Genomic DNA, 56,298 nt, shown 5'->3' with positions numbered 1-56,298 from the left:
CGGGCTGGTCGGCTCGACCTTGGCAAGGCCGCGGCCGATGGCGCGTGCGGCCACCGTCCGTTTCATCGTCTTGGCGAAGGGATTGTCGCGACAGGCATCGAGAATGACGAGGCGAAGCTGCTTGGCCGGCTCGATGGCGAACAACAGCCGATCGAGCGGGAAAGCCTCGTCGAAGACATCGGTATCGGTTTCCAGCGCGGCGTCGGTCGGAATGAGATAATTGTTGCCGTCCAGCTCGATCCCGTGGCCGGCATAATAGATGACGGCGACCTCGGCCTCGCGCGCCTTGCTGCCGAACTCGCGCAGGGCCTTGCGCATGTCGACGACGCTCAGGTCGAGCTTGACGTCCACGGTGTCGAAGCCGGCCTTCCTGAACATGCCGCCGACCAGCGAGGCGTCGTTCACCGGATTGGTCAGCCGGGGCACGCTCTTGTAGGCGGAATTGCCGATGACGAGAGCTACGCGCTTTTCAGCGCGCGCCGAGCCGCAGCCGAGACACAAGACCGTCAATAAAAATAGAAAAATCCGAAATGCGCCCATTGCAGCCCCAAATCGCAATGTGATCAGAGTAGTCGCAGTGTGCTCTGGAGGCAAAGGCGCCTAATGTGACGAACATCACAGGCGCCAGTACCGGCATAGGCCAATGTCCGCCCGCAAGTCACAACGGAGGGTTGGCCAATGTGTGCTCTGCTCGATCTCATCTACCGACATGTCTGTCGGGCGTGCCTGCGGCAAGCGCGACGCATCAGCCAGGACCGTTCGACCAGCGTAATCTCGTAATTCCGGGTCCGGAGCGCGGCCCGCCTTGACTCCTTGAAGGGTGCGCCTGCCATCCCGACGTGGTATCGCCCCTGAGTGGTTGCAAAACCGCGACGGGATGGGCATCGCGAATGGGAATGACCGGGAATACCATGCAGCAGCCAAGCGGCCACGAGCAAAACGCCGACCAGATCGCCTATTGGAACGGCCCGAGCGGCCAGCGCTGGGCCGATCGCCACGCGGCCCAGGAGAGCCTGCTCGGACCGATTGCTGACGCGCTGATCGAACGCGCCAAGCCGAGACCCGGTGAGCGCGTCCTCGATGTCGGCTGCGGCTCCGGCGCGACAACCTTTGCATTTGCCAAGGCGGTGGCGCCCGACGGTTTTGCGCTCGGCCTCGACGTGTCCGAGCCGATGCTGTCACAGGCGCGCGCGTTTGCGCCAAAGGGCCTGCCGCTCGATTTCGTGCTGGCCGACGCCACCGTGCATCCGTTCGAGCCGGCGAGCTTCGATCTCTTGGCCTCGCGCTTCGGCGTGATGTTCTTTGCCGATCCCATTGCCTCCTTCACCAATCTGCGGCGAGCGCTGAAGCCGACCGGGCGGCTCGCCTTCGTATGCTGGCGCGAGCCAAAGGAAAATCCGTGGATGATGGCGCCGCTGATGGCGGTCTACAAACACGTGCCGAAGATGCCGCCGGTCGGGCCGGAGGAGCCGGGCCCGTTCGCTTTCGCCTCGGAAGAGCGCGTGATGCGCATCCTGAAGGGAGCGGGTTTCGTCGACATGGCGATGGAGCCGCGCAATCTGGCGATGGATGTGGCGATCGGCGGCGGCCTCGATGCCGCGGTTGATGGCGCCTTGCAGATCGGCCCCGCCAGCCGCGCGCTGCAGGGACATCCGCCGGAGACGTACGCAGCTGCGAAGGCGTCGATCCGCGAGATGCTCGCGCCGTTCCTGAAGGGGCAATCGGTTTCGCTGCAGGGCGCGATCTGGATCGTGACCGCGAAGGCGGGGTAGTCGCCCGTCATCGGAGCCGCTTTAGGCGTGAACCTGCTCGGGCCGTGTGACATTGCACAGGGCCGGGGGCGCTGCTAGGTTGTGTGCGGGATGGGAGATGTTCAACTTCAGGGTCGGCTGCCCGGCGTGCAGCTCGGGCGGGCGGTCGCTGCTCTGGCAGTGTTTTATTTTCACACGCATCTAGCGCTGAACCACTTCGATGCATCCCAACTCGTTACTTGGAGGTTCCTGGCAAATCGAGGCGCCGACGGGGTCGACCTCTTCTTTGCCATTTCCGGGTTCATTGTCTGCTACGTCTCGACGGCGCCCGGCTACACACCGTTCAGTTTCCTCGCCAAACGCTTCTTTCGCATCTATCCCCTCAATGCGCTCGCAACGCTGGTCATGATTGTGTTCTTCAGCCGCAGCATCGGCGGGCCACCGCAGGAGATCGAGCTGGGCCGGATAGTGCGTTCGCTCCTGATCGTTCCGCAGCCCGCCCCCATGAACGCGGTTGGCTGGACACTCGAATACGAGGTGATTTTCTATCTCGTCTCCGCAGTGCTCATCCCGCTTGGCGGACCCCGACTGTTGTTCGTCTGGTGCATCGCCGCCACGTGGATCGGACGCGGCATCGAGCCGCAGCCGCCGATCATCTCTCGTTTTGCCGACGGTCACTATGCCGACTTCGCCGCCGGCGTGTTCGCCTACATGATGGTCGCGCGGTTTTCGCCGCGCTGGATCTCCAGTCTGGCGTTTCTGGTCTTGGCGGTCGTCGCCTACGTTGTTGGCCCGCAGCTGACGATATGGTCGACGCCGCTGGCGTGCTGCCTGGCCGTTGCCGCCTTGACGCTGCTACCATATGCGCCGCGCTTGCTCGTCAGACTCGGCGATATCTCTTACGGCATTTATGTGTGGCACTGGCCGGTGTTCATGTTCTTGCCGTGGCTGGCGGCATGGAGGCACTTCGACAAGGCGAATGGCGAGATCTGGCGCTGGGGTCTGCTCGTGCTCGTCATCGCGATCTCATCGGCGTCCTGGATGATGTTCGAACGCCCGATCAATCGTTGGGCGGCGCGATGGTTGGCGGGGCGCTCACAGACCGCGTCGGCGCCGACGAGCCAGGCTTCGACGTGACATCGCGGTTCGAACATGACCATCTGCGGGCATTGAAAATGGATCGAGCACTGGACCAGCGCACTGGTTCTTCATGGGGGGTGCTCGGGTGGGTGAACTCCATCGCGTGGTTCTGGGTCTGGGTTTGCGCAATCGGCCTGGCCTTGATGGTCCACCTTGCTTTCCTGGCGGCCTGGCCGGATCACTTCATCCACGAAGACAGCGCGGCCTATATCATCCAGGCCGAATCCATCCTGAGAGGACAATATCTTGAGGATATGATGAAGCGGCCGTACGGCGTGGCCGCCTTCCTTGTGCTGCTGTCAAAACTGTTCGGCCCGCACATCCTCGTCTTCGTCATCGCGCAGCACCTGATGAGCGTCGGCACTGCGCTTTTCGTCGCGGCCATCGTGCGCTTTGCCGGCGCGCCACGTTTCTTCGCGCTCGTGGCGTTTTGTCTGGCGGCGTTGCACGGCCGCATCGTCCACTACGACAATACAATCGGTGCCGAGACGATCTCCAACTTCCTGGTCAGTCTTGCGGCATTCATCGCCGCGGGCGCCGCCTTCAGGAAATGGCCAGCGTTGCCGGCCGCAGCGGCCGTTGGCTTGACGCTCGGCGCCTTGCTGACCTGCCGGTCGGCGGCGATAGGACAGGCTGCAATCATTCTGTTGTGGCTGGTGGTGGTGCTGGATGCGGGACTGCTGCGCCGGCTCGGCGTACTTGCGCTGGCAGGCTTTGTCGCATCAGTCGTCTACCTGACGCCGGCGGCGATCAATTTGGCGATCGGCAAGCGCCCCGCGGGCAACGAGACCCTGGCCGTGATGGCCTTCGTGGTCGGCTATTCCGGCGATTTCGAGCATGGTGTTCATCTCGACCGGAAGGCGCAGGCGCGGGGGTACGTCGAGCAGATGCGGGCTGAGGACACGCCTCGGGGATGGCCCGACATCGGTGTCTACCAGTGGCCGTTCGGCGCGATGCACCGGCTGGCGAAGACCGGCGACAGCGAGGCGGATCTCGAGAGGGTCGTGCGTGACATCTTCATCGAAACGCTGACGACGCCGTCGACGCTCTATCGCCACCTTACGAAGCACTTTCTGCGGGAAATGTTCTTCCTGCTGTTCGACGCAAATTCGGTGGCGCGGCGGACGCCCAGTCCGCAGGGTTATGAGTTCTTCATGGACCGCGACAGGTTCCCGTTCTTCGGCAGTCCGACCGGATTGAAGTCCGGACAGTTGGTTCAGGACTATTACAAGCCCTGGTGGCCATTGTCGCGGCTGCTGCCGACCGCGGATCAGCTTCAGCTCAATCTGAACCGTCTCTTTGCGCGTGGTTACGCGCCGAGCTCGGATCTGGTCGTGCTGTGCTGCGGGGTGAAAGTCTCGACCGAATACGACGATCGTCCGGGTGCGATGCTGTGGCTGTCCTCGGCGGCACTCTGCCTTGCGCTCGTGCTCCTGATCGGCGTCCCCGCGAGCCGTGCGGGTTGGGTCCGGCGGTCTTCCGGCCGCCTGGTTGCCGGCGGCACCTTGATGATCCTGCTGGCAATGGTCAGCGCCGCGTTTCCGACCTTCCTCGTTTATGGGCTCAATCGCTACGCGTACTACGTCATTCCCTTCCTCGCCGGCTCGAGCGCGATCCTCGGGAGTGTGCTGTTCGATTGGCTCAGGGCCAGGGCCGGCCGGGCCGGCGGCAGCGAGGCATAGACGCGGTCACACCACATCATCCGGCGCCAGCGCGCAGCCATTGTCGGGATGGGTCTCGACCTGAAGCGTGGTGTGGCCGATGCGATGGGTCGCCTTCAGGAGCTGCGCCGTCTCCATCAGGAAGGCATCGCCGGCCCCAGCGGGCATGACGAGGTGGCAGGTCAGTGCCGTCTCGGTGGTCGAGATCGGCCAGACGTGGAGATCATGGATCGCCGACACGCCGGGACGCGCGAGCAGGAAAGCTCTGATCGCGGCGAGGTCGGTGCCCTTGGGCGCTGCCGCCATCGACATGTCGATCGAGCCGCGCAAGAGGCTGGTCGTGCTCCACAGGATGGTGGCGCAGATGACGAGGCTGGTGACGGGATCGAGCCAGAGCCAGCCGGTCCAGATGATCAGCGCGGCCGAGACGACGACGCCGAGCGAGACCGCAGCGTCGGCGGCCATGTGTAGATAGGCGCCTTCAATATTGATGTCGTCCTTGCGTCCGCTTGCGAACAGCAGGGCGGTAAAACCGTTGATGAGGATGCCGATGCCGGCGACCACCATCACGGTGACGCCCGCGACCGGCTCCGGCTCGCGCAGGCGCAGGATCGCCTCCCAGCCGATTGCGCCGGTCGCGACCAGCAGGAACACCGCGTTGGCCAGCGCCGCCAGGATGGTGGAGGCGCGAAAACCGTAGGTGAAGCGGCCGCTCGGCGCGCGCCGTGCCGCGATCGAGGCGCCCCAGGCCACGACCAGACCGAGGACGTCGGACAGATTATGGCCGGCGTCCGCGAGCAGGGCGGTGGAGTTGCCGAGATAGCCGTAGACCGCCTCGGCCACGACCAGCGCGGTGTTGAGCGTGATACCGAGCGCGAACGCCTTGCCGAAATTGGCGGGGGCATGGACATGGCTGTGACCGTGGTCGTGACCATGGTCGCCATGATCATGGTGGTGATGACCGTGATGGTCGAGGCTGCCCAATTCTAGCGCTCCCCGGACGTCGCCAAATCAGGCGCCATTGTAGGCGTTTCGTTTGCGGCGTCACGGCGGAACAGCACGTAGAGCGCCGGCAGCACCAGCAATGTCAGCACGGTCGAGGAGATGATGCCGCCGATCACCACGGTCGCCAGCGGCCGCTGCACCTCGGCGCCGGCACCGGTCGCAAGCGCCATCGGCACGAAGCCGAGCGAGGCGACCAGCGCCGTCATCAGCACCGGGCGCAGCCGCGTCAGCGCGCCTTCGCGCACGGCCTCCACGAGGGGCCGCCCCTCGCTGCGCAGCCGCTCGATGAAGGCGATGATGACGAGGCCGTTGAGGACGGCGACGCCCGACAGCGCGATGAAGCCGACACCGGCGCTGATGGACAGGGGAATGCCGCGCAGCAAGAGCGCGGCGACGCCGCCGGTCAGCGCCAGCGGCACGCCGGAAAACACCAGCGCCGCGTCCGCCGCCGATCCCATGCCCATGAACAGCAGCAGGAACACCAGCAGAAGCGCCACCGGCACCACGATCATCAGTCGTTTTGTCGCGGAGACCAACTGCTCGAATTGGCCGCCCCAGCCGATCCAGTAGCCCGGAGGTAGCTTGACCTTCTCGGCGACGGCCGTCTCGGCTTCGGTGACGAAGGAGCCGAGGTCGCGCGCGCGGACGTTGGCGGTGACGACGATGCGCCGCTTGCCGTTCTCGCGGCTGATCTGGTTCGGGCCGGGCGTCGCATCGACGGTTGCGACCGACGACAGCGGCACATAGCGCATCTGGGTGAGCGGGGAGGCGGACAGCGCGGTGCGAACGGCCGTGCCGGTTGCTGCGTCCTCGCCGGGCGGCAGCGGGATCGGGATCGCCCGGATCGCCTCGAGATTGCCACGCAAATGCTCCGGCAGGCGAACCACGATGTCGAAGCGGCGATCGCCCTCGAACAGCTTGCCGGCCGATTTGCCGCCGACCGCGATCTCGACGATGCCCTGCACCTCACTGACGCTGAGGCCGTAGCGGGCGAGCGCCTGGCGATCGAGACGGACGGTGAGGATCGGAAGCCCTGCGACCTGCTCGATCTTGACGTCGCTGGCGCCGCGGATGCCGCGGATCGCGGCCTCGACCTGCTTGGCCGCGCCTTGCAGGATGTCGAGGTCATCGCCGAAGATCTTGACGCCGACGTCGCTGCGCACCCCCGAGATCAGCTCGTTGACACGGAACTGGATCGGCTGGGAGATCTCATAGGCACTGCCGGGAATGTCGTCGGCGGCCTTGTCTATGGCTTCGATCAGCTCCGATTTCGATTTCTCCGGGTCAGGCCATTCGCTGCGCGGCTTCAGCATGATGTAGCCGTCGGTCTGCGCCGGCGACATCGGATCGGTGGCGATCTCGGCGGTGCCGATGCGGGTGAAGAACTCCTTCACCTCCGGAATCTGCGTGATGCGCTTTTCCAGCGCCTTCTGCAGGTCCAGCGATTGCGTCAGACTGGTGCCGGGAATCCGGATCGAGGCCAGCGCCACGTCGCCTTCGTCCAGGCTTGGAATGAACTCGCCGCCCATCCGCGAAGCGGCGATGCCGCTTGCCACCACGATGAATGCAGCCATGACGGCGACCGCGAGCCGGTTGTCGATGGCAAAGCGGAGCAGGGGAAGATAGGCGCGCTTGGCGATCCGCATGAACAGGTTTTCGTGCTCGGACACCTTGCCGGTGACGAAGATGGCGACGGCCGCCGGCACGAAGGTGATCGAGAACAGCACGGCTGCGCCCAGCGCCATCAGCACGGTCAACGCCATCGGCGTGAACATCTTGCCCTCGACGCCCGTCAGCGTCAGCACGGGCAGATAGACCACGGCGATGATCAGCGTTCCGAACAGGCTCGGCTTGATCACCTCGCTCGACCCGCGCAGGATCGCGCGCAGCCGCTCGGAGGTCGTGAGCAGGCCGCCTTTCTCGCGTTGGGCCGCGGCCAGCATGCGCAGGCAATTCTCGACGATGATCACGGCACCGTCGACGATGATGCCGAAGTCGATCGCCCCGAGGCTCATCAGGTTCGCGCTGACCTTTGTCTCGACCATGCCGGTGATCGTCATCGCCATGGACAGCGGAATGACGCAGGCCACCACGAGGGCGGCGCGGATGTTGCCGAGGATCAGGAACAGCACGGCCACCACCAGCGCCGCGCCCTCGAGGAGGTTGTTCTTGACCGTGCGGATGGTGGCTTCGACCAGATCGGTGCGGTCATAGACGGTTCGCGTCACGACGCCATCGGGCAGCGATTTGGCGATGTCCTCCAGACGGGCCGCGACGCGGCGGGCCACGGTGCGGCTGTTCTCGCCGATCAGCAGCATGGCGGTGCCGAGCACGGTCTCCTCGCCATCGCGCGTCGCGGCGCCCGTGCGCAGATCGCGGCCTTCCGTGACGGTCGCGACGTCCCTGATCCGGACGGGATTGCCGCCGCGCGAGCCGATGACGATGTCCTGAATTTCGCTGATATTGCCGACCTGGCCCGGCGAGCGAACCAGATATTGCTCGCCGTTGCGCTCGATATAGCCGGCGCCGACATTGGCGTTGTTGGCGGCGAGCGCCGTCATGACGTCGCGAAAGCCGAGCCGGTAGGCCATCAGCTTGCCCGGGTCCGGCAGCACGTGGAATTGCCGCTCGAAGCCGCCGATGGTGTTGACCTCGATCACCCCTGGCACGTTGCGAAGCTGCGGCTTGATGATCCAGTCCTGCACCGTGCGCAAATCGGTCAGCGAATAGTCGTGACCGCTTTGCGTCTTGGCGCCCGCTTTCGCTTCGACGGTGTACATGAAGATCTCGCCGAGCCCGGTCGAGACCGGACCCATCGCGACCTCGACGCCGGCCGGAAGCTGGTCCTTGACCTGCTGGATGCGTTCGCCGACGAGCTGGCGGGCGAAAAAGATGTCGGTGCCGTCCTTGAAGACGACCGTCACCTGGCTGAGGCCGTAGCGCGACAGCGAGCGGGTATAGTCGAGCTTGGGCAGTCCGCCCATCGCGGTCTCGACGGGGAAGGTGATGCGCTGCTCGGTCTCGAGCGGCGAATAACCGGGCGCGCGGGTGTTGATCTGGACCTGGACGTTGGTGATGTCAGGCACCGCGTCGATCGGGAGGCGCTGGAAATTCCAGGTCCCGAAAGCGATGGCGCCGAGCGCGAACAGCAGGACCAGCCAGCGCTGATGCAGCGAGACGGCGATCAGGCGCTCAATCATGCTCGGCCTCGCCCTTGCCCATCTCCGCCTTCACGACGAAGCTGTTCTCGGCAACGTAGTGCTCGCCTGCCGACAGGCCCGCCTTGATCTCGACATGGCGCGGATCGGAATCGCCTGTTTCGACCGGGCGTGCCTCGATCTTGTCGCCGTCCTCGCGAACGAACACGATGGTCCGGTTCTCCAGCGTCTGGATCGCGCTCCTGCGCACGGCGACCGCGACGTTGCGTGCGGCGAGGATCAGCCGCGCCGTGACGAACAGGCCGGGGCGCAAGCGGCCGTCCGGATTTTGCAGCACCACGCGTGCAAGCGCGGTCTGGGTCTCGCTGGAGCCGATCGGCGCCATGTAGGAGATCGTGCCCTTGATTTCGCCGCGGCCATCGTCGGGATCGATCAGCACCTCGTCGTTGAGGTGGACGCGCCGGAGGTCCTGCCGGTAGATCGACAGGTCGACCCAGATGGTGGAGAGGTCGGCGACGACGAAGGCCGGCTTCTGCTCGGAGGCGTATTCGCCGAGCGAGATCTGCCGTTCGATGATGGTTCCGGCTATGGGCGCCTTCAGCTCGTAGACGGTGAGGCTCTGGTTGCTCTCGATCGCGGCGAGCAGATCGTCCTTGCCGACCTTGTCGCCGATGCGCTTCTGGATCGATTTGGCGAGGCCCGGAAAGCGCGGCGTCACCTGCACCACGGCTTCCTGATTGGCGCGCAGAATGCCGTTGAAGGCGAGCGTGTCGGTCAGGGTCGCGCTCGCGGCTTCGGCCAGCGTGACGCCTGCGGCTGCCAGCTTGACGTCGGAGATGCGGATGCGGTCGGCGCCGTGCTCATCCTGCTCGACATGGTCGTTCGGCTTCTTTTCGGAATGCTCAGTGTGCTCGGTATGCGCGGGCGTGGCCGGCGCGAGCACGGAATAGCCGTAAGCGCCGAGCGCGGCGGCAACGATGGCGACGAGAATGGTGGAGGACGTCTTCATCGTGCGCTCTCCCGCGCCAGCGTGAAGGGATTGCCGACGAGGCCTTCGATGGTCGCAACGCCTGCGTGGAAATTCTGAAGCGCCTCCTGCTCGCGCAGCCGCGCCTGGGTGACGCTCGCCTGCGCGTCGAGGACCTCGAGCAGGGTGAAGCGGCCCTGGCCGTAGCCTTGCGAGATCGCCTCGGACGCCTCGACGGCCTTGGGGATCGCGGTCTCGCGCAGCACCGCGAGCTCGCGCAGCGAGCCCTGGAGCGAGTCGTAGGCGCGGCCGGCAATCACGATCAGCGCGTTGCGGTTGGCCTCGCGCTCGGCCTTGGTCTTGGCGAGGCTTTCCTGCGCCGAGAGGATGTTGCCCTGGTTCTGGTCGAACACGGGGATCGGCACCGAGAGGGAGAGCCGCACCGCATCGTCATTGGTCTCGTTATAGTGACGCCATCCGGCCGCGATCCGCACGTCCGGATAGGGCTTGAGCCGTGCCAGCAAGAGCTCGGCATTGCGCTGGGCGAAGACCGCGGTCCAGCGCACCAGCTGCGGATTGGCGTCGATGGCGGCGACCACCGACTGGAACGTCGGCGGCTTGCCCATGGTGTCGAGCCGGCCGGAGACCTCGCCGAATTTCGCGGATGCCTCGCCCATCAGCACCGCAAGCTCGCGCCGGGCGCTGGCCAGCGTTGCCTTGAAGCGCTCGCGGTCGGCCTTCACCAGGGCGGAGGCGACTTCAGCGCGGCCGGTCTCGGCCGGCGAGGAGGCGCCGGCATCGACGCGGCGGCGCAAGAGCGGCGTCAGGCGGTCGATCGCGGCAATCTGCTCGTCGAGGATCTGGATGCGCCGCTGCGCGCCGAGCACGCTGAGGAAGGCGATCGCAGTCTCCGACAGCACCTCCAGCCTGGCCGCCTTGCGCTGGATCGCGGCGACCTCGATACCGGCCGCGCCGGCGGCGATCCGCGCGTCGCGCTTGCCGAACAGCTCGAAGGCCTGGCTGATCTGGAGCGTGGTCTCGGCCGAACGCGTCCCGCGGTACTTGCCGGAACCGAATGAATCGTCCTGCTCGTAAGACAGTTCCGGATTGAACAGGGCGCCGGCCTGGATCCGTTGGCCCGTGGCGATGCCGACGTCGCGCTCCGCCGCCGTCAGCCGCGGGCTCGCGGCCAGCGCGCGCGACAGCGCGCTTCGCATCGTCAAAGTCTGGGCGTGCGACGGCGCAATCGCCGATCCGGCAATCAGACACGCCACCGCGCACGCCAGGCGCGCGGCCATTCTCCTGCGAAACATAAAACCGACCTGTGAAGGATGAACCTAATGGGCGCGGACGCCCGACCAATCCGTTCAGGCAATATGTTTGGGAGGCGGAGAATCGGTATCGGGGGTAATTCCGGCGAGCCGGGGCGCATGCTGCGGGCTCGATGCAGCTGCAAGCGCGACCGATGCGGCCGCAGGCGCCGGCTGTGTCACGGTCAGCGAGAAGCAGCCATGGCAATGATGTCCGCCGATGGCCTTGTGGTCACCATGGCCGGTAGGGCCATCAAGGACCGCGGCGATCTCCGAGCCGCCGCCGGGCGTGGTGACGTCGATGTCGTGCGAGCCATGCAGCGCGCCCGCGAGCAGATAGACGACCGCGATCAGCACAGACAGGAGCCCGCGCCAATTGCGCCGGCGGCAAGTTCCTGAGGGCTGGCGGTTCGCGGGCACGACGTCACTCTGGTTGCGGTCTGTGCCCGGCCTAGCATGGGGGCGGGAATAGTGTCGACCCGCAACATTGTTACGTCCCTTGAAGAATTGCCGCAGTGCTGGCCGCAAATGCCAGCGCTTCTCATTGGCGCGTGATCAGGCCCAGTTGAGCGTCGGCTGCCGCTTCTGGAACATCGCCGGTGTCGCCGTCCTCGGCCGGGTCGATTGCGCAACGGCCGGCTTCCATCGCCCGCTCCAGCCATTTGATGGCTTCATCGATCCATCTGTCGTGCTGCTCGGGATCGGCGATCGCCTTTTCCCGAAATGCATCTGCCTGATGAAGGCACGCCGTTCTGCGGTCCACGCGGCTCTCCCCGATCCGGAGGTTCCGCCCCGGTGGCATCCTTTATGATCGCAGAGCCGGCGTCGTTAACATAGGACAGGAAACGCAAAAGGAAGGCCCCAGCCCGGGGCTGACCGGCTGAGGCCTTCGTGCTCACAATCTTCATCCTTGGGACTTGAGCAGACAATGCGCATCGGGCCGGTTCGTTCCGCACTTCGATGCCGAATTAGGAACGTTCCTCATTCGTCCCGATTAGCGATCAGGAATGTTTGAGGAGGATGGGACTATGGACGGACTGATTTATCTGATCGGCCTGATCGTCGTGATCATGGCGATCCTGTCGTTCTTCGGCCTGCGCTGAGAGAACGGCAATGGAAACGCTCGTACGGGAAGACATGATGGAGGGCGGCGGGGCGGCGTCCGACAACCGCCGGACCATCCAGTGGAGCTCGGTGTTCGCAGGCGCTCTCGCCGCCGGTGCAATGTCGTTCATCCTGATCGGCTTTGGCGTCGCGGTCGGCCTGGGTGTCAGTTCAGCCTCGCCGACATGGCGCGATGCCTCGGCGGCGCTGGCGCTGCTGTCCGGGCTGTACCTGATCATCCAGGCGATCATCAGCTTCGGGTTCGGCGGCTACATCGCCGGCCGGACGACGCGACCGGCGCCCGCGCTGGCGACGATCGAAGACGATGGCGAACGACGGGACGGCCTGCACGGGCTGACCTCCTGGGCCCTGGCCGTGCTGGCTGGCGCGGCTCTGCTCGCGCTGCTCGGCGCTGCCGCGATCGACCGTTCGCCGATGCGCAGCTCGGCAAGCAATACGTCCGCGGCCGAGCCGCTGCTCAGCTATGAGCTCGACAAGTTGTTCCGCGCGCCGCGTCGCGCCCCAAACATCGATCTGAGGGAGGCACGCGCTGAGGCGGGACGGATTCTGATGACGTCGTCCAGCCATAGCGGAGTCAGCACCGACGACCGAGCCTATCTGGTGCAGCAGGTTGCTGGTCTGACGGGGCTGCAGGCCCCCGACGCCGAACGGCGGGTCGATGCGCTGATCGCGGACTCCAAGACCGCCATCAACCGTGCGCGGCGCAACTCGATCATCGTGGCGTTCTCGGTCGCGGCCGCGACCCTGATCGGTGCCGCGGTGGCGTGGGCGGCGGCGGTGGCCGGTGGGCGGCACCGCGATGGAGAACCATTGCCGAATTGGATGGCGAGCTCAAATCGCTTCCATCGCAATCCGCGCGCAATGCCGGTGCCGTAGCTCCAAAGCAAATGGCCGAGCGGCAAGCCCGGCCATTTCGGCATGCATAACAATGGGAGGCGTCAGGCCTTCTCCTCCCAGATCATCGCCAGATGCACGATGGTCTGTACGGCCTTTTCCATGTCCTGCCGGCTGACCCATTCGAGCCGCGAATGAAACGCGTGCTCGCCGGCAAAAATGTTGGGGCAGGGCAGGCCCATGAAGGACAGGCGCGAGCCGTCGGTGCCGCCGCGGATCGCGGTGCGCATCGGGCGCAGGCCGGCGCGGCGGATCGCCTCGATGGCGTATTCGAGCACGTGCGGGTGACGGTCGATCACCTGCTTCATGTTGCGGTACTGCTCCCGCACCTCGAACGTGTAGGTCGAGCGCGGATAGTCCTTCATCACGTCCTTGACGATGGTCTCGAGCAGGACCTCCTTCTCCTTCAGTCCTTCCTCGGTGAAGTCGCGGACGATGAAGGAGAGCCTTGCCTGCTCCAGCGCGCCCTCGATGCCGATCGGATGCAGAAAGCCCTGCTTGCCTGAGGTCGTCTCCGGCGAGCAGCCTTCCTTCGGCAGCCGTTCGACGATGGCGGCCGCGATCTTGATCGCGTGCTCCATCTTGCCCTTGGCGTAGCCGGGATGGGCGCTGACGCCGTTGATGGTGATGGTGGCGCCGTCGGCCGAGAAGGTCTCGTCCTCGACGCAGCCGGCGCTTTCGCCGTCCATGGTGTAGCCGAAATCGGCGCCGAGCTTCTTCAGATCGACATTGTCGACGCCGCGGCCGATCTCCTCGTCCGGCGTGAACAGGATCTTGATGGTGCCGTGCTTCACATCGGGGTTGTTGATGAAGAAGTGCGCGGCATCCATGATCTCGGCAACGCCCGCCTTGTTGTCGGCGCCCAGCAGCGTGGTGCCGTCGGTGGTGATGATGTCGTTGCCGATCTGGTTCTTCAGCGCAGGGTGCTCATTGAAGCGGATCACCTGGCTGGCATCGCCCGGCAGGGTGATGTCACCGCCGCGATAGTTCTTCAGAACTTGCGGCTTGACGTCCTTGCCGGTGACGTCGGGCGAAGTGTCCATGTGCGAGCAGAAGCAGATCACCGGCACCTTCTTGTCCGTGGTGGCCGGGATCGTTCCGTAGACGTAGCCGTAATCGTCGAGATGCGCGTCGGCGACGCCCATGGCCTTCAGCTCGGCGGCGAGCACGCGGCCGAGATCCTTCTGCTTCTCGGTCGAGGGCGAGCGAGGGGATTCCGGATCGGACTGGGTGTCGATGGTGACGTAGCGCAGGAAGCGCTCGGTCACGGTATGCGAAAAGGTGAGGGAGGACATTTCTGGTCAAACCGCCGGGGTCAGGGGAGCAGCCGGTATACCAGAAAAGCGGGCCGCGTTGCGGCAGGAAGGAGGTGGGATCAGGCTTAACGAAGCGTAGCCTCAGATCGCCTCTTTCAGTTCCTTGACCGGGCGGAAGGTAACCTTCTTGCTGGCCTTGATGTGGATCGGCTCGCCGGTGGCGGGATTGCGGCCGGTGCGGGCGGCGCGCTTGCGGACCTGGAGGATGCCGAGCCCGACGATGCGGACCCGGTCGCCCTTCCTAAGGTGCTTGGCGATCAAATCGACCATGTCGGTCAGGACCGCCTCGGCGCGCTTTTTCGACAGCTCCTGGCTCTCGGCGATATCCGCGGCGAGGTGCTTGAGCGTAATGGTGGCGGGAGCGGCTGCCTTCTTTGTCGAATCCTTCTTGGCCGGATCCTTCTTAGCCATGACTGGCCTCCTCGGTTGTCCAATGACAGGGTATCCCTGGAAAGGCCGAGAATGGGTGGGGATCCCTCTAAGTCCTTTGAGACGTAGACGATTCGGGCGCGGGCTGACTATGCCGAGAGTTCCCGCCAGCGGCAGGCAATCGCCGGCGCAGATGCGGCGGAAGTCGAGAAGTTCAAGCTAAGACTATGAAGGGATTGCCAAAATGGCGCGAGAGACGGGGCTCGAACCCGCGACCTCCGGCGTGACAGGCCGGCGCTCTAACCAACTGAGCTACTCCCGCGTGGTTCGCTCGATGCGCGCGGAACGAGGGGGGAATTAAAGGCGGGGCTGAGTGAAGTCAAGGACGTTGCGCTTCACCGGTGCAACTCGGCTAAGCATTGCTCTGGAAAACGAAAAAGGCCGCCCGGAGGCGGCCATCGGTCAGCCCGGAAGAGGACGTATCAGCGAATCTCGGACGTGCCCGCGCTCGTCACCACCACCGGCTTGCCGGCCTTGATGACGTGGGTGGACTGGGCGGTCTGGCTGTAATCGGCATTGGTGCGGGCTGCGATGCCGAAGGCCGCCACTGTGATGCCAGCCACCAGCGCCACCACCACGATCTTCAGGTGGGTCGCACGATCAGCAGAGTGAATTGAGTGGTTCATCTGAGCCTCCCGACGGGCTTTGCCGCCGTCTGTAGGCTCATGTCTTAAGGACCATCTGTTTCCGGATGGTTTCGCGGGTTCCGCAAAATGGTTTCATCTCGCCGCCCGGCTGGTTTCGCCGGGCGGGCTCACCGGGTCGGTCTCAGGCCGCGGCACGGCCGATGTCGTCCCGGATCGCGCGGGCGGCCCAGATGAACAACAGGGCGCCGAGCGTGGTCGTGACCGCCGCCGAGAGCAGGGAATAGCGCACGGCCTCTGCGCCATAACCGCCCTTCAGCGCGTCATTGACCATGCCGACTGCGAGCGGGCCGACGCCCTGGCCAAAGCAGGTGGCGGTGAGCGCGATCAGCGCGGAGGCGAGCGCGCGCATGCTGGGCTTGGCCACCGTCTGCGCGATCGCGAAGATCGGGCCGAGATGGAAGCCGACAAGGAACGAGGTCAGCGCCAGCATGGCGACCATCATCGCGAAATCCTGCGTCAGCATGCACAGCGCGAACACCGGCCCGGCGAGGCCCGAGGTGATCGCAGGCGCCCACAGCTTCCAGCGGTCGTCGCGGCGGCTGACTTGCGCCACCACGAAGCCGCCGAGCAGGGTACCGGCCATGCCGGCGAGGCCCTTGAAGGTGCCGGCATAGGTGCCGATCTCCGCGCTCGACAGATGGTGCACGCGCGCCAGGAACGGCGGGATCCAGGCCGCGGTGGCGTAGTTCGTGTAGGTGGTGAGGCAGAAGCCGATCAGGACGATGATGAAGCTGCGCTGCGACGCCAGGAAACGTAGCGTTGGCCCGAGCGGCTCGGGCACGAAGCTCTCCTGCATCGCGCCGCGCTTCGGCTCGGAGATCGTCAGCCACAGCACCAGTGCGAGCAGGATGCCGGGCAGGCCGGCGACATAGAAGGCCATCCGCCAGCCATAGTGCTGGTTGACGTAGCCGCCGACGAAATAGCCGAGGAAGACGCCGAGATAGGTGCCGATGGCGTAGATGCCGAGCGCGCGCGGGCGCTCGTTCTTGGCGAAGAGATCGGCGACGATCGACTGCGAGGCGGGTGAGCCGGCGGATTCGCCGATGCCGACGCCGATGCGCGCCAGTGCCAGCGAGGTTACGCTGGTGGCCGCGCCGCACAGCGCCGTCATGGCGCTCCAGAATGCAAAGGCGACGGCCACGATGTTGCGCCGGTTGAGCCGGTCGGCGACGCGCGCGATGGGAATGCCGAGCAGGGAATAGAACAGCGCAAAGCCGAAGCCCGCGAGCAGGCCCATCATGGTGTCGCTGAGCGCAAACTCCTTCTTGATCGGCTCGATCAGCACGTTGAAGATCGTGCGGTCGAGGAAGTTCAGCGCGTAGATGATGGTGAGCAGCCCCAGCACGTAATAGCGCCGCGCCGGGGGCTTTGCCGCGGCAGCCGTTTGCACCGACATCTGTGACGTCACATCGACCATCGCTTCCCCCAATTTGTGTTTATTGTCGTTAATGGTCCAGCCCGGAAGTAGCGGCTGGAAGGTCAGCCTTCGCGGATGTAATTCCCCGCTTCGAATTCGACCGGCGGCGCGCTGGCATCGAACGAGACGCCGATCGGGTCGCGGCCTGCGGCGAGTGCGTCGAGCTGGTCGCTCAGCATGCGCCGGATCATGAGGATCCCGCGGTCGCTCTGGCCGAAATGCTCCTCGGAGTGGATCGTCACCTCGCCCTGGCCGACCTGGGCCTCATAGTCGCCCGGAAATTGCTGGTGCTCTTGCTCGGTCATGTCCCACCAGAACTTGCCGTTGAACTTCGAGCGCATGCGGCTGATGTCGCCGGAGTTCTTGACGCGGCCGGCGACGTAGATCCGGAAGGAGCCATCGTCGATCGGAAGCACCCAGCCGATCGACTCGACGCGCGCGAACTGCGCGACGCGCGGATTCGGCACGACGCGTAAGGTCGGCAGCGCAGCCTCGCTGACGCGATAGAACACCTTGCCGTCGTCCTGCTTGCGCTCGGAGCGCACGAGGACGCCGCGCGGCGATTTCTCGAACTTCACCTCCGGGATCGACGCCATCATGTTGGTGAATTGCGGTCCGGAGAACGAGCCGTGCAGCACCGGCACGTGATAGGGATCGACCACGTTCTCGAAATGCTGCAGCCAGTTGCAGGGGATGATGGCGGGGCCACCGCCGCCGATCGAGGAATCATCGGCCTCGACCAGCTCACCGTCGTCCATTGTCTCCAGGCATTCGTAAGCCGGCAGCACCGGGCGTTTCCCGGCCGGGCCCATATAGGCGAAGATCAGGCCGTAGCGTTCCTCGACCGGATACCAGGGCTGGCGCACCTTGTCCTTGAACTGGCCGCCGTCGGGCTCGCAGGGCTGCTCCAGGCAGTGGCCCTCGGTGTCGAACTTCCAGCCGTGATAGCAGCAACGGATGCCGTCCTCCTCGACCTTGCCATAGTAGAGCGTGGTGCCGCGGTGGCAGCATCGGGCGTGCAACAGGCCGGCGCGGCCATGCTTGTCACGGAACAGCACCAGATCCTCGCCGAGCGCGCGCACCTTCTTCGGTGTGTCGGTGGCGTCACCGACGAGCCCGACCGGGTGCCAGTAACGGCGCAGCAGCTCGCCCATCGGCGTGCCGCGCGCGACCGAGGTGAGCTCGGTGCGGGTGTGCGCCGGCTTCATCGCATAGGCCGTGCCGAGGTCACGATCCCGCTGGGTGATGGTCATACCTGGTTCCTCCCGCTTTGGCCGGCCCTTTTCGGCACTTGGATCCAGTGAAAGATAATTCGATGACAATGTCAACGATCTTCCAAATGCCTCTTAATCGCATTTGAGGAAGCGTCCGGCCGGACTTGGCAGGCTCGGACTTGGCAGGCCCGGACTTGGCAGCGTCGGGCTTGGCAGGCTTGGGCTTTCTTGGCAGAGGTGGATGATGAGCCAGACCGAGAGCAGGGGCGGGGCGACGTCGCCCGCAGCGGACGAGAGCGAACCGTCGGCCCCGATCACCGTGATGCTGTCGTCGCGACTGATGGTGCTTGCCAATCTGCTCAAGCGCGGCGCGATCCTGCGCTACAAGCGCCTTACCGGATTGTCCTCGGTCGAGTTCGGTCTCGTCGCCTCGCTGGGCCGCCGGCCGCCGATGAGCGTGGCGCGGCTTGCCGAAGCCGTCGGCCAGGACAAGGGGCAGATCAGCCGCGCGCTGGCCAATCTGCTCTCGCGCAAGCTGATCGCGAAAACCGCGAATCCGAAAGATAGCCGCGAGGTGCTGATCTCGCTGACCCCAGCGGGGCTCGCCGCGCATGATGCGATCGTCGAGGGCGCGCAGGAGCGCAATCGGCGCCTGCTGGAACAGCTGAGCGAAGCCGAGTTCCACACGCTGCTGGGACAGGTCGACCAGCTCACGGCGATCGCCGCCGAGATGCTCGAGAGCGAGAAGAACGCGCGCTGATCATCCAGCAATCTCTGAACATGTTGGATCGCTTCTAAGAGTCTTTCTAAGAAGCTTTCAATTAGGGAATTCTCGCGCGCTCCCATAAGCGTCACCTCCAGGCGCATGCCGTCCGGGGACAGGCGGCATGACGCATCGAACATGCAGCTTTGGGGTGGCGCGTTGAACAGTCTTGGAATGCTGCGGTCGGCCGTGTTGGCGACCGCGTCCGCTTGGGTTTTGATGCCGCAGGCATCGCTTGCACAATCGTCCGCGCAGGGTGGCGCAGCGAGCCTGCCGCCGGTGACCGTCACCGCACCGGACGCGCGCCGCCGCGCGACCACGACCCCTCAGCGCCGTGCGCCGCGGTCGTCGGAGCAGATCGCCAACAGGAACAGGCCGCAGCCGCAGCGCAACGTCGGCTTCGTCGAGACGCCGCGCGGCCCAGTGAACGGCTACGTCGCGGGTCGCAGTTCGTCCGGCACCAAGACCAACACGCCGATCATCGAGACGCCGCAGTCAGTGTCCGTCATCGGCGCCGAGCAGATCCGCGACCAGAAGCCCAACAAGCTCGATGAGGTCCTGCGCTACACCGCCGGCGTGCGCGCAGGGACTTTCGGCACGGATACCCGCAACGACTGGTGGTTGATCCGCGGCTTCAAGTCCGAGGACATCGGACTGTTTCTCGACGGCATGCAGCTGTTCTACACGTCCTATGCCAGCTGGAAACTGCAGACCCCCAACATGGAGCGGGTCGAGGTATTGCGCGGTCCGTCGGCGGTGCTTTACGGGGGATCAAGCCCGAGCGGCATCGTCAACGTCATCAGCAAGATGCCGCCGGCCGAGCCGATCCGCTACATCGAGGCCGGCGTCAATAATTTCGGCAATGCCTATGTCAGTTTCGACATGGGCGGTCCGGTCGCGACGAGCCCCGAGAACGGCAAACTGTTCGCGCGCGTGGTCGGCCAGGTCCAGAACGGCGGCACGCAGGTCAACTTCACGCCGGACAACAACTACTTCATCGCACCGTCGTTCACGTGGAAGCCGGATGCCGACACGAGCTTCACAGTGCTTGCGTCTGCCTCGAAGCAGGACACCCGCGGCATCAACTTCCTGCCCTACCAGGGCACGGTGACGAACGCGCCGTTCGGCAAGATTCCCACGAGCTTCTTCGTCGGAGATCCAAGCGTGGACAAATTCACGCGCGAGCAGGAGATGCTGGGCTATCGGTTCGAGCGCAATCTTACCGAGGACCTGACGTTCCGCCAGAACGCCCGCTTTGCGCATGTCGACATCAGCTACCGCGGCTATGTCGGCAACGGTTGGGACAGCATCAACACCGCCACGATGGGACGATATAATTGGTACGCGAAGAACACCGCCAACGAGGCCAATCTCGATAATCAGCTCGAGTATCGCTTCAACACCGGTCCGGTCAGACACACAATGCTGTTCGGCGTCGATCTGAGAGGCTACCAGATCGACGATTATCAAGCCTTCGGATTCGGCGTACCCTCGATCAACGTTTTCAATCCGGCCTATGGGGGAGCCGAGGTTGCGTTGCCGAGCGCGCCGTTCCGTAACTTCCTCATCACACAGAAGCAGGCCGGCACCTATCTCCAGGACCAGATGAAGCTCGGCAACTTCACGCTGGTGCTGAGCGGCCGCAATGACTGGGTCGAAACGACGCAAGAAGCGCGGGACACCGGCGCAACCGTTGCCAGCCGTGACGACAGCAGGTTCAGCGGCCGCGCCGGACTGATCTACAATTTCGACAACGGCATCGCGCCCTACGTCTCGTATTCGACGAGCTACAATCCGATCATCGGCCTCAATGCGACGAACCAGCTGTTCCTGCCGGAGACCGGCAAGCAGGCCGAAATCGGCGTGAAGGTCGCGCCAAAAGGCTTCGATGGCTATTTCACGGTTTCGGCTTTCGATTTGGTCCGTCAAAACGTCGCGACGACATTACCGGGCAGCGTTCCGGTCTTGCAGAACCAGACCGGCGAGGTGACCTCGCGCGGCATTGAGCTGGAAGCGGTGGCCAATGCCACGAAGGAGCTGAAGTTCATCGGCGCCTTCACGTCCTATCATCTCTTCAACAGCAAAGACCTCGACCCGACCCTCGTCGGCAAGACGCCGACCAATACGCCCCAGCTTCTGGTGTCGGGATGGGCCGACTACACCTTCAAGGATGGACCGTTGGAAGGGTTCGGCTTTGGCGGTGGCGTGCGTTACATCGGCCCGTCCTGGGCGGATGCTGCAAACACCCTCGAAGTTCCCGCAGTCGTGCTCGGCGATCTCGCGCTCCACTATGAATGGCAGAACTGGCGTACGGCGCTGAACGTGATCAACCTGACCGACAAGATCTATGTCGCGAGCTGCGCGTCGGCCACGTCGTGCTTCTACGGCGATCGCCGGCGTGTCACCGCCAGCGTCTCCTACAAATGGTGAGGGCGGGATAAGGGGGGCGCCATCTGGCGCCGCCGCTCTTCCTCACGAGATAGATGAGCTCCCGGGCTATGCCCCCCAGCCCGAAGCTCATCCGAGCGCGGCGCGCGCGACGGCCCAGGATGTCGCCGTCGCCGCGCTCGCGGCTGGACCCCGGCCGGACTGCAATATATCGCCTGAGGCGGGGCTCGCCCCCCGCGCGATGCATGGCTCGTGCCTGCCTTGCCTGTGGATAGGCTGCTCGGAGCGGCTGCGGGCTTGGTGGGTGGGAATGCGGCCGACCAGCGGCAATCGTCGTTTTAATGTGTATTTTGCCGCGCCGCGGCCTACATAAAGTGGGCCTTCCCAAACAGCAGACGCCACGGCCGCGGGCCCGAACCGCCCTTGCTGGCCTTGGCGATCTGCTCCATACCAACGCGGGGTGATTCCGGGATTTTCACCGTTCTGGGGGCGGCAAAGGGCCTAAAAAGAGCGTGTCTTGCGCCCATTGGTGCACTGCGCTAAGGCTCAGAATAATTCCAAATCGGACGAATCCGTGGCTGTCCCGAGGCTGCGGGAAAAAGGGCTCGCCATGAGCGGCATTCTGCAGAACTATCTTCCACTCGTCGTCTTTATAGGGGTAGCGGGCCTCATTGGCCTCGTGCTGCTGATCGCGCCCTTCGTCGTGGCGTTCCAGCAGCCGGACCCGGAAAAGCTGTCGGCGTATGAGTGCGGTTTCAACGCCTTCGACGACGCGCGCATGAAGTTCGACGTCCGCTTCTATCTCGTCGCCATTCTCTTCATCATCTTCGATCTCGAGGTGGCGTTCCTGTTTCCCTGGGCGGTGGCGTTCGGCAAGCTTGGCGCGACCGGCTTCTGGTCCATGGTGGTGTTCCTCGCCGTGCTGACGGTCGGGTTCGCCTATGAATGGAAGAAGGGAGCACTCGAATGGGATTGAACCCCGTGTCGTCCACAGGTCCGGCTATCGCGCCGGCCCCCAAGGGCATCCTGGATCCGTCGACCGGCCGGCCGGTCGGGGCCAATGATCCGTTCTTTCTCGAGGTCAATTCCGAGCTGTCCGACAAGGGCTTCTTCGTGGCTGCGACCGACGACCTCATCACCTGGGCCCGCACCGGCTCCTTGATGTGGATGACCTTCGGTCTCGCCTGCTGCGCGGTCGAGATGATGCAGGTGTCGATGCCGCGCTACGACGTCGAGCGCTTCGGCTTCGCGCCGCGTGCCTCACCGCGCCAGTCCGACGTGATGATCGTCGCCGGCACGCTGACCAACAAGATGGCGCCTGCGCTGCGCAAGGTCTACGACCAGATGCCCGAGCCGCGCTACGTCATCTCGATGGGCTCCTGCGCCAATGGCGGCGGCTATTATCACTATTCCTACTCTGTCGTGCGCGGCTGCGACCGCATCGTGCCGATCGACATCTATGTGCCGGGCTGCCCGCCCACGGCGGAAGCGCTGCTCTACGGCGTGCTGCTGCTGCAGAAGAAGATCCGGCGCACCGGCACCATCGAACGCTAAGGTTTTACGTCATGGACGACGCCAAGCTCGACGCACTGGGGCAGACGATCGTTAGCGCGCTTCCGGGCGCCGCGATCGGTCATTCGGTGGCCTTCAACCAGCTCACGGTTGATGTCGAAGCCAGCAAGATCGTCGAGGTGGTCAAGTACCTCCGCGACGACCCGAGCTGCCGCTTCGTCAACTTCACCGACATCACGGCCGCGGACTATCCCTCGCGCGAGAAGCGCTTCGACGTGATCTATCACTTCCTGTCACCGACCCTGAACGCGCGGATCCGCCTCAAGGCCCAGGCCGACGAGACCACGCAGGTGCCGTCGCTGATCGAATTGTTCCCCGGCGCCGACTGGTTCGAGCGCGAGGCCTACGACCTCTACGGCGTGTTCTTCGTCGGCCATCCCGACATGCGCCGCATCCTCACCGATTACGGCTTCGAGGGCCATCCGCTGCGCAAGGATTTCCCGACCACCGGTTTCGTCGAGGTCCGCTACGACGACCAGGAGAAGCGGGTGGTGTACGAGCCCGTCCGGCTCAACCAGGAATTCCGCAAGTTCGACTTTTTGTCTCCGTGGGAGGGGGCCGATTATCCGGTGCTTCCGGGAGATGAAAAAGCGGGACCGAAGGTCTGATCATGAACGAGCAACCCGAAAACCTTCGCAACTTCACCATCAATTTCGGTCCGCAGCATCCGGCCGCGCACGGCGTGCTGCGTCTGGTGCTGGAGCTGGACGGCGAAGTCGTCGCGCGCGTCGATCCGCATATCGGCCTGCTTCACCGTGGCACCGAGAAGCTGATCGAGCAGAAGACCTACCTCCAGGCGATCCCTTACTTCGATCGGCTCGACTACGTCGCGCCGATGAACCAGGAACACGCCTTCTGCATGGCGGCCGAAAAGCTGCTCGGCATCGAGGTGCCGCGCCGCGGCCAGCTGATCCGCGTGCTCTATTGCGAGATCGGCCGCATCCTGTCGCATCTGCTCAACGTCACCACGCAGGCGATGGACGTCGGCGCCCTGACCCCGCCGCTGTGGGGCTTCGAAGAGCGCGAGAAGCTGATGGTGTTCTACGAGCGCGCCTCGGGCAGCCGCATGCATGCGGCTTACTTCCGCGTCGGCGGCGTGCATCAGGATTTGCCGCAGAAGCTGGTCGACGACATCGAGGCCTGGTGCGATCCGTTCCTGAAAGTCGTGGACGATCTCGACCGCCTGCTCACCGCCAACCGCATCTTCAAGCAGCGCAACGTCGACATCGGCGTGGTGCCGCTGAAGGAGGCCTGGGAGTGGGGCTTCTCGGGCGTGATGGTGCGCGGCTCGGGCGCGGCCTGGGACCTGCGCAAGTCGCAGCCCTATGAATGCTATGCCGAGATGGATTTCGACATTCCGATCGGCAAGAACGGTGACTGCTACGACCGCTATCTGATCCGCATGGAAGAGATGCGCCAGTCCATCCGCATCATGAAACAGTGCATCCAGAAGCTGAACGCGCCCGACGGGAAGGGCCCCGTTGTCGTCGCCGACAACAAGGTCGCGCCGCCGCGCCGTGGCGAGATGAAGCGCTCGATGGAAGCGCTGATCCACCACTTCAAGCTCTACACCGAAGGCGTCCACGTGCCGGCCGGCGAAGTCTACGCCGCGGTCGAGGCGCCCAAGGGCGAGTTCGGCGTCTATCTGATCTCCGACGGCACCAACAAGCCGTACAAGTGCAAGATCCGCGCGCCGGGCTTTGCGCATCTGCAGGCGATGGATCACATCTGCCGCGGCCATCTGCTCGCCGACGTCTCGGCCATTCTCGGTTCGCTCGACATCGTGTTCGGAGAGGTCGATCGGTGATGGGGCAGCAGGCGCCAATCCAGTTTGACCGCGCCTCGGGGGCCCTTGAAGGGGCCAACCTGTGGGAGCGGACGGCTGCCTTGGCGCTGGTGACGGGATCGAAGATCTCCTCGCACTTCTCGCATATGGGCTACATCGCCTGCGCGAATTTGCTGCGGAAGACGCTGCCCGAGCGCAACATCGCGATCAGGCTCAATCCCGACGCCGTGTTCGAGTTCCCTTACGGCGACGGCTATTGGAGCAAGCTGCTCAACCGCTCCTACAACTATGAGGACGAGCTCGAGCTGCTGTTCGCCGATAGCGTCGACGTCGACTACACGTTGCTCGATTGCGGTGCCAATTACGGCTATTGGTCGGTGCTGGTGTCGAGCAAGCCGTTCGGCTCGCACAAGGCGATCGCGATCGAGCCGTCGGGGCAGAACTATCCGAAGCTCGCCAACAACGCCCGCGTCAACGGCAATCGCTTCGAGGCCATGAAATGCGCGATCGGCGCCACCCGCGGCACCGCGCGTCTCTCAGGCACCAAGCACGAAGCCTTCAGCATCGCCGGCGATCCCTCCGCGGGCGGTGAGGACGTGCCGGTCATCGCTCTCGACAATCTGATCGAGGACGGCAAGGTGGCAAGCGCCGGCAAATACCTGATCAAGCTCGACGTCGAGGGCGTCGAGATCGAGGCGATCAAGGGCGGCGCGCGTCTGCTCCAGGCCGACAGCGTCATCATGTGCGAGGAGCACGGCAGCGACCGCTCTCATGCAGTGTCGCGCTTCATCCTCGAACAGACCCCGCTGAAGCTGATCGTGTTCGATCCGCGCAGCAACCGGATGGAGACCGTGACCGAGCTGTCGATCCTCGACCGCATCAAGGTCTCGACCCATGTCGGCTACAACGTTTTCGGCACCGCAAGCGCATTTTGGCAGGACAGGATCGAAGCCCTGAATGCGAAAACAGCGCGCCGCATGCAGTGAGAGATTGAAGAGATGTCCGTTCGCCGATTAGCACCGAAGGAAGTCCAGCCCGCGAGCTTTGCGTTCACGGAGGAGAACCTCGCATTCGCCAAGCAGCAGATCGCGAAATATCCGGCGGGACGTCAGGCCTCCGCCGTCATCGCCATCCTCTGGCGTGCCCAGGAGCAGCACGACGGCTGGGTCTCGGAAGCCGCGATCCGCGTCATCGCCGACATGCTCGACATGCCCTACATCCGCGTGCTGGAGGTGGCGACCTTCTACACGATGTTCCAGCTCGCCCCCGTCGGCAAGAAGGCCCATGTCCAGGTTTGCGGCACCACGCCGTGCCGGCTGCGGGGCGCCGAGGACCTGATCCACGTCTGCGAGCACCGCATCCATCACGAGCCCTTCCATCTCTCCAAGGACGGCAATTTCAGCTGGGAAGAGGTCGAGTGCCTGGGCGCCTGCGTGAACGCGCCGATGGTGCTGATCGGCAAGGACACCTATGAGGACCTGACCAAGGAAAGCTTCGGCAAGGTGCTCGACGGTTTCGCCTCGGGCAATCCGCCCAAGCCCGGTCCGCAGAACGGCCGCCAGTTCTCGGCGCCGATCACCGGGCCGACCACGCTGAAGGAGAGCACCTGATGGGTGATCTCTCGCAGCCTTCCGTGCAGGAGAGCGATGCCATGAAAAAGTGGGGCTTCATCGCGATGCATGCCGCCGTGGCGGCCGCTTTCATTTTCCTGCTGCAGCGCTTCGGCCTGAGCGCGTCGCTGGAATCCTCTCTGCTCTGGGCGCTGACCTTCGCCGTCTGCGCCGCCGGACTTGCCTACAAGCAGACCATTCGTTGATCGGAAAGCACTGATATGCTCGAGGACAAGGACCGCATCTTCAAGAACCTCTACGGCCTCCACGATTGGGGGCTCGAGGGTGCGCGGCGCCGCGGCGCCTGGGATGGCACCAAGAACATCATCGACAAGGGCCGCGACTGGATCATCAACGAGATGAAGGCGTCAGGCCTGCGCGGCCGCGGCGGCGCCGGCTTCCCGACCGGTCTGAAATGGTCGTTCATGCCGAAGGAATCGACCGACGGCCGGCCGAGCTATCTCGTCGTCAACGCCGACGAATCCGAGCCCGGCACCTGCAAGGATCGCGAGATCATGCGGCACGATCCGCATCTCCTGATCGAGGGCTGCCTGATCGCGAGCTGCGCGATGAACGCGCATGCCTGCTACATCTATGTCCGCGGCGAGTTCATCCGCGAGCGCGAGCACCTGCAGGCCGCGATCGACCAGGCCTATGAAGCCAAGCTGGTCGGCAAGGACAACGTCAACGGCTGGCCGTTCGACATCTACGTCGCCCACGGCGCCGGCGCTTACATCTGCGGCGAAGAGACCGCGCTGCTCGAAAGCCTCGAAGGCAAGAAGGGCCAGCCGCGCCTGAAGCCGCCGTTCCCGGCCAATGTCGGCCTGTTCGGCTGTCCGACCACCGTCAACAACGTCGAGTCCATCGCGGTTGCGCCGGACATCCTGCGCCGCGGCGCGGCCTGGTTCGCCGGCATCGGTCGTCCGAACAATGTCGGCACCAAGCTCTTCTGCATCTCCGGCCATGTCGAGCGGCCCTGCAACGTCGAAGAGGCGATGGGCATCCCGTTCCGTGAGCTGATCGACAAGCATTGCGGCGGCATCCGCGGCGGCTGGGACAACCTCAAGGCCGTGATCCCCGGCGGTTCGTCGGTGCGCATGGTGCCGGCCGAGCAGATCATCGACACGCCGATGGATTTCGACAGCCTGAGCAAGCTGCGCTCGGGCCTCGGCACCGCGGCCGTGATCGTGATGGACAAGTCCACCGACCTGATCCGCGCCATTGCCCGCATCTCCTATTTCTACAAGCACGAGAGCTGCGGCCAGTGCACGCCGTGCCGCGAGGGTACGGGCTGGATGTGGCGCGTGCTCACCCGCATGGCCGAAGGCCGCGCCCACAAGCGCGAGATCGACATGCTGCTCGAAGTCACCAAGCAGGTCGAAGGCCACACCATCTGCGCGCTCGGCGATGCCGCGGCATGGCCGATCCAGGGCCTGATCGCGCATTTCCGTCACGAGATCGAAGCGCGCATCGACCAGTATTCGCATAAGGCCGATGTCGACGATATCGGCGTCCGCGATCCCGTGAACATGGTCGCGGCGGAGTAAGAAGAATGACCAAGCTCATCATCGACGGCAAAGAGATCGATGTCCCCGCCGAGTACACGCTGCTTCAGGCGTGCGAGGCGGCCGGCGCCGAGATTCCGCGCTTCTGCTATCACGAGCGGCTGTCGATCGCCGGCAATTGCCGGATGTGCCTCGTCGAGGTGAAGGGCGGCCCCAAGCCGGTCGCGAGCTGCGCCTGGGGCGTGCGCGATTGCCGTCCGGGCCCCAAGGGCGAGCCGCCGGAGATCTCGACGCGTTCGCCGATGGTGAAGAAGGCACGCGAAGGCGTGATGGAGTTCCTTCTGATCAACCATCCGCTGGATTGCCCGATCTGCGACCAGGGCGGCGAGTGCGACCTGCAGGACCAGGCGATGGGCTATGGTGTCGACACCAGCCGCTTCGCCGAGAACAAGCGCGCGGTCGAGGACAAATATCTCGGTGCGCTGGTCAAGACCTCGATGAACCGCTGCATCCAGTGCACGCGCTGCGTCCGCTTCTCGGCGGAAGTCGCAGGCGCCCCCGAGATGGGCGCGACGGGGCGCGGCGAGGACATGGAGATCACGACCTATCTCGAGCACGCGCTGACCTCGGAGCTTCAAGGCAATCTCGTCGACATCTGCCCGGTCGGCGCGCTGACCTCGAAGCCTTATGCCTTTGCGGCGCGTCCCTGGGAGCTGGGCAAGACCCAGTCGATCGACGTGATGGACGGCGTCGGGTCGGCGATCCGCGTCGACACCCGCGGCCGCGAAGTCATGCGCGTGCTGCCGCGCATCAACGAGGCCGTGAACGAGGAGTGGATCTCCGACAAGACCCGCCATGTCGTCGACGGCCTGCGCACCCAGCGCCTGGACCGGCCCTACATCCGCGAAGCCGGCAAGCTGCGCGCGGCGAGCTGGACCGAGGCGTTCGCCGCGATCGCTGCGAAAGCGGCCCGCACTGACGGCAAGCGCATCGGCGCGATTGCCGGCGATCTCGCCGGCGTCGAGGAGATGTTCGCGCTGAAGGACCTTCTCGCCAAATACGGCTCGGGCAATCTGGCGGTGCAGGGCGGCGACGCCTTTGACCCCGCGCTCGGCCGCGGCTCCTACATCTTCAACCCGACGCTGGTGGGTGTGGAGCAGGCGGATGCGCTGCTCATCATCGGCGCGAACCCGCGGAAAGAGGCGGCCGTGTTCAACGCCCGCATCCGCAAGCGCTGGCGCGCCGGCGGCTTCAAGGTCGGTGTGATCGGCCCGAAGGTCGATCTGACCTACGACTACGATCACCTCGGTGCGGGCACCGAGACGCTCGGTGAGCTCGCGGCCGGCAAGCACTCCTTCATGGACGTGCTGAAGAACGCCAAGAATCCGATCATCCTGGTCGGCGCGGGCGCGGCCTCGCGTCACGACGGCGCCGCCATTCTCGCGGCCGCTGCCAAGCTCGCGCTCGATGTCGGTGCGGTCAAGGACGGCTGGAACGGCTTTGGCGTGCTGCACGAGACCGCTTCGCGCGTCGGCGCGCTCGATATCGGCTTCTCTGCCACCGGCGGCGGCCTGAACGCCGCGCAGATGACGACGTTCGGCACGCTGGACTTGCTGTTCCTGCTCGGGGCCGACGAGATCAACGCGCCTGATGGTACCTTCGTCGTCTATATCGGCACCCATGGCGACCGCGGCGCGCATCGCGCCGACGTGATCCTGCCGGCGGCCGCCTATACCGAGAAGTCCGCGATCTACGTCAACACCGAAGGCCGCGTGCAGATGACGGGCCGCGCCGCGTTCCCGCCGGGCGAAGCCCGCGAGGACTGGGCGATCGTCCGCGCGCTGTCGGAGGCGCTCGGCAAGAAGCTCGGCTATGACTCGCTGGCCGCCTTGCGCCAGGCGATCTTCAAGGCCGTGCCGCATTTGATCCGCCTCGACCAGATCGAGCCCGGCTCGGCCGACCAGATCAAAAAGCTGGCGGGGAAGGGCGGTTCGCCCGAGAAGGCGCCGTTCAAGCCGCTGGTCGAGGACTTCTATTTGACCAACCCAATCGCGCGTGCGTCCGCCGTAATGGCGGAATGTTCGCGCCTCGCCTCCGGGCACATGCTGACCGCAGCGGAGTGAGCGTGATCTGATGGAATTCTTCGAAAGCGCATTCTGGACCGGGTTCCTCTGGCCGCTGATCATCATGGTCGCGCAGAGCGTCCTGGTGCTCGTCGTCCTGCTCGTGGCGATCGCCTACATCCTGCTCGCCGACCGCAAGATCTGGGCGGCGGTGCAGATCCGGCGCGGCCCGAACGTGGTCGGCCCCTGGGGCCTGCTGCAGTCCTTCGCCGACCTGCTGAAGTTCGTGCTGAAGGAGCCGATCATTCCGGCCGGCGCCAACAAGGGCGTGTTTCTCCTTGCGCCGCTGGTCTCATGCGTGCTCGCGCTCGCGGCCTGGGCGGTGATTCCGACCAGCCTCGGCTGGGTGATCTCCGACATCAATGTCGGCATCCTCTTCATCTTCGCGATCTCGTCGCTGTCGATCTACGGCATCATCATGGCCGGCTGGTCGTCGAACTCGAAATACCCGTTCCTGGCCGCGCTGCGCTCGGCGGCGCAGATGGTGTCTTATGAAGTCTCGATCGGCTTCGTCATCATCACGGTGCTGCTCTGCGCCGGCACGCTGAACCTGTCGGCCGTGGTCGAGGCCCAGCATGTCCGCGGTCTCGCCAGCCTGATCGGACTGCCGCAGCTCACCATCCTGAACTGGTACGTCTGGCCGCTGTTCCCGATGTTCGTGGTGTTCTACGTCTCGGCGCTGGCGGAGACCAACCGCCCGCCGTTCGACCTCGTGGAAGCCGAATCCGAGCTCGTCGCCGGCTTCATGGTCGAGTACGGCTCGACGCCGTATCTGCTGTTCATGCTCGGCGAGTATGTCGCGATCGTCACGATGTGCGCGATGGCAACGATCCTGTTCCTCGGAGGCTGGCTGCCGCCGGTCGACCTGCCGCCCTTCAACTGGGTGCCGGGGATCATCTGGTTCTCGCTCAAAGTCTTCTTCATGTTCTTCCTGTTCGCGATGGCAAAGGCGATCGTGCCGCGCTACCGCTACGATCAATTGATGCGCCTCGGCTGGAAGGTGTTCCTGCCGCTGTCGCTGGCGATGGTGATCGTGGTGGCCGGCGTGCTGCATTTCGCCGGCATCGCGCCGAAGTGAGGGCCGTCATGGGTATCAACGTCAACGCCACTGCACGCTCGCTTCTGCTGTCGGAATTCGTCTCGGCGTTCTTCCTCGCCATGCGCTATTTCTTCCAGCCGAAGCCGACCCTGAACTATCCGTTCGAGAAGGGCCCGATCTCGCCGCGCTTCCGCGGCGAGCATGCGCTGCGCCGCTATCCGAACGGCGAAGAGCGCTGCATCGCCTGCAAGCTCTGCGAAGCCGTCTGCCCGGCACAGGCCATCACCATCGAGGCCGGCCCGCGCCGCAACGACGGGACCCGCCGCACCGTTCGCTACGACATCGACATGGTGAAGTGCATCTATTGCGGCCTCTGCCAGGAGGCCTGCCCGGTCGACGCCATCGTCGAAGGTCCGAACTTCGAGTTCGCGACCGAGACCCGCGAGGAACTGTTCTATGACAAGGCCAAGCTGCTCGCCAACGGCGACCGCTGGGAACGCGAGATCGCGAAAGCGATCGAGCTCGACGCGCCGTACCGGTGAGGTGAGGGCATGATCCTTCCCGCGCTGTTCTTCTATCTCTTCGCCGGCGTCTGTGTCGCCTCGGCCGTGATGGTGATTGTCTCGCGCAATCCCGTGCACTCCGTGCTGTACCTGATCCTGGCCTTCGTCAACGCCTCCGGCCTGTTCGTGCTGATGGGCGCCGAATTCCTGGCGATGATCCTGATCGTCGTCTATGTCGGCGCGGTCGCGGTGCTGTTCCTGTTCGTGATCATGATGCTCGACGTGGACTTCACCGAGCTGCGCGAGGGCTTCATCGAGTACCTGCCGGTCGGCCTGGTGATCGGCGGCATCTTCCTGTTCGAGCTGCTGCTCACCGTCGGCTTCTGGGTCATCAATCCCGGCGTTGCCAAGACGATTACGGCGGCGATCCCGGCCAACGTTTCGAACACCGAGGCGCTCGGGCTGGTGCTCTATACGAAGTACATCCACTACTTCCAGCTCTCGGGCATGGTGCTGCTGGTCGCCATGATCGGCGCCATCGTGCTGACGCTGCGGCACAAGGCGAGCGTGAAGCGGCAGGACATCAACGTTCAGAACGCGCGCACGCCCGATATGGCGATGGCGATGCGCAAGGTGGCGCCGGGGCAGGGGCTCCAGGACGCTGACGCGGCGGAGTGGGTGAAATGACGATCGGGCTCGGACACTATCTGGCGGTCGGCGCGATCCTGTTCACGCTCGGCATCCTCGGCATCTTCCTGAACCGCAAGAACATCATCGTCATCTTGATGTCGATCGAGCTGATCCTGCTCTCGGTCAACATCAACCTCGTCGCGTTCTCGACCTTCCTCGGCGACATCGTCGGCCAGGTCTTCGCGCTTCTGGTGCTGACCGTCGCTGCCGCTGAAGCCGCGATCGGTCTCGCCATCCTGGTGGTCTATTTCCGCAACCGCGGCTCGATCGCGGTTGAGGACGTCAATCTGATGAAGGGCTGAGCTCAGTCATGGTTCAGGCAATTGTCTTTCTGCCTCTGCTGGGCGCCATTCTGGCCGGCCTGATCGCGCTGTTCGGCGCGCATGCCCGCAACCCCTCGGGCGACGAGGTCGAGCATCATGGCGACCACGGCCACGCGCACGCCCATGCGTCCGATACGATCAACGAGGATGCGTCCGTCATCCACGAGAGCCATCACGACGACGCCCACGATGATCACGGCCACGGCCCGGTCGAGCCGGCCGCGGCAGGCTCGCGCGGTGCCGAGCTGATCACCACCGCGTTGCTGTTCGTCTCGGCCGCGCTGTCCTGGATGACGCTGGTCGATGTCGGCTTCGTGCACCACGACATCAGGGTCCAGCTGCTGCCCTGGATCTTCTCCGGCGATCTTCAGGTCTGGTGGACCTTGCGGGTCGACACGCTCACGGCCGTGATGCTGGTGGTGGTGACTACCGTGTCCTCGCTCGTGCACCTCTATTCCATCGGCTACATGGACGAGGACCCGAACCGGCCGCGCTTCTTCGGCTATCTCAGCCTGTTCACCTTCGCCATGCTGATGCTGGTGACGGCGGACAACCTCGTGCAACTGTTCTTCGGCTGGGAAGGCGTGGGCCTGGCGAGCTATCTGCTGATCGGATTCTGGTACCAGAAGCCGTCGGCGAATGCGGCCGCGATCAAGGCCTTCGTGGTCAACCGCGTCGGCGACTTTGGTTTCGCGCTCGGCATCTTCGCGATCTTCATGCTGACCAGCTCGACCGATTTCGAGACGATCTTCCACGCCGCGCCGGGCCTTACCGGCAAGACCATCAACTTCCTCGGCTGGCACGCCGATGCGCTGACCCTGACCTGCCTGTTGCTGTTCATGGGCGCGATGGGCAAGTCGGCGCAGTTCCTGCTGCACACCTGGTTGCCGGACGCGATGGAGGGCCCGACGCCTGTGTCGGCGCTGATCCACGCCGCGACCATGGTCACCGCGGGCGTCTTCATGGTGGCGCGCCTGTCGCCGCTGTTCGAACTCGCCCCGAATGCGCAGGCCGTCGTGATGTTCTTCGGCGCGACCACAGCGTTCTTCGCCGCGACCATCGGCCTCGTCCAGAACGACATCAAGCGCATCGTCGCTTACTCGACCTGTTCGCAGCTCGGCTACATGTTCGTGGCGATGGGAGCAGGGGCCTATTCGGTCGGCATGTTCCATCTATTCACGCATGCCTTCTTCAAGGCGCTGCTGTTCTTGGGCTCCGGCTCGGTGATCTACGCGATGCACCACGAGCAGGACATCCGCAACATGGGCGGGCTCTGGAAGAAGATCCCCTACACCTATGCGGTGATGGTGGTCGGCACGCTGGCGCTCACGGGATTCCCGCTCACCGCCGGCTACTTCTCCAAGGACGCGATCATCGAGTCCGCCTACGCCTCGCACATTCCGTTTGCGATGTACGGCTTCCTGATGACGGTCGTCGCCGCCGGCCTGACCTCGTTCTACTCCTGGCGCCTGATCTTCAAGACCTTCCATGGCGAGCCGCATGACGAGCATCACTATGAGGCCGCGCATGAGGCTCCGATCTGGATGCTGATCCCGATCGGCGTGCTCGCAGTCGGCTCCATCGTCGCCGGTTTCCCGTTCAAGGAGCTGTTCGCCGGTCACGGCATCGAGGAGTTCTTCCGCGAATCCGTGAAGATGAACCCGCACATCATCGAGGAGATGCACCACATCCCCGAGACCATCGCCTTCCTGCCGACGGTGATGATGGTGCTGGGCTTCCTCGTCTCGTACCTGTTCTACATCCGCCGGCCGTACATCCCTGTGCAGCTCGCTAAAGAGCAGCCGATGCTGTACCAGTTCCTGCTCAACAAATGGTACTTCGACGAGCTCTACGACATCATCTTCGTCCGTCCGGCGAAGTGGATCGGCTATCAGCTCTGGAAGAAGGGCGACGGCTTCATCATCGACGGCCTCGGCCCCGACGGCGTCTCGGCTCGCGTCCTGGACGTCACCCGCAACGTCGTGAAGATCCAGACCGGCTATCTCTATCACTACGCATTCGCCATGCTGATCGGCGCCGCCGGCCTGATCACCTGGTTCATGTTCGGCTTTGGAGGCCAGTAAATGACAACCTGGCCCATCCTATCGGTCACGACGTTCCTGCCGCTGGTCGGCGCGCTGATCGTCTATCTCAGCCGCGGCGATGACGAGGCGGCCAAGCGCAACTCGCGCTGGATCGCGCTCTGGACCACGCTGATCACCTTCGCGGTGTCGGTGATCCTGGTCATGCGGTTCGACCCGGCCAATCCCGACTTCCAGTTCGTCGAGAAGGCGAACTGGCTCGCCACCGGCATCACCTACCACATGGGCGTCGACGGCATCTCGCTGCCGCTGGTGATCCTCACCACCGCCGTGATGCCGTTCTGCATCATCGCGAGCTGGAAGGCGATCACCAACCGCGTCCGCGAATACATGATGGCGTTCCTGATCCTGGAAACGCTGATGGTCGGCACCTTCTCGGCGCTCGATCTCGTGCTGTTCTACCTGTTCTTCGAAGGCGGCCTGATCCCGATGTTCCTGATCATCGGCGTCTGGGGCGGTCCGCGCCGGGTCTACGCATCGTTCAAGTTCTTCCTCTACACGCTGCTCGGCTCGGTCCTGATGCTGCTCGCCATCATGGCGCTGTACTGGAATGGTGGCACCACCGACATTCCGACGCTGATGCACACTGCCGTGCCGAGGTCGCTGCAGACCTGGGCCTGGCTCGCCTTCTTCGCTTCCTTCGCGGTGAAGATGCCGATGTGGCCGGTGCACACCTGGCTCCCCGACGCGCACGTCGAAGCGCCGACGGCGGGCTCCGTGGTCCTCGCCGCGATCCTGCTGAAGATGGGCGGCTACGGCTTCCTGCGCTTCTCGCTGCCAATGTTCCCGCTGGCCTCGCATGACTTCGCGCCGCTGATCTTCACACTCTCGGCCATCGCCATCATCTACACCTCGCTGGTGGCCCTGATGCAGGAGGACATGAAGAAGCTGATCGCGTACTCCTCGGTCGCGCATATGGGCTTCGTCACCATGGGCATCTTCGCCGGCACCATGCAGGGCGTCGCCGGCGGCATGTTCCAGATGATCTCGCACGGCATCGTCTCCGGGGCGCTGTTCCTCTGCGTCGGCGTCGTCTACGACCGCCTGCACACCCGCGAGATCGCGGCCTATGGCGGCCTCGTCAACCGGATGCCGCTCTACGCGCTGACCTTCATGGTCTTCACCATGGCCAATGTCGGTCTGCCCGGCACATCAGGCTTCGTCGGCGAGTTCATGACGTTGCTCGGCACCTTCAAGGTCTCGATCCCGACCGCGTTCTTCGCCACTTTCGGCGTGATCCTCTCGGCCGGCTACGCGCTGTGGCTCTACCGCAAGGTCGTGTTCGGGGCGCTGGTCAAGCCATCGCTGGCGAGCCTGAAGGATCTCACCTTCCGGGAGTGCCTGACGCTGTTCCCGATGATCGCGCTGACGATCCTGTTCGGCGTCTATCCGAAGCCGGTGCTCGACATGTCGGCCGCCTCGGTCCAGCAACTCGTCAACAACTACAACACCGCTGTGACGGCCGTGAAGGCCGCCGCACTGCTCCAGTGATCGGGCAGGTCAGGATATCGCCATGAGCTTTGAGACTGCAGGTTATCAACTGGCGCCGGTGCTGCCCGAGATCGTGCTCGCGGTCGGCGCCATGGCTCTGCTGATGCTGGGCGCCTATCGCGGGCAGGGGACGACCGGTGCGGTCACCTCGCTGGCGGTCGTGCTCCTGGTCGTGGTCGGCGTGCTCGAATACATGCTGCCCGCGGGCAAGCAGGTGACCTTCGGCGGCAGCTTCATCGTCGATGACTTCGCCCGCTTCATGAAGATCCTGGCCCTGATCGGCTCGGCGGTGACGCTGGTGCTGTCGACCGAGTTCCTGTCCGACCCCTCGCGCCGCATCTTCGAATACGCCATCCTGGTGCTGCTCTCGACGCTCGGCATGATGGTGCTGATCTCGGCCGGCGACCTGATCTCGCTCTATCTCGGCCTCGAACTGATGTCGCTGGCGCTCTATGTCGTCGCGGCCTCGAACCGCGACAACGCCAAGTCGACCGAAGCCGGCCTGAAGTATTTCGTGCTCGGCGCACTGTCCTCGGGCATGCTGCTGTACGGCGCCTCGCTGATCTACGGCTTCACTGGCACGGTCAGCTTCACCGGCATCGCGGCGGCCGCGACGATCTCGAATGTCGGCCTCGTGTTCGGTCTGGTCTTCCTGCTCGTCGGCCTCTGCTTCAAGGTTTCGGCCGTGCCGTTCCACATGTGGACGCCTGACGTGTACGAGGGGGCGCCGACCCCGGTCACCGCCTTCTTCGCGTCGGCGCCGAAGGTCGCCGCGCTTGCCGTGTTCACCCGCGTCACGCTCACCGCTTTCCCGGGCATCGTCTCGCAGTGGCAGCAGATCCTGGTGTTCGTGGCGATCGCCTCGATGGCGCTCGGCTCCTTCGCCGCGATCGGCCAGAGCAACATCAAGCGCCTGATGGCCTATTCCTCGATCGGCCACATGGGCTTCGCGCTAGTCGGCCTTGCCTCCGGCACCGTCGAAGGCGCGCAGGGCGTGTTGATGTACATCGTGATCTATGTCGCGATGACGCTGGGCTCGTTCTCGATCATCCTCGCCATGCGCCGCAACGGCCAGGCGGTCGAGCAGATCAGCGATTTCGCCGGCCTGTCGCGGACCAATCCGCTGCTCGCCTTCATGTTCGCGATGCTGCTGTTCTCGCTGGCGGGCATTCCGCCGCTCGCCGGCTTCTTCGCCAAATGGTACGTCTTCGTCGCCGCCATCAAGGCGAACCTGTTTACGCTCGCGGTCGTCGGCGTGCTGACCAGCGTGGTCGGCGCCTACTACTACCTCGCCATCGTCAAGACGATGTATTTCGACGAGCCGGCCGGCCAGGTCGATCCGGTGCGCGTCGAGGTGAAGACGGTGCTGGCGGTTTTCGGCCTGTTCAATATCCTGTTCGCGCTGTTCGCAGGTCCCGTGGTGAGCGTCGCCTCCGCCGCGGCAAAGTCGCTGTTCTAGGATGGGTTTCGCGCTCGGTCCTCGCGCATCGTCCGCGGGCTACAGGCTCGCGGCGTTCGAGCGGACCGGCTCGACCAATACCGAGGCGATCGAACGTGCGAGGGCCGGAGAGCGCGGCCCAATGTGGTTCGTCACGTCGGAGCAGACCGCCGGCCGCGGCCGCCGTCAACGCGCCTGGATCGCGCCCCGCGGCAATCTCGCCGCCAGCATCCTCGAGGTCATGGACGTCGCGCCGGCCGTCGCCGCCACCCTCGGCTTTGCCGCCGGGCTAGCCGAGGAGGCCGCGCTGGAGAAGGTCAGCCTCGAGGCCGCAATCCGCCTCGGCCCTGATCGTCCGCGCTACGCCCTGAAATGGCCGAACGACGTTTTGGCCGGAGGCAAGAAGCTCGTCGGCATTGGCCTCGAAGCCGAAGCCATCGGCGACCGCCTGGCCGTCGTCGTCGGCATCGGCACCAATGTCGTTGCAGCGCCCGAGGGCGTGCCGACGCCCGCGGTGTCGTTGGCGGCGCTCGGGGTGCAGATCAGTGCCGAGGAGCTGTTCTCGGCACTATCCGACGCCTGGGTCGAGTTCCGCGGCATCTGGGACAATGGAAGCGGCTTTGCCGAGATCCGCAAGCTGTGGCTGGAGCGCGCCGCCGGCCTCGGCGAGCGGGTCGCAATCCACACGGGGACGATGACGCTGGAAGGCATTTTTGACACCATCGACGACACCGGCTGTCTGATCGTCCGCACCGCGGAGGGCCGCCGGGTACCGGTCGCCGCGGGTGAGGTGTTCTTCGGCTCGGCCGCCTCCGTGGGAGCTGCGTGATGGCCAAGCCCGACGAACTGGTGTTTGCGCCGCTCGGCGGCGTCGGCGAGATCGGCATGAACCTGTCGATCTATGGCCTCGGCAACCGCCAGCAGCGCGCCTGGATGGCGGTCGATCTCGGCGTCTCCTTCGGCGACGAGGAGCATCTGCCGGGCATCGACCTGATCATGCCCGACATCAGCTTCCTGGAGAAGGAGCGCAAGAACTTGATGGGCCTGGTGCTGACCCACGCCCACGAGGACCATTTCGGCGCCATCATCGATCTCTGGCCGAAGCTGAAATGCCCGATCTATGCGACGCAGTTCAGTGCTGCCCTGTTCGAGGCCAAATGCGCCGCCGAGCGCAACGCGCCGAAGATCCCGGTGACGGTGGTGCCGTCCGGCGGCCGCGTCGACGTCGGCCCGTTCAACGTCGAGTTCATTCCCGTCGCGCATTCGATTCCGGAGGCGCATGCGCTGGCGATCCACACCGAAGCCGGCACGGTGCTGCACACCGGCGACTGGAAGATCGACCCCACCCCGACGCTTGGCGCGCCCACCGACGAGAAGCGGCTGCGCGAGCTCGGTGAGGAAGGCGTGCTCGCCTTGATCGGCGATTCCACCAACGCAGTGCGCGACGGCCGTTCGCCCTCGGAAGCCGAGGTCGCCCGCACCATCATCGACCTGGTGAAATCAGCCAAGGGCCGCGTTGCGGTCACGACCTTCGCCTCCAACGTCGCGCGCATCAAGGCCGTCGCTGCTGCTGCCAGGGCCGCCGACCGCGAGGTCGTCGTGGTTGGCCGCGCCATGGAGCGCGTGGTGCAGGTCGCGCGCGAATGCGGCTATCTCGATGGCGTGCAGAATTTCCGCTCGCCCGAGGTTTACGGCCATCTGCCGCAGGACAAGGTGCTGGCGCTGTGCACCGGCAGCCAGGGCGAGCCGCGCGCGGCGCTGGCGCGCATCGCCAATGACGACCATCCCGAGATCACGCTCAACCGCGGCGACAGCGTCATCTTTTCCTCGCGGACCATCCCGGGCAACGAGAAGGCGGTCGGTTCGATCATCAACAACCTCGTGCTGCAGGGCGTCGAGATCATCACCGACCGCGACCATCTGGTCCACGTCTCCGGCCATCCCCGCCGCGACGAATTGCGCGACATGATTGGCTGGGTGAAGCCGCAGCTCCTGATCCCCGTCCACGGCGAGGCGCTGCACCTGAACGAGCACGCCAAGCTCGCGCGCGCCGCCGGCGTGCCGCGCGTGCTGGTGGTCCGCAACGGCGACCTGATCAAGCTCGGCCCGGGCGATCCCGGCATCATTGGCGAAGTGCCTTCCGGCCGCCTCTACAAGGACGGCACGATCCTGGAGGACTCCAAGTCCCGCGCCGTGGTCGAGCGGCGGCGCATGGCGTTTTCCGGCTGTGCCTTCGTCGCCATTGCCATGACCGAGCAGGGCGAGCTGGCCGACGATCCCGAGGTCGATCTGGTCGGCATCCCCGAGAAGAACAGGGCAGGCGAGCCCTTCGACGACCTCGTCTTCGATGCCGTGGTCTCCACCATCGAGGGCCTGCCGAAGGTGCGCCGCCGCGACCCCGACGCATTGGGCGAGTCGGTGCGACGTGCTGTCCGGGCCGTGATCAACGAACATTGGGGCAAAAAGCCCCCCTGTCTGGTACACGTACTGACAGTGTAAGGGGAGAAGACAAATGCTGGGCCGGCTCAACCATGTCGCGATCGCGACCAAGGACGCCGTCAAGGCCGCCAGGATCTATGGCGCCGCGTTCGGCGCTCAGATCTCGGAAGCCGTGCCGCTGCCCGAGCACGGCGTCATCACCGTGTTCGCGACGCTGCCCAACACCAAGATCGAATTCATCGAACCGCTCGGCGAGGCCTCGCCGATCGCAAAATTCGTCGAGCGTAACCCCGACGGCGGCATCCACCATGTCTGCTACGAGGTCGTCGACATCATCGCCTCGCGCGACACGCTGGTGAAGGAGGGCGCGCGGGTGCTCGGCGACGGCGTGCCGAAGATCGGCGCCCATGGCAAGCCGGTGCTGTTCCTGCACCCGAAGGATTTTTCCGGCGCGCTGGTCGAGATCGAGCAGGCATAAGGCCGAACCATGGCCATCCAGATCTCAACCGCGATCGCAATCTACTTCGTCATCTGGTGGGTCGCGCTGTTCCTGACGCTGCCGTTCGGCGTACGCAGCCAGCACGAGGATGGCGTCGGTGCGCCCGGCACCGACCCTGGTGCGCCGATCCTGACGCGGATGGGCCGCAAGCTGATCTGGACCACCATCATCTCGGCGATCATCTACGGCCTCGGCATGGTCGCCTATCACGCCGGCTATCTCTCGATCGAGCGCCTGTCGAAATTGATGGGAATGCCTTTCTAGACGTTTTTGCTAGACGTTTTTGCTGACGACATTGTTTGGGGGACCGAATGACTTTTCAGAGGATCGTCATTGCACTTCTGGTGCTGATCGTCGCCGGCATCGGTGCCATCGGCTATTTCGAATGGCGGATGGCCGCGCAGGTGCGTACCCTGAAGGCGTTCGTCGAGGGCTATGTCTTCAACGAGGCCGTGATGGCCTGCGAGCAGGCCAAGAGCTCCACGCCGTTCAAATGGAACGGGGGCAAGAGCACCTCGGTGATCGGCCTGAACTCCGCCAAGCTCGACAAATACACGGTCAGCGCCAGCTACACGCTGGTGGCGGACAGCGTCTATTGCGATTACGATCCGATCAAAAGAAAGGCCGAGATCGGGTCGAGCTTCCTGGAGCGGGAGTAACGATCCGGCGCTCGCAGGCATGCGCGCGCCGCCGCCTGCTCGATGCGGCGCAAGTTCGCGCACGCCCGATCAGCCGCTCGCGCAGGCGGGCTAGATCGCTCGGCGTTGTCGGCCGGCGAAGAGCCCGTAGACGAACAGCACGATGATCGCGCCGACGACCGCACCGATCAGTCCGGCACCTTCTTCGGCACGATACCATCCGAGCGCCTGTCCGAGGTAAGTCGCAACGAAGGCGCCGACGATCCCCAAGATGGTCGTCAGGATGAAGCCGGACGGCTCGTTGTCGCCAGGCATGATGAACTTGGCGATCACGCCGGCGACGAAGCCGATGATGATTGTCCAGAGAATACCCATTTCCACACCTCTTCCAGATTAAGCGGCAACAGCTATGCCTCAGGCAGACGTCCGTCCGGCGTGTACTTGTCGACCGCCGAGGGCAATTCCCGGGTTAGCCTTGTGAGGATCTCGTCTTGCGAGAGCCCCGTCTGCTGTTCGAGCTTCTCCAGAACGTCGGAGCCGATCGCATTCCTCAGCTCAGGCGACGAGATCTCCTTGTTGGGTCCGGGCTTCACCCATGAATCGGCGACCTCGCCCTGGCCGTTCTGGTTGAACCGCTCCAGGAGCTCGCCAATGCCGCCATTGAGCAGGCCCCCGATCCCGCCCGCGCCGAGCATGCCGCCGAGATTACCAAGCACTCCCCCAGGCGGCTGCTGACCGCCCGCGGATGAGCCGCCGGTCGCACCTTTCAGCAGCTCTGCCAACTTGTCGCGGTTCTGATAGCCGGCCATGGCCAGCATCGCCAGAAGGGCAGTCATGGAGGGCATTCCGCGGCTCATCGCTAACTCCTTCAAAATCTCAGACACGCAAAACTGCCTCAGCCCGCTTGTGTTCCAAAAATCGGCAAATGGTGGGCTCGCGACCCCCGGCTTGGTCGTCCGACACGAAGAACTTTCGGTGCAACTGGTCCCGGGGTGTGCCGGCGATACACGGGTGGCGGACCGCTTTGATTGCGATTACGATCCGACCAAAAGAATGGCCGGGATCGCCCAAGCTTGCCAGAAGCGGGAGTAACGACCAGGCCATGCCAAGCATGGGGTGGGATCGTCATGACCGGGGACCGGGCGGGGGACTATCGAATTCTGCATGAAGCGGCGCTGCGGGATTATCTCGCAGGCCTTCCCGATATCGCCGCACTCCTCGGCGGCGAGCCGGCCTCATGGGAGATCACCGAGGTCGGCGACGGCAATCTCAATCTCGTCTTCATCATGAAGGGCGGGCGCGGCGGCGTCGCCGTCAAGCAGGCGCTGCCTTATGTCCGCCTCGTCGGCGAAAGCTGGCCGTTGCCGCTGTCGCGGGCCCATTACGAATATCTGGCTCTGTCCCGGCAGGCCCAGCTCGCGCCCGGCCTCGTGCCGGCTTTGCTGCATCACAACGAGGCCCTGGCGCTGACGGTGATGGAGCTGCTCGAACCCCACATCATCATGCGCAAGGGGCTGGTTGCGGGAATGCAATATCCGGGCTTCGTCGGTGACATCACCACCTTCATGGCGCGAACGCTGTTCTTCACCTCCGACCTTGCGCTGTCCGCGGCCGAGAAGAAGGAGGGCATTGCGGCCTTCGCCGGCAATCATGCGCTCTGCAAGATCACCGAGGATCTGATCTTCACCGATCCCTACCGCATCGCCGAGCAAAACCGCTGGACTGCGCCGTATCTCGATGCGCTCGCTGCAAGCCTGCGCGATGACATGGAGCTGCATGTCGCGATCTCCCGGCTGAAGCTGAAGTTCATGGCAAGCCCCGAGGCGCTGCTCCACGGCGACCTCCACACCGGCTCGATCATGGTGACGAACAACCAGACGCGGGTGATCGATCCGGAATTCGCATTCTATGGCCCGATGGGGTTCGACGTCGGCGCCGTGCTGGCCAACCTTGTGATGGCCTATTTTGCCTCCGCCGGCCACGAGCGCGCACCGGGCGAGCGGGTCGCGTTCGAGGCCTGGGTGCTGGAGACGATCGAGCAGGTCTGGAACGAGTTCGCCGGCAAATTCCTCGACCTCTGGCGGGCGAATGGCACTGGCGATGCCTATCCAGTCTCACTCTTTGCCGGCGCGCAGGGCGCTGCGCGTTTGGAGGCCGAGCGCCAAGCCTATATGCAGCGCCTGTTCGCCGACACGGTCGGCTTCGCGGCCGCAAAGACCATCCGCCGCATCTTCGGCCTCGCCCACAACATCGATTTCGAGTTGATCGAAGATCCGAAAAAGCGCGCCGTCAGCGAAGCCCGCGCGGTGCGGCTGGCGAGGGCGATGATGGTGGAGACAGGGACGTTTCGGACGATTAGCAATGTAACGGGTGCTGCGCGAAAACTGCGGGACTGGAGGCCGGAGCTAACGGGTTGAGAGAGTTCATGGCGAGGAGCGCGCCTCCGCGCTCGCAATGACAAAGCGGTGCAACAGGCGCCAATGTTTCATCGTCACCCTGAGGTGCCGGAGCGTAGCGAAGGCCTCGAAGGGCGACAGCCCAACTGCATCGCGGCCGTTCATCTTCGAGGCTCAGCACGCGCTGCGTTCGCATCGCATGCTTCGCACCTCAGGATGACGGTCCAAGACGCCAGCGCGCCCTCAATACAACCGCATCGGCAGCGGCGCGCCTTCGGGGCCGACCAGCAGACCCCAGGTCTCGTTGACCGCGACCTCGAACTCACGCGTCTGGGCCGCGCTGCCCTTGAGCTTCAGGGTGACCTTGTACTGGCCCGGCGGCAGATCAATTTTCTGGCTATCAGGCAACTCATCCGCAGCGGCGTCAAAATCGATCAGTTCTTCTCCGGCGTGAGCCGCCAGTCTGATGGTTCGCTCATTGACGGTGATGTCGGCCGCTTCATCCGTTTTGTTGCCGAGCAACAACATCACTTGTCCCGGCGCCGGCCGGATTTTGGCCGTGGCGGCCAACGGCTTGCGCAGCGCAAGGTCGGCGATCGTTGTGTTGCCCTGACGGACGAGCCGGAGCAGCGCCGGCCCGTCTGACGTCGTGAAGGCGACGACGGCTCTGTCGGGCGCGACGACCGCTCCGTCGTTCTCGGTCCAGCCGCGCTTTTCGAGTGCAGCGCGATAGAAGCCGAGCACGTCCTCGAGACTGAGCGGCGTCTCGACGTGAGCCGACCTCATGAAAGGCGAATTCTTCGCGGTCATCAGGGTCCAACGGTCGACCAGCGGCAGGCCCATGTCGTCGGACATCTTGGCCTCGAATGTCCGGCTCGCGGCTTGTGTCAGAAGCCCGACAGTGTCGCAGAGCAGGCGCTCGCCAAGATAGTCCGGGGCGCAACGGCCCCTGAGTGCCCACCATGTATCGTCGACAAACCCGTTTGACCGCTTGGTGTGGGACCAATTGATTTGAATGTTTTTCGTCGGGCCGTCGCGGGCAGGGTCCGGCGTGACGGGGATCGCCATCGCCGCTGTCGCGGCGACCAGACTGCCGGCGAGCAGGATACCTAGCGTTCGGCGGGTCATTTTTTTGCGCGATCCTTGTTTTCCGCGATCCCTGGGGCTCAGATAACGGTCCTGAGCTTGGTCGCGCCGATCGCGAGAAATGTTCACTATTCCCGTTGCTCGATGACGCACCGCGTCAATCGAGGGCTTGCATCGCCGGGCGGATGCAACCGGCCCCGAAGGCATCGCCGGACGGCCGCCTTCCGGAACTGACATTGGTCTCCATCAAAAACGAAGCTTGCATTCGACAGGCCGCGAATGATCAAATCCCTGATCGGAATACCTGCGTTGGTGGGGGACACATGATGTTCAGGATGATGGCGATCGTCGCGGGCTTGGGACTGGCGCTCGCTGGATCTGCGGAGGCCCAGACGCCGCGCAAGGGCGGAACCATCCGGATGACCGCGCCCTATGGCTCGAGTTTCACCAGCCTGGACATTCACACCACGCAGCGCGCCCAGGACGAGATCTACGCCAAGGCGCTGCACCGCTCGCTGTACATCTGGAATTCCGCGGAGGGCAAGCCGGTCCTGGAGCTTGCCAAGGAGGATGTGGTCTCGGGCGGCGGTCTCGTTCACACCTTCAAGCTGCGCGACGACGCCTATTTCCACAATGGCCGCAAGATGACGGCCGAGGATGTCATCTGGTCCTACACCCGCATCATGGACGGCACCAAGGCCTATCCCGGCGCGCGGTTTGTCCGCGTGATCGAGGGCGCGGCCGCGGTCGAGAAGGGCCAGGCCAAGGAAATCTCCGGGCTGAAGAAGATCGACGACTTCACCGTCGAGATGAAGCTGACCGAGAAGGTCGATCCCGGCTTCTACTTCTTCACCGCGCTGACCTCGATCTATCCCGCCGACGAGGGCGCCAAGGAGAGTTTTATCCAGAAGCCGATCGGTCTCGGGCCCTTCAAATTCGTCGAGCACGTACCGGGATCGCGCATTGTCCTGGAGCGGTGGGATCGGTTCTACAAGCCCGGGAAGCCCTATGCCGACAAGATCGTCGTGTCGATCATGGGCGAGGCCGCGGCGCGCGATGTTGCCTTCCGCAACAAGGAGGTCGACACCTCGGTGCTCGGACCCGCGCAATATGTGGCCTATCAGTCCGACGCCAATCTCAAGGGCACCATCGTCGAGGTCGCAGAGGTCTTCACCCGCTACATGGGGATGAATCCGTCATTCAAGCCGTTCGCCGACAAGCGCGTGAGACAGGCGATCAACTACGCGATCGATACCGACTTGATCATCAACAAGCTGGTCAAGGGCAAGGCCTATCGCGCCACCAGCTGGCTGCCGCTGACCTCGCCCGCCTACGACAAGGCGATGAAGCCCTACGCTTACGATCCCGCCAAGGCCAAGCAGTTGCTTAACGAGGCCGGCTATCCCAACGGCTTCGAGTTCGAATGGACCACCAGCCAGAACGAGAGCTGGGGCTTGCCGATCGTCTCGGCCGTGATCCCGATGCTGGACAAGGTCGGCATCAAGGCGAAGGTCAAGCAGGTCGAGACCGCGGTGCTGGCGGAGGTGGTTCGCACCGGCGACTACCAGGCCTTCATCTATTCCCAGGCGAGCGGCCCGGATCCGCAGGCGGCCCTCAAATGCTTCCACTCGTCGACGCCGCAGCCAGCCTGCAACTACATGATCTTCAAGAACGCCGACTTCGACAAGATCGTCGACGAGGCCGGGCAGGCCGACGACCCGGCAAAGCGCGCCCAACTGCTGCAAAAGGCCAATGCGCTGCTCTATGAGGAGGCACCGGTCTGGTTCTTCAACTACAACAAGGCGGTCATGGCGGTGCAGCCGTGGCTCAAGGGGATTCAGCTCAACGCCACGGAGCTGACCCATCAGAACGTCGAAGACCTCTGGGTCGACGAGACCTCGCCCGCGAAGTGACATACGCTCTCGCGCTCCCTCCGTCGCCACAGACGATGGAGGGAGAGAGGAAAAGTGCCGATGCTCTCCTTCCTGTTCCGTCGCCTGCTGCAGACCATTCCGACCGTGCTTGCCGTCGTGCTGCTGGTCTTCGTGCTGTTCAGCGTCGTTCCCGGCAGCATCGTCTCCTCCATGAGCGACGACAGCGATCCGCAGGTCGAGCTGCGCATGAAGAAGCAGCTCGGCCTCGACGATCCCGTTTACGTGCGTTTCGGCGCCTACATTGCCAAGCTCGCGACCGGTGATTTCGGCACCTCGTTCCGGACCCGCGAGCCTGTCACCACCATGATCGCCAAGCGGGCATGGCCGACGCTGCAACTGATCTTCGCAGCCATGGCGTTCTCGGTCGTGATCGGCGTGCCGCTTGGCTTCATCGCGGCACTGCGACCGGGCGGAATCGTCGATACGCTTGCCATGGTCGTCGCGGTATCGGGCCTTTCCATCGCAAAATTCTGGCTCGGACTGGTTCTGATGTACCTGTTCGCGTTGAAGCTCGGCTGGCTGCCGAGTTTCGGCTATGGCGATGGCGGACTGAAATATCTGCTCCTGCCGGCGGTGACGCTCGGCGTCTCGCCGATGGCGCTGTTTGCCCGGACGACGCGCGCCGCGGTCCTCGAGATCATGACCGCCGATTTCGTCCGCACCGCGCGATCCAAGGGCATGAGCGAGACGCGGGTGGTGAAGTGGCATGTGATGCGCAACGCGCTCGTCATCATTCTCACCACCGTCGGCCTGCAATTCGGTGGCCTGATGGGGCAGGCGGTCGTGGTCGAGAAACTGTTCTCATGGCCGGGCATCGGCTCATTGCTGGTCGACAGTGTCTTGCAGCGCGACATTCCGGCGGTCCAGGGCTCCATTCTCGTCGTCGTGCTGGCCTTTCTCGCGATCAATCTGCTGATCGACGTACTCTACGGCGTGATCGATCCCAGGATCAGATACGCATGAGCGCGGGCGGGCTCCATCACGCTTGGACGGGAAGGCAATCGCATACGAGGCGCGCGGTGTGGCGTCACGGGTGCTGCGCCCCCTCTCCCGCTTGCGGGGGAGGGTTGGGGTGGGGGTGTCTCCGCATCGGGGTTCCCTGTGTGGCGAGAGCCCCCACCCGCCGCGCTCTCCGAGCGCGTCGGCCTCCCCCGCAAGCGCGAGAGGCGAAACGTGCCCGCGGCGAGTTCTCGCTAAAGCCACACACGATTATCCTTTTCGCGGTCGAGCGCTTGCAATGAAGCTCCGCGCCAATCTCGTCATCGGTGGGGTGTTGTTCGCGCTGGCGATCCTGGTCGGTTTGCTCGCGCCCTGGCTGGCGCACACCGATCCCGTCATGGACGCCAATTTGATGAATGCGGAGGAGCCCCCGAGCTGGACCTGGTGGTTCGGGACCGACGACCAGGGCCGCGACATCTATTCCCGCGTCGTGTATGGCGCGCGGGTCTCGCTGACGGTCGGTATCATCTCGCAGCTCATCAACAGCGTCATCGGCGTGGCCTTGGGGCTGAGCGCTGGCTATTTTGGCGGCTGGTGGGACGATGTCGTCAACGCCCTGACCAATCTCATGCTCGCGATCCCCTCGCTGATCTTCGCGCTGGCGATTATGGCGGTGCTCGGACCTGGCCTGACCAGCCTGCTGATCGCACTCGGGCTGACCAACTGGTCCTTTACGTGCCGGATAGCGCGGGCCTCGGCGCTGTCGCTGAGGAGCCAGGGCTACGTGCAGGCTGCGACCGTGCTGGGCTACGGCGATCTGCGCATCATGATCACGGAGCTGCTGCCGAACATGCTGGGCCCCATCATCGTCATCGGCACGCTGGGCATGGGCAGCGCGGTGTTGTCCGAAGCCGCATTGTCGTTCCTCGGCCTCGGCGTCCGACCGCCGTTTCCCAGCTGGGGCAGCATGCTGTCGGAGGCCCGCGAGCAGATCACGACGGCGCCGTGGCTCTCGGTATTTCCGGGCCTCGCCATCTTCCTGACCGTGCTTGGCCTCAACCTGCTCGGCGATGGCCTGCGCGACATTCTCGATCCCCAATCGCGGAGCCGGCGGACATGACCGGCGCGCCGCTGATCGAGGTTGAGGATTTGCGCATCGATCTCGACGACGGATCGAGGCGCGTCGCGGCGGCCGAGGGCATTTCGTTCCGCATCTCGCGCGGCGAGACGTTCGGCCTCGTCGGTGAATCCGGCTGCGGCAAGAGCATCACGGCGCTCGCCTTGATCGGGCTGTTGCGGCCGCCGCTCTCGATCGGCGGCGGCGTCATCCGGTTCGAGGGACAGGAGATCCAGCACCTCTCCGCCGCCAGGCAGCGGGAGCTGCGCGGCAATCGCATTGCCATGATCTTCCAGGAGCCGATGACGGCACTGAACCCGGTCTCGCCCGTGGGCCGGCAGATCGCCGAGATGTTCGTGCTCCACAAGGGCAAGAGCTGGCGGGAAGCGAGCCGGCTGGCGGTCGAGGCGCTGGCGAGCGTCCGCGTTCCCGCGCCTGAGCGCCGCGTCAACGATTACCCGCACCAGCTCTCCGGCGGCATGCGCCAGCGCGTGATGATCGCGATTGCGCTCGCCTGCGGTCCGGATCTCCTGATCGCCGACGAGCCGACCACGGCGCTCGACGTGACCGTGCAGGCCGAGATCATCGAGCTGATGCGGAATTTGTGCGCCGAGCGTGGAACGGCCATCCTGATGATCAGCCACGACCTCGGCCTGGTCGCAAACGTCTGCCGCCGCGTTGCCGTGATGTATGCCGGCCGGATCGTCGAGGAGCGCGGCTCGGCCGATATTTTTCGAGCGCCCTCGCACCCCTATACGCAAGGCCTGGTCGCCTCGCTGCCGCGGCTCGGCAGCCGCGCTGCGCTCGGCCGCACCAGGCTCAAGGAGATCGCCGGCGTCGTCCCGGCGATCACGCATTTCCCTGAGGGGTGCCGGTTCAATCCGCGCTGCGCGCAGGCGACGGATATTTGCCGAAGAGTCGCGCCGGAGACGGATCTGCTGGCGGCGGGCGGTCTGGTCAGGTGTCATCACCATGCATGAGCCGCAAAACATGCTGGGTGAGCGAAGGCCGGACGATGACCTCATCCTCAGCGTCGAGGATCTCGCGGTTCACTTTCCGCTAGGCGGCGGCCTGCTGGGCCGCGGCAAGCGGATGCTGCGTGCCGTGGATGGCGTCGATCTCAAGCTGAAGCGCGGCGAATGCCTCGGCCTCGTCGGCGAGTCCGGCTCCGGCAAGTCGACGGTCGCGTTGTCGATCCTTGGCCTGCTGACGCCGACGCGCGGCCGCATCGTGCTGGACGGGCAGGTCGTGAGGAGCAGGCAATCCGGCGATCGGAAGGCGTTGGCGCGCACCGTGCAGATGGTGTTTCAGGACCCTTACGCCTCGCTCAATCCCCGTCAGACCGTTCGCCGCACGCTGGAAGATCCCCTGCGGGTGCACGGCGTCACCGCGAAAAGCGAGATCGAGGATCGCGTCGCAATCATGCTGCGGCATGTCGGCTTGCGGCCCGAGCAGTCGGGCCGCTACCCGCATGAATTCTCGGGCGGTCAGCGCCAGCGCATCGGCATTGCCCGCGCGCTGATCCTCAACCCCAAAATCGTCATCTGCGACGAGCCGGTCTCAGCACTCGACGTCTCGATCCGCGCCCAGATCATCAATCTGCTGCTGGAACTGAAGGACACGCTCGGCCTGTCCTACATCATGATCAGCCACGACCTCGGCGTCGTCGAGCACATGAGCGACCGCGTCGCGGTGATGTATCTCGGCCGCATCGTCGAGAACGGCCACTGGCGCGAGATCTTCGAGCGCCCGGCGCATCCCTATACGCAAGCCCTGATCGCCGCGATTCCTGATCCGTTACACCATGCCCCGCTGGCGACCACAGGCGGCGACCTTCCCAACCCGCTCAATCCCCCAAACGGCTGCGCCTTCAGCCCGCGCTGCCGTTATGCGGAGGCGGTGTGCCGGCACGAGCCGGGGCCGCTGCTGGAGACGCGAGCCGATGGACACGCGGTGAGGTGTTGGCGGGCGGATGAGATCGGTGCAGCGAGCCTTGCCCTATCACCGTCACCCTGAGGTGGCCGCTTCTTCGGCGGCCCTCGAAGGGCGACGGCCCGGCTGGCACCTCGGCCGTTCATCCTTCGAGGCTCCGCATGTGATGCCTTCGCATCGCCTGCTCCGCACCTTAGGGATGACGGGATCATTGTTGCTTCTGCTTCTGTTTTGCCCGACGGGTCAATCCCGGTGCGGTGGGCTCACGCACTTGCGGCTTCGATAAGCGGCTGAACTTCCTCACAGTTTCTACTGTGCATGGGGTTGTTTTCGCAGTTTTTGTTTTGAGGACTGTCTAGTCCGCCGCCTTTTCCCGCAAGCGCTGCGCATAGACGTTGATGACCAGTGCGGCCAGCAGGATCAGGCCGCGGATCAGGATCTTCAGGAAGCTGTCGATGTTGACGTGGTCAAGGCCGTTATTGAGAACACCGAGAACGAAAAGCCCAACGATGGTGTTGCCGATGCCGCCGCGGCCACCGAACAGGCTGGTGCCGCCGACCACGACGGCGGCGATGGAGTCGAGCAGATAGGTGTCGAACTCGTTCTGCTGCGCGCTGCCGAAATGGGCGACGCCGAGCATGCCGCCGATGCCCGAGCACACCGCCGAGATCACCATCACCGCGCCTAGGATGAGCTTGACGTTGAGGCCGGAATATTCGGCCGCCTCGCGATTGCCCCCGACCATGTAGACGTAGCGGCCGAAGCGCGTGTAGGTCAGCACCAGATGCCCGCCGAGCAGCATTAGCGCGGCGATGATGACGAGCCAGGGGATGCCGCCGATCGAGCCGGAGCCGAGCGTGGTGATCAGGCTCGGCACCTTGTAGGCGATCTGGCCGCGCACCAGCAGCGCCGAGATGCCGGCGGCGATCTGCATCATCGCCAGCGTCATGATGAAAGTGGGGATGCCGATCACCGTCAGCCCCAGCGCATTGACGAGGCCGAGCAAGGCGCAGAGCAGGATCGATAGCAGGATGGCGACCGCGCCGGGGAGGGGAATGTTGGCGATGTTGACGTAGGATTCCTGCAGCGTGAAGTAGGCGACCGCGATGCCCGTGACATTGGCGATGCTGGCGATCGAGAGGTCGATCTCGGCGCACAGGATCACGAAGGTGAGGCCGACGGCGATGATGCCGGTGACCGACACTTGCGTGAGGATGTTGCCGAGATTGTCGAGCGTCGCGAAGGAGGGGCTGGCAAAGGCGAAGAAGCCGGACAGGAAGATCAGGGTGAGGAACGGGGCGATGTTGCGCATCTGCGAGCGCAGGAAGGGCGCCAGCCCGCGCGCCCGCTGCCCCGCCGCCAAAGCCGTCTCACTGCTCGCCATTGTGCTTCTCCGTCACGCCGCTTCCAGCAGGCGGTCCTTGCTGACCGGCTCGTTCCTGAATTCCCGCACCAGTGCGCCGCGCTTGAGCACGAGGATGCGGTCGGCCAGCGACAGCACCGTTTCCGGCTCGGTCGACAGCACGATGATCGCAAGCCCCTTGGCGCGGAGGTCGCGAACGATGTTGATGACGTCGTTCTTGGCGCCGACATCCATGCCGCGGGTTGGCTCGCACAGCACCAGGAGCTTGGGCGGATAGGTCAGCCATTTTGCCAGCGCCACCTTCTGCTGGTTGCCGCCGGAGAGCATGCCGAGATCGAGGCCGACCACCGGGGGCCGGATCTGCAATTGCTCGACCTGACGCTTCGCGATATCGCGCTCCTGCGCCGGCTTGAGCAGCAAAGACGAGATGCGGTCGAGAATGCTGATCGAGATGTTCTTGTAGACCGGCTCCTGGTGAAACAACATGTCGCGGCGACTCTCGGGCACCAGAGCCACGCCGGCGCGCCGCGCCGCCGCTGTGCTGGCAAAGGTTCTTGGCTGACCCTCGACGAGAAGCGCGCCGCTATCAGGCTTCAGCTTGCCGAACAGGATGCGCGACAGCTCCTGCTGGCCGCAGCCCATGAAGCCGTAGATGCCCAGCACCTCGCCAGCGCGCGCCTCGAAGGAGATGTCCTTCAGGCTGCGGGCGAGCGTCAGCTGGTCGACCTTCAGAACCACCGCGCTGTCGCTCGGTTGCGGCAACAGCAGGTCGTCGGTGTAGCTGTGCTCGAGCGCTTCGCCGCCGCGGCCGATCATGGCCTCGATCAGCGCGCCCTTGCTGGTGGCGGCGCTGGCCGTCTCCGCGACTTTCCGCCCGTTGCGGAACACGGTCACCGTGTCGGACACGCGCAGGATGTCTTCGATGAAATGCGAAATGAAGACGATGCTGGTGCCTTCTTCACGCAGCCGCCGCAGCGTCGCGAACAACCGCTCGACCTCGGGCGGGGAGAGGGCGGAGGTCGGCTCGTCCAGGATCACGATGCGGGCGCCGGAGAACAGCACGCGCGCGATCTCGATCAGCTGCTGCAGCCCGATGGGCAAATCACCCAGCCTGCTCATCGGATCGACGTCGATGCCGAAGCGGGCGAGCTGCTCGCCGGCCTCGCGCGCCATCCGCCGCCATTGCACGAGGCCAAGGGCGTTGGTTGGCTGGTTGCCGAGGAAAACGTTCTCGGCGACCGTCAGATCAGGCGCGACACTGAGCTCCTGGTGCACCATGGCAATGCCGGCCGCATGCGCATCGCGCGCCGAGCGGAAATGCGTCTCCTTCCCATCGATCAGGAAGCGGCCGGAGAATTCGGTGTGCACGCCGGCGATGATCTTCATCAGCGTGCTTTTTCCCGCGCCGTTCTCGCCGACGAGACCGTGGATCTCGCCGGGATGGAGCGCGAAGTCGACACCACGAAGCGCTTCGACGCCGCCGAAGCTCTTCGTGATGCCCTGCAGTTCAAGGATGGGCGAACGCACCTCGGGCATGAAAGCTCAGATCAGGAAGTGATCCTGCATCCACTGCATCCCGGCGGCATTGGCCTTGGTCACGACCGGGCCGTCGGTGACGACGTTCTTGGGAATGCCCTGTCCGCTCTTCTCGCCGCCGACCACGGCGGAGACGCCCGCGATGATGGCGCCGCCATGGATGCGGCAGGACGGATTGCGGACGGTCGCGAACATGCGTCCTTCGCTCACCGCCTGAATCGCCGGCGGCATGGCATCGACGCCGCCGATCAGGATGTTGGTGCGGCCGCGTGCCTTCATGATGTTGGCGGCGGCGAGCGCCATGTCGTCATTGTGGAAGAACGCCGCGTCGATCTGCGGATACTTGGTCAGATATGTTTCCCAGAGGCGCGCGGTCTTGGAGACGTCCCAGTCGGCCGGCTGGGTGTCGAGCACCTCGATCCCCGGGAATTGCTTCACCGTGTTGGTGAAGCCCTTTGCGCGCCCTTGCGCGCCGGTGTGGCCGAGCGCGCCCTGCGTCATGATGATCTTGCCCTTGCCGCCCATCGCGTTGCACAGCGCCTGGGTCACCGAGGCGCCCATGAACTCGTTGTCGGGAGCGAGGAAGGAGTGGACGTTGATCTGGTCGAGCGGCGCAATCAGCGTGTCCATGTCGATCACGGGCGTGCCGGCGTCGATCATCTTCTGCACGGGCTGGGTGAGGGTGCCGATACCGAAGGCCTGGATCGCGACGAAGTCCCATTTCTGCGAGGCCATGTTGTCGATGGCCGCGCGCTGCTTCACGGCGTCGAGCTGGCCGTCGAACCAGGTGACCTCGACGTTGAACAGCTTGCCCCAGAATTCGGCGGCCTGCTTTCCTTGCGCGCACCATGTAGCCTGCAGGCCCGCATTGGAGAACGCCGCCTTCAACGGCTTCTCGCTTCGCCCGACCTCGGCGGCCAATGCGGGGTTTATGCCCATGCTGCCGAGGAGGGCAGCTCCGGCGCCGGCGGTCGCAGCCGCCTGAAGAAGATCGCGCCTCGTCGTCGAGAAATCTTTCGTCCCGGACATCGCTCGCTCCCATAAATTTTATCGTCGGCGCGTCATTGATTGCGCAACCGATGTCGAAAGTGTCTCACAAGAGTTGATGCCACTCAATCTGCAATCACACGCGCCATCGCAGCACGCCGCGTTGGTGCAGCGCAAAGCGTCAGGCCGTCGTGCCGGCGAGTGCGTCGATGTCGACGAGCAATGTGTCCCAGGCTTGCGCGATCTCGATCGACCATTCATCGCCGAGCAGATCGCGCAGCGTATCCCTGATAATGGTGAAGAAGGCGGAGAACAGCTGGGGCGACGTGCCATAGGCGTCGTGTGAGGCAACCTCGCAGGCGATCAGCCGGAAATGCCCATGACGCATCCCGGCGAAATCGAGAATCGCCTCGATCGTCAGCGCGAGCATCGATCCCTTCACGAGGTCGGAGCCCTCCGAGCGGAACATCGCCTGCGTTTCGGGATGCTCGTCGAACAGGCGCTGGTAGACGAGGGGCGTGAGATCGGCGCAGCGCGAGGCCGCGAGTTCAAAGCTGAGTTCGACTGGATTGGAGGGCATATTCATCGGCGAAAGTGCCATGCGGACAAAAAAAGAGCGGGGCCCTGGCCCCGCTCAAAAATTGTGTCGACCCTATTATCCCCGATTCTAAGATTTGCTCTTGATTGACGGGGCGACGCTGCGTTTTGCGCGCCAGGGGCTCCTCCCGAGACTTGGACCACCAGACTTCGACCTCACGGCCAGCCTGAGCAAGGGGATGCTAGATCAACTTTTCTCACTTGTCATCATTTTCGGCAACGAATGTTCAAAATTCGAGCAATAGACGAAATGATCGGGCTTCCGACCCCGCAAGTATATGACAAATATAAGAAATCTGTGGATGTCGGGCCGTTTGATCTGGCTCAAATGCCGGCCCCCGAGCCCATGATGGGGTAGCCCGACCATGGTTTTCCGACAAATTTGCGCTGGGCCAAGAAGGCGGCGGAACTGATCTCGACTTGGGCCCGGCGCGGTGTTTAGTTAGCAGACGAACGAACGGTTCGGCGGATGCGCGCGCGGTTACAGAAATTCCTACCCCTGGTCCTGCTCGCCTTGGTGATGCAGGTGCTGGCGCCGATTGCCGCGTGCTGGGCGACGGGCCAAGCCATCGCCGATCCGCTGTCTGCCGCCGTCATCTGCCACAGCGTGAGCGAGCAGGGCGGCCTCGACGATCGGACGGGGACCCCGACCGCGCATGCGGGCGCGTGCGCCCTGTGTTGCCTGGCCCAGGCGGGCGCGTCGCTCGATTCGCCGACGCACGCGGCACTCTCGATTCCCTTCCGCCATGCCGCGCGCGTGGTGTGGCAGCCGGCGGATGCGTCCGCCATCGCCGCTCCCAGGGGTTCGAGCGCCCAGGCCCGCGCCCCACCTCAATTTTCCTGACGTAGCGACAAACCGAACCATTGGCGCGCGCCGTTGCTGTGCCGATGGGCGTGCTCAATGGACCGGTCGAGGTACCGGATGTCAGGAATTCAAGAGATGTTACGCATTCGTGCGATGGGGCGCGCGGGCTTGCCTGTGCTTTTCGGACTGGTGTCCCCGATCGGTTCAGACGCGCTCGCCCAAGCTGCCTCGGAAGCGATTCCCGCGGTGACGGTCGAGGCGCCCAAGACGTCCCGTCCCAAGCCAATCACCCGGTCAACGCGGCAGCGCTCCGCTTCGGCGACACGGGCAGCGAGGCCGGTCGCGCCGAACGCGACCGATGGCGCCCAGGGGCAGAACAACACAATGTCCGCCGGCGCAGTGCGGGCCGGTCTCAATCAGGCGCCGGCCGGTCAGACCGCGACGACCATCGATCGCAGCCAGTTCGACAACCGGCCCTCGTTTTCGGTCAGCGACGTCTTGCGGGACAGTCCGGGCATTTCGATCAAGCAGGGTAATGGTCCGCGCGATTTTGGTATCTCGATTCGCGGATCCAATGCCCGAAACGGTTTCGGCATCCGCAATCTCGTGATCTTCGACGACGGTTTCCCCGTCACGCAGCCGGACGGACTGTCGCGTAGCGAC

The 56,298-nt window shown here is 64.5% G+C and carries 54 protein-coding genes and 1 tRNA gene (2 of these 55 running past the window's edge); 35 read left to right on the top strand and 20 right to left on the bottom strand.

From position 1 onward, the window contains the following. Window positions 1–540, bottom strand: the beginning of a protein-coding gene (locus GGD65_RS03795) for a caspase family protein (protein WP_183234435.1). The gene continues 1,314 nt to the left of window position 1, outside the view; 540 of the gene's 1,854 nt are visible here — the first part of the coding sequence; the start codon lies at window positions 538–540; its stop codon lies beyond the left edge, outside the window. Window positions 541–911: 371 nt separating this feature from the next. Between GGD65_RS03795 and GGD65_RS03790 the strand changes: the two genes are divergently transcribed. From GGD65_RS03790 to GGD65_RS03780, 3 genes are all read left to right on the top strand, one after another. Beyond that, entirely contained in the window at window positions 912–1,772 is an 861-nt protein-coding gene (locus GGD65_RS03790) for a class I SAM-dependent methyltransferase (RefSeq protein WP_183234943.1), read from the top strand. A gap of 90 nt (window positions 1,773–1,862) precedes the next feature. After that, on the top strand, window positions 1,863–2,888 hold the full coding sequence (locus GGD65_RS03785) for an acyltransferase (RefSeq protein WP_179738815.1): 1,026 nt from the start codon (window positions 1,863–1,865) through the stop codon (window positions 2,886–2,888). 92 nt (window positions 2,889–2,980) lie between these two features. Next, complete coding sequence (locus GGD65_RS03780) at window positions 2,981–4,573, top strand: hypothetical protein (RefSeq protein ID WP_183233039.1); 1,593 nt, start codon at window positions 2,981–2,983, stop codon at window positions 4,571–4,573. Between the two features lie 6 nt (window positions 4,574–4,579). Here the strand turns inward: GGD65_RS03780 and GGD65_RS03775 are convergent, their stop codons facing one another. From GGD65_RS03775 to GGD65_RS03750, 6 genes are all read right to left on the bottom strand, one after another. Continuing rightward, the gene (locus GGD65_RS03775; RefSeq protein ID WP_183234434.1) at window positions 4,580–5,536 is read right to left on the bottom strand and encodes a cation diffusion facilitator family transporter; all 957 of its coding nucleotides are present in this window, start codon (window positions 5,534–5,536) and stop codon (window positions 4,580–4,582) included. 2 nt (window positions 5,537–5,538) lie between these two features. After that, on the bottom strand, window positions 5,539–8,757 hold the full coding sequence (locus GGD65_RS03770) for an efflux RND transporter permease subunit (RefSeq protein WP_183234433.1): 3,219 nt from the start codon (window positions 8,755–8,757) through the stop codon (window positions 5,539–5,541). Further along, a complete protein-coding gene (gene ihpB / locus GGD65_RS03765; protein WP_183234432.1) occupies window positions 8,750–9,724 on the bottom strand; it encodes a divalent metal ion exporter adaptor subunit IhpB in 975 nt (324 codons plus the stop codon). The genes GGD65_RS03770 and ihpB overlap by 8 nt, the downstream gene beginning before the upstream one ends. Next, window positions 9,721–10,995, bottom strand: a complete 1,275-nt coding sequence (gene ihpA, locus GGD65_RS03760) for a divalent metal ion exporter subunit IhpA (RefSeq protein WP_183234431.1) — start codon at window positions 10,993–10,995, stop codon at window positions 9,721–9,723. The genes ihpB and ihpA overlap by 4 nt, the downstream gene beginning before the upstream one ends. A 54-nt stretch (window positions 10,996–11,049) precedes the next feature. Further along, window positions 11,050–11,412 carry a hypothetical protein gene (locus GGD65_RS03755; protein ID WP_092257347.1) on the bottom strand — a complete coding sequence of 121 codons (363 nt, stop codon included), beginning with the start codon at window positions 11,410–11,412 and terminating at the stop codon, window positions 11,050–11,052. Window positions 11,413–11,533: 121 nt separating this feature from the next. Next, window positions 11,534–11,755 carry a hypothetical protein gene (locus tag GGD65_RS03750; RefSeq protein WP_179738807.1) on the bottom strand — a complete coding sequence of 74 codons (222 nt, stop codon included), beginning with the start codon at window positions 11,753–11,755 and terminating at the stop codon, window positions 11,534–11,536. Between the two features lie 350 nt (window positions 11,756–12,105). Between GGD65_RS03750 and GGD65_RS03745 the strand changes: the two genes are divergently transcribed. Further along, the gene (locus GGD65_RS03745) at window positions 12,106–12,993 is read left to right on the top strand and encodes a hypothetical protein (RefSeq protein ID WP_018320131.1); all 888 of its coding nucleotides are present in this window, start codon (window positions 12,106–12,108) and stop codon (window positions 12,991–12,993) included. A 62-nt stretch (window positions 12,994–13,055) separates the two neighbouring features. On the opposite strand, the gene pepT is transcribed toward GGD65_RS03745, so the two are convergent. From pepT to GGD65_RS03715, 6 genes are all read right to left on the bottom strand, one after another. Further along, window positions 13,056–14,306: a peptidase T gene (pepT, locus tag GGD65_RS03740; RefSeq protein WP_179738805.1), complete on the bottom strand. Its 1,251-nt coding sequence runs from the start codon at window positions 14,304–14,306 to the stop codon at window positions 13,056–13,058. Window positions 14,307–14,408: 102 nt separating this feature from the next. Continuing rightward, window positions 14,409–14,738: an HU family DNA-binding protein gene (locus tag GGD65_RS03735; RefSeq protein WP_018320133.1), complete on the bottom strand. Its 330-nt coding sequence runs from the start codon at window positions 14,736–14,738 to the stop codon at window positions 14,409–14,411. Between the two features lie 203 nt (window positions 14,739–14,941). Then, window positions 14,942–15,018, bottom strand: a tRNA-Asp gene (locus GGD65_RS03730). 160 nt (window positions 15,019–15,178) lie between these two features. After that, complete coding sequence (locus GGD65_RS03725) at window positions 15,179–15,382, bottom strand: hypothetical protein (RefSeq protein WP_018320134.1); 204 nt, start codon at window positions 15,380–15,382, stop codon at window positions 15,179–15,181. Window positions 15,383–15,524: 142 nt separating this feature from the next. After that, the gene (locus tag GGD65_RS03720) at window positions 15,525–16,820 is read right to left on the bottom strand and encodes an MFS transporter (RefSeq protein WP_183234430.1); all 1,296 of its coding nucleotides are present in this window, start codon (window positions 16,818–16,820) and stop codon (window positions 15,525–15,527) included. Window positions 16,821–16,882: 62 nt separating this feature from the next. Further along, a complete protein-coding gene (locus GGD65_RS03715; protein ID WP_183234429.1) occupies window positions 16,883–18,073 on the bottom strand; it encodes an aromatic ring-hydroxylating dioxygenase subunit alpha in 1,191 nt (396 codons plus the stop codon). Between the two features lie 205 nt (window positions 18,074–18,278). Between GGD65_RS03715 and GGD65_RS03710 the strand changes: the two genes are divergently transcribed. The 23 genes from GGD65_RS03710 to GGD65_RS03600 all read left to right on the top strand — a co-directional run bounded on the left by GGD65_RS03710 (window position 18,279) and on the right by GGD65_RS03600 (window position 40,964). Beyond that, a complete protein-coding gene (locus GGD65_RS03710) occupies window positions 18,279–18,794 on the top strand; it encodes a MarR family winged helix-turn-helix transcriptional regulator (protein ID WP_092257331.1) in 516 nt (171 codons plus the stop codon). Window positions 18,795–18,971: 177 nt separating this feature from the next. Beyond that, window positions 18,972–21,227, top strand: a complete 2,256-nt coding sequence (locus GGD65_RS03705) for a TonB-dependent siderophore receptor (RefSeq protein ID WP_183234428.1) — start codon at window positions 18,972–18,974, stop codon at window positions 21,225–21,227. Window positions 21,228–21,795: 568 nt separating this feature from the next. Then, a complete protein-coding gene (locus tag GGD65_RS03700; protein ID WP_018320139.1) occupies window positions 21,796–22,161 on the top strand; it encodes an NADH-quinone oxidoreductase subunit A in 366 nt (121 codons plus the stop codon). Next, window positions 22,152–22,739 carry an NADH-quinone oxidoreductase subunit B family protein gene (locus GGD65_RS03695; RefSeq protein WP_026202310.1) on the top strand — a complete coding sequence of 196 codons (588 nt, stop codon included), beginning with the start codon at window positions 22,152–22,154 and terminating at the stop codon, window positions 22,737–22,739. The genes GGD65_RS03700 and GGD65_RS03695 overlap by 10 nt, the downstream gene beginning before the upstream one ends. Window positions 22,740–22,750: 11 nt before the next feature. After that, window positions 22,751–23,365, top strand: coding sequence for an NADH-quinone oxidoreductase subunit C (locus GGD65_RS03690; RefSeq protein WP_183234427.1), 615 nt, complete (start codon window positions 22,751–22,753; stop codon window positions 23,363–23,365). Between the two features lie 2 nt (window positions 23,366–23,367). Further along, entirely contained in the window at window positions 23,368–24,564 is a 1,197-nt protein-coding gene (locus tag GGD65_RS03685; RefSeq protein WP_018320142.1) for an NADH-quinone oxidoreductase subunit D, read from the top strand. Further along, window positions 24,564–25,529, top strand: a complete 966-nt coding sequence (locus GGD65_RS03680; RefSeq protein ID WP_183234941.1) for an FkbM family methyltransferase — start codon at window positions 24,564–24,566, stop codon at window positions 25,527–25,529. The genes GGD65_RS03685 and GGD65_RS03680 overlap by 1 nt, the downstream gene beginning before the upstream one ends. Before the next feature lie 12 nt (window positions 25,530–25,541). Continuing rightward, window positions 25,542–26,153: an NADH-quinone oxidoreductase subunit NuoE gene (gene nuoE / locus GGD65_RS03675; RefSeq protein WP_018320144.1), complete on the top strand. Its 612-nt coding sequence runs from the start codon at window positions 25,542–25,544 to the stop codon at window positions 26,151–26,153. Continuing rightward, entirely contained in the window at window positions 26,153–26,359 is a 207-nt protein-coding gene (locus GGD65_RS03670) for a hypothetical protein (protein ID WP_183234426.1), read from the top strand. Before nuoE ends, GGD65_RS03670 begins: the two co-directional genes overlap by 1 nt. 15 nt (window positions 26,360–26,374) lie before the next feature. After that, window positions 26,375–27,700, top strand: a complete 1,326-nt coding sequence (nuoF, locus tag GGD65_RS03665; RefSeq protein WP_018320146.1) for an NADH-quinone oxidoreductase subunit NuoF — start codon at window positions 26,375–26,377, stop codon at window positions 27,698–27,700. A 5-nt stretch (window positions 27,701–27,705) separates the two neighbouring features. After that, window positions 27,706–29,781: an NADH-quinone oxidoreductase subunit NuoG gene (nuoG, locus tag GGD65_RS03660; protein ID WP_183234425.1), complete on the top strand. Its 2,076-nt coding sequence runs from the start codon at window positions 27,706–27,708 to the stop codon at window positions 29,779–29,781. Window positions 29,782–29,791: 10 nt separating this feature from the next. Continuing rightward, window positions 29,792–30,859, top strand: a complete 1,068-nt coding sequence (gene nuoH / locus GGD65_RS03655) for an NADH-quinone oxidoreductase subunit NuoH (RefSeq protein WP_183231715.1) — start codon at window positions 29,792–29,794, stop codon at window positions 30,857–30,859. An 8-nt stretch (window positions 30,860–30,867) separates the two neighbouring features. After that, window positions 30,868–31,362: an NADH-quinone oxidoreductase subunit NuoI gene (gene nuoI, locus GGD65_RS03650; RefSeq protein ID WP_191093171.1), complete on the top strand. Its 495-nt coding sequence runs from the start codon at window positions 30,868–30,870 to the stop codon at window positions 31,360–31,362. 9 nt (window positions 31,363–31,371) lie between these two features. Further along, on the top strand, window positions 31,372–32,010 hold the full coding sequence (locus tag GGD65_RS03645; protein WP_183234424.1) for an NADH-quinone oxidoreductase subunit J: 639 nt from the start codon (window positions 31,372–31,374) through the stop codon (window positions 32,008–32,010). Beyond that, window positions 32,007–32,315 (top strand): NADH-quinone oxidoreductase subunit NuoK, encoded by a 309-nt coding sequence (nuoK, locus tag GGD65_RS03640; protein ID WP_008547737.1) that lies wholly within the window; start codon window positions 32,007–32,009, stop codon window positions 32,313–32,315. The genes GGD65_RS03645 and nuoK overlap by 4 nt, the downstream gene beginning before the upstream one ends. Window positions 32,316–32,323: 8 nt before the next feature. Then, a complete protein-coding gene (gene nuoL, locus GGD65_RS03635; RefSeq protein ID WP_183234423.1) occupies window positions 32,324–34,420 on the top strand; it encodes an NADH-quinone oxidoreductase subunit L in 2,097 nt (698 codons plus the stop codon). Beyond that, the gene (locus GGD65_RS03630) at window positions 34,421–35,929 is read left to right on the top strand and encodes an NADH-quinone oxidoreductase subunit M (RefSeq protein ID WP_183234422.1); all 1,509 of its coding nucleotides are present in this window, start codon (window positions 34,421–34,423) and stop codon (window positions 35,927–35,929) included. 22 nt (window positions 35,930–35,951) lie between these two features. Then, entirely contained in the window at window positions 35,952–37,388 is a 1,437-nt protein-coding gene (nuoN, locus tag GGD65_RS03625) for an NADH-quinone oxidoreductase subunit NuoN (RefSeq protein ID WP_092257304.1), read from the top strand. Window position 37,389: 1 nt separating this feature from the next. After that, window positions 37,390–38,196, top strand: coding sequence for a biotin--[acetyl-CoA-carboxylase] ligase (locus GGD65_RS03620; protein WP_179738789.1), 807 nt, complete (start codon window positions 37,390–37,392; stop codon window positions 38,194–38,196). Further along, on the top strand, window positions 38,196–39,866 hold the full coding sequence (locus GGD65_RS03615; protein ID WP_183234421.1) for a ribonuclease J: 1,671 nt from the start codon (window positions 38,196–38,198) through the stop codon (window positions 39,864–39,866). The genes GGD65_RS03620 and GGD65_RS03615 overlap by 1 nt, the downstream gene beginning before the upstream one ends. Window positions 39,867–39,879: 13 nt before the next feature. Then, the gene (mce, locus tag GGD65_RS03610) at window positions 39,880–40,284 is read left to right on the top strand and encodes a methylmalonyl-CoA epimerase (protein WP_018320156.1); all 405 of its coding nucleotides are present in this window, start codon (window positions 39,880–39,882) and stop codon (window positions 40,282–40,284) included. Between the two features lie 9 nt (window positions 40,285–40,293). Beyond that, window positions 40,294–40,569, top strand: a complete 276-nt coding sequence (locus tag GGD65_RS03605; protein ID WP_018320157.1) for a DUF1467 family protein — start codon at window positions 40,294–40,296, stop codon at window positions 40,567–40,569. A 47-nt stretch (window positions 40,570–40,616) separates the two neighbouring features. Further along, entirely contained in the window at window positions 40,617–40,964 is a 348-nt protein-coding gene (locus tag GGD65_RS03600; RefSeq protein ID WP_028141470.1) for a hypothetical protein, read from the top strand. Window positions 40,965–41,054: 90 nt separating this feature from the next. On the opposite strand, the gene GGD65_RS03595 is transcribed toward GGD65_RS03600, so the two are convergent. Then, the gene (locus GGD65_RS03595; protein WP_183231712.1) at window positions 41,055–41,318 is read right to left on the bottom strand and encodes a GlsB/YeaQ/YmgE family stress response membrane protein; all 264 of its coding nucleotides are present in this window, start codon (window positions 41,316–41,318) and stop codon (window positions 41,055–41,057) included. A 32-nt stretch (window positions 41,319–41,350) separates the two neighbouring features. Continuing rightward, window positions 41,351–41,800, bottom strand: coding sequence for a YidB family protein (locus GGD65_RS03590; RefSeq protein WP_179738786.1), 450 nt, complete (start codon window positions 41,798–41,800; stop codon window positions 41,351–41,353). Window positions 41,801–42,070: 270 nt separating this feature from the next. Between GGD65_RS03590 and mtnK the strand changes: the two genes are divergently transcribed. Continuing rightward, a complete protein-coding gene (mtnK, locus tag GGD65_RS03580; RefSeq protein WP_183234420.1) occupies window positions 42,071–43,360 on the top strand; it encodes an S-methyl-5-thioribose kinase in 1,290 nt (429 codons plus the stop codon). A gap of 222 nt (window positions 43,361–43,582) precedes the next feature. On the opposite strand, the gene GGD65_RS03575 is transcribed toward mtnK, so the two are convergent. Next, window positions 43,583–44,662, bottom strand: coding sequence for a hypothetical protein (locus GGD65_RS03575; protein ID WP_246783185.1), 1,080 nt, complete (start codon window positions 44,660–44,662; stop codon window positions 43,583–43,585). Between the two features lie 86 nt (window positions 44,663–44,748). Here GGD65_RS03575 and GGD65_RS03570 point away from each other — a divergent pair, with 86 nt between their 5' ends. The 5 genes from GGD65_RS03570 (at window position 44,749) to GGD65_RS03550 (ending at window position 50,431) form a co-directional block, all read left to right on the top strand. Next, on the top strand, window positions 44,749–46,338 hold the full coding sequence (locus GGD65_RS03570) for an ABC transporter substrate-binding protein (protein ID WP_183234419.1): 1,590 nt from the start codon (window positions 44,749–44,751) through the stop codon (window positions 46,336–46,338). 60 nt (window positions 46,339–46,398) lie between these two features. Beyond that, a complete protein-coding gene (locus GGD65_RS03565) occupies window positions 46,399–47,322 on the top strand; it encodes an ABC transporter permease (RefSeq protein WP_179738899.1) in 924 nt (307 codons plus the stop codon). A gap of 274 nt (window positions 47,323–47,596) precedes the next feature. Continuing rightward, window positions 47,597–48,418, top strand: coding sequence for an ABC transporter permease (locus GGD65_RS03560; RefSeq protein WP_183234418.1), 822 nt, complete (start codon window positions 47,597–47,599; stop codon window positions 48,416–48,418). After that, on the top strand, window positions 48,415–49,395 hold the full coding sequence (locus GGD65_RS03555; protein ID WP_183234417.1) for an ABC transporter ATP-binding protein: 981 nt from the start codon (window positions 48,415–48,417) through the stop codon (window positions 49,393–49,395). Before GGD65_RS03560 ends, GGD65_RS03555 begins: the two co-directional genes overlap by 4 nt. Continuing rightward, complete coding sequence (locus GGD65_RS03550; protein ID WP_183234416.1) at window positions 49,388–50,431, top strand: ABC transporter ATP-binding protein; 1,044 nt, start codon at window positions 49,388–49,390, stop codon at window positions 50,429–50,431. Before GGD65_RS03555 ends, GGD65_RS03550 begins: the two co-directional genes overlap by 8 nt. 271 nt (window positions 50,432–50,702) lie before the next feature. Here GGD65_RS03550 and GGD65_RS03545 read toward each other — a convergent pair whose 3' ends face one another. The 4 genes from GGD65_RS03545 to GGD65_RS03530 all read right to left on the bottom strand — a co-directional run bounded on the left by GGD65_RS03545 (window position 50,703) and on the right by GGD65_RS03530 (window position 54,819). After that, window positions 50,703–51,731, bottom strand: coding sequence for an ABC transporter permease (locus GGD65_RS03545; RefSeq protein WP_183234415.1), 1,029 nt, complete (start codon window positions 51,729–51,731; stop codon window positions 50,703–50,705). A 12-nt stretch (window positions 51,732–51,743) separates the two neighbouring features. Continuing rightward, entirely contained in the window at window positions 51,744–53,246 is a 1,503-nt protein-coding gene (locus GGD65_RS03540) for a sugar ABC transporter ATP-binding protein (protein ID WP_183234414.1), read from the bottom strand. A gap of 6 nt (window positions 53,247–53,252) precedes the next feature. After that, window positions 53,253–54,275 (bottom strand): sugar ABC transporter substrate-binding protein, encoded by a 1,023-nt coding sequence (locus GGD65_RS03535; RefSeq protein ID WP_018320172.1) that lies wholly within the window; start codon window positions 54,273–54,275, stop codon window positions 53,253–53,255. Window positions 54,276–54,414: 139 nt separating this feature from the next. Beyond that, the gene (locus GGD65_RS03530; protein ID WP_183234413.1) at window positions 54,415–54,819 is read right to left on the bottom strand and encodes a globin; all 405 of its coding nucleotides are present in this window, start codon (window positions 54,817–54,819) and stop codon (window positions 54,415–54,417) included. 480 nt (window positions 54,820–55,299) lie between these two features. Between GGD65_RS03530 and GGD65_RS03525 the strand changes: the two genes are divergently transcribed. Next, window positions 55,300–55,674, top strand: coding sequence for a DUF2946 family protein (locus GGD65_RS03525; protein ID WP_183234412.1), 375 nt, complete (start codon window positions 55,300–55,302; stop codon window positions 55,672–55,674). Window positions 55,675–56,019: 345 nt separating this feature from the next. Continuing rightward, on the top strand, window positions 56,020–56,298 hold the 5' portion of the coding sequence (locus GGD65_RS03520) for a TonB-dependent receptor (protein ID WP_183234938.1). Its footprint extends 1,875 nt past the window's final position; the window shows 279 of its 2,154 coding nt (coding positions 1–279); its start codon is at window positions 56,020–56,022; its stop codon lies beyond the right edge, outside the window.

This window comes from Bradyrhizobium sp. CIR18 (genome assembly GCF_014198295.1).
GTDB lineage: Bacteria > Pseudomonadota > Alphaproteobacteria > Rhizobiales > Xanthobacteraceae > Bradyrhizobium.
The sequence above is the reverse complement of the archived record's forward strand: the minus strand, read 5'-3'. Positions and strand labels throughout refer to the sequence as shown.

Bases quoted from the DNA above. Each gene is read 5' to 3' on its own strand.
- GGD65_RS03790 (WP_183234943.1), top strand. From the start codon at position 912: ATGCAGCAGCCAAGCGGCCACGAGCAAAACGCCGACCAGATCGCCTAT.
- GGD65_RS03785 (WP_179738815.1), top strand. From the start codon at position 1,863: ATGGGAGATGTTCAACTTCAGGGTCGGCTGCCCGGCGTGCAGCTCGGG.
- GGD65_RS03770 (WP_183234433.1), bottom strand. From the start codon at position 8,757: ATGATTGAGCGCCTGATCGCCGTCTCGCTGCATCAGCGCTGGCTGGTC.
- ihpB (WP_183234432.1), bottom strand. From the start codon at position 9,724: ATGAAGACGTCCTCCACCATTCTCGTCGCCATCGTTGCCGCCGCGCTC.
- ihpA (WP_183234431.1), bottom strand. From the start codon at position 10,995: ATGTTTCGCAGGAGAATGGCCGCGCGCCTGGCGTGCGCGGTGGCGTGT.
- GGD65_RS03745 (WP_018320131.1), top strand. From the start codon at position 12,106: ATGGAAACGCTCGTACGGGAAGACATGATGGAGGGCGGCGGGGCGGCG.
- pepT (WP_179738805.1), bottom strand. From the start codon at position 14,306: ATGTCCTCCCTCACCTTTTCGCATACCGTGACCGAGCGCTTCCTGCGC.
- GGD65_RS03735 (WP_018320133.1), bottom strand. From the start codon at position 14,738: ATGGCTAAGAAGGATCCGGCCAAGAAGGATTCGACAAAGAAGGCAGCC.
- GGD65_RS03725 (WP_018320134.1), bottom strand. From the start codon at position 15,382: ATGAACCACTCAATTCACTCTGCTGATCGTGCGACCCACCTGAAGATC.
- GGD65_RS03720 (WP_183234430.1), bottom strand. From the start codon at position 16,820: ATGGTCGATGTGACGTCACAGATGTCGGTGCAAACGGCTGCCGCGGCA.
- GGD65_RS03715 (WP_183234429.1), bottom strand. From the start codon at position 18,073: ATGACCATCACCCAGCGGGATCGTGACCTCGGCACGGCCTATGCGATG.
- GGD65_RS03710 (WP_092257331.1), top strand. From the start codon at position 18,279: ATGAGCCAGACCGAGAGCAGGGGCGGGGCGACGTCGCCCGCAGCGGAC.
- GGD65_RS03705 (WP_183234428.1), top strand. From the start codon at position 18,972: ATGCTGCGGTCGGCCGTGTTGGCGACCGCGTCCGCTTGGGTTTTGATG.
- GGD65_RS03700 (WP_018320139.1), top strand. From the start codon at position 21,796: ATGAGCGGCATTCTGCAGAACTATCTTCCACTCGTCGTCTTTATAGGG.
- GGD65_RS03695 (WP_026202310.1), top strand. From the start codon at position 22,152: ATGGGATTGAACCCCGTGTCGTCCACAGGTCCGGCTATCGCGCCGGCC.
- GGD65_RS03690 (WP_183234427.1), top strand. From the start codon at position 22,751: ATGGACGACGCCAAGCTCGACGCACTGGGGCAGACGATCGTTAGCGCG.
- GGD65_RS03685 (WP_018320142.1), top strand. From the start codon at position 23,368: ATGAACGAGCAACCCGAAAACCTTCGCAACTTCACCATCAATTTCGGT.
- GGD65_RS03680 (WP_183234941.1), top strand. From the start codon at position 24,564: ATGGGGCAGCAGGCGCCAATCCAGTTTGACCGCGCCTCGGGGGCCCTT.
- nuoE (WP_018320144.1), top strand. From the start codon at position 25,542: ATGTCCGTTCGCCGATTAGCACCGAAGGAAGTCCAGCCCGCGAGCTTT.
- GGD65_RS03670 (WP_183234426.1), top strand. From the start codon at position 26,153: ATGGGTGATCTCTCGCAGCCTTCCGTGCAGGAGAGCGATGCCATGAAA.
- nuoF (WP_018320146.1), top strand. From the start codon at position 26,375: ATGCTCGAGGACAAGGACCGCATCTTCAAGAACCTCTACGGCCTCCAC.
- nuoG (WP_183234425.1), top strand. From the start codon at position 27,706: ATGACCAAGCTCATCATCGACGGCAAAGAGATCGATGTCCCCGCCGAG.
- nuoH (WP_183231715.1), top strand. From the start codon at position 29,792: ATGGAATTCTTCGAAAGCGCATTCTGGACCGGGTTCCTCTGGCCGCTG.
- nuoI (WP_191093171.1), top strand. From the start codon at position 30,868: ATGGGTATCAACGTCAACGCCACTGCACGCTCGCTTCTGCTGTCGGAA.
- GGD65_RS03645 (WP_183234424.1), top strand. From the start codon at position 31,372: ATGATCCTTCCCGCGCTGTTCTTCTATCTCTTCGCCGGCGTCTGTGTC.
- nuoK (WP_008547737.1), top strand. From the start codon at position 32,007: ATGACGATCGGGCTCGGACACTATCTGGCGGTCGGCGCGATCCTGTTC.
- nuoL (WP_183234423.1), top strand. From the start codon at position 32,324: ATGGTTCAGGCAATTGTCTTTCTGCCTCTGCTGGGCGCCATTCTGGCC.
- GGD65_RS03630 (WP_183234422.1), top strand. From the start codon at position 34,421: ATGACAACCTGGCCCATCCTATCGGTCACGACGTTCCTGCCGCTGGTC.
- nuoN (WP_092257304.1), top strand. From the start codon at position 35,952: ATGAGCTTTGAGACTGCAGGTTATCAACTGGCGCCGGTGCTGCCCGAG.
- GGD65_RS03620 (WP_179738789.1), top strand. From the start codon at position 37,390: ATGGGTTTCGCGCTCGGTCCTCGCGCATCGTCCGCGGGCTACAGGCTC.
- GGD65_RS03615 (WP_183234421.1), top strand. From the start codon at position 38,196: ATGGCCAAGCCCGACGAACTGGTGTTTGCGCCGCTCGGCGGCGTCGGC.
- mce (WP_018320156.1), top strand. From the start codon at position 39,880: ATGCTGGGCCGGCTCAACCATGTCGCGATCGCGACCAAGGACGCCGTC.
- GGD65_RS03605 (WP_018320157.1), top strand. From the start codon at position 40,294: ATGGCCATCCAGATCTCAACCGCGATCGCAATCTACTTCGTCATCTGG.
- GGD65_RS03600 (WP_028141470.1), top strand. From the start codon at position 40,617: ATGACTTTTCAGAGGATCGTCATTGCACTTCTGGTGCTGATCGTCGCC.
- GGD65_RS03595 (WP_183231712.1), bottom strand. From the start codon at position 41,318: ATGGGTATTCTCTGGACAATCATCATCGGCTTCGTCGCCGGCGTGATC.
- GGD65_RS03590 (WP_179738786.1), bottom strand. From the start codon at position 41,800: ATGAGCCGCGGAATGCCCTCCATGACTGCCCTTCTGGCGATGCTGGCC.
- mtnK (WP_183234420.1), top strand. From the start codon at position 42,071: ATGACCGGGGACCGGGCGGGGGACTATCGAATTCTGCATGAAGCGGCG.
- GGD65_RS03575 (WP_246783185.1), bottom strand. From the start codon at position 44,662: ATGTCAGTTCCGGAAGGCGGCCGTCCGGCGATGCCTTCGGGGCCGGTT.
- GGD65_RS03570 (WP_183234419.1), top strand. From the start codon at position 44,749: ATGATGTTCAGGATGATGGCGATCGTCGCGGGCTTGGGACTGGCGCTC.
- GGD65_RS03565 (WP_179738899.1), top strand. From the start codon at position 46,399: ATGCTCTCCTTCCTGTTCCGTCGCCTGCTGCAGACCATTCCGACCGTG.
- GGD65_RS03560 (WP_183234418.1), top strand. From the start codon at position 47,597: ATGAAGCTCCGCGCCAATCTCGTCATCGGTGGGGTGTTGTTCGCGCTG.
- GGD65_RS03555 (WP_183234417.1), top strand. From the start codon at position 48,415: ATGACCGGCGCGCCGCTGATCGAGGTTGAGGATTTGCGCATCGATCTC.
- GGD65_RS03550 (WP_183234416.1), top strand. From the start codon at position 49,388: ATGCATGAGCCGCAAAACATGCTGGGTGAGCGAAGGCCGGACGATGAC.
- GGD65_RS03545 (WP_183234415.1), bottom strand. From the start codon at position 51,731: ATGGCGAGCAGTGAGACGGCTTTGGCGGCGGGGCAGCGGGCGCGCGGG.
- GGD65_RS03540 (WP_183234414.1), bottom strand. From the start codon at position 53,246: ATGCCCGAGGTGCGTTCGCCCATCCTTGAACTGCAGGGCATCACGAAG.
- GGD65_RS03535 (WP_018320172.1), bottom strand. From the start codon at position 54,275: ATGTCCGGGACGAAAGATTTCTCGACGACGAGGCGCGATCTTCTTCAG.
- GGD65_RS03530 (WP_183234413.1), bottom strand. From the start codon at position 54,819: ATGAATATGCCCTCCAATCCAGTCGAACTCAGCTTTGAACTCGCGGCC.
- GGD65_RS03525 (WP_183234412.1), top strand. From the start codon at position 55,300: ATGCGCGCGCGGTTACAGAAATTCCTACCCCTGGTCCTGCTCGCCTTG.